The sequence below is a fragment of the Nocardia sp. NPDC024068 genome (genome assembly GCF_040638875.1).
Taxonomy (GTDB): Bacteria; Actinomycetota; Actinomycetes; order Mycobacteriales; family Mycobacteriaceae; genus Nocardia.
Genome location: NZ_JBEZYU010000015.1, coordinates 1 through 53,663 on the forward strand (window position 1 = coordinate 1; position 53,663 = coordinate 53,663).

62 protein-coding genes, 1 tRNA gene and 1 pseudogene (1 of these 64 running past the window's edge) are annotated in these 53,663 nt (G+C 64.9%); 32 read left to right on the forward strand and 32 right to left on the reverse strand.

All coding sequences use genetic code 11. The annotated features are described in order from the left end of the window. Window positions 1-109 precede the first annotated feature (109 nt). From AB0F41_RS14965 to AB0F41_RS14980, 4 genes are all read right to left on the reverse strand, one after another. Window positions 110-1,753 (reverse strand): NAD(P)/FAD-dependent oxidoreductase, encoded by a 1,644-nt coding sequence (locus AB0F41_RS14965; RefSeq protein WP_357423946.1) that lies wholly within the window; start codon window positions 1,751-1,753, stop codon window positions 110-112. Between the two features lie 294 nt (window positions 1,754-2,047). Continuing rightward, window positions 2,048-2,584: a DUF1707 domain-containing protein gene (locus tag AB0F41_RS14970; protein ID WP_357423948.1), complete on the reverse strand. Its 537-nt coding sequence runs from the start codon at window positions 2,582-2,584 to the stop codon at window positions 2,048-2,050. Window positions 2,585-2,705: 121 nt separating this feature from the next. Beyond that, window positions 2,706-3,182 carry an organic hydroperoxide resistance protein gene (locus AB0F41_RS14975; protein ID WP_357423950.1) on the reverse strand — a complete coding sequence of 159 codons (477 nt, stop codon included), beginning with the start codon at window positions 3,180-3,182 and terminating at the stop codon, window positions 2,706-2,708. Window position 3,183: 1 nt separating this feature from the next. Next, complete coding sequence (locus tag AB0F41_RS14980) at window positions 3,184-3,765, reverse strand: hypothetical protein (RefSeq protein ID WP_357423952.1); 582 nt, start codon at window positions 3,763-3,765, stop codon at window positions 3,184-3,186. Between the two features lie 157 nt (window positions 3,766-3,922). On the opposite strand from AB0F41_RS14980, the gene AB0F41_RS14985 reads away from it, so the two are divergent. From AB0F41_RS14985 to AB0F41_RS14995, 3 genes are all read left to right on the forward strand, one after another. Beyond that, window positions 3,923-4,501: a TetR/AcrR family transcriptional regulator gene (locus tag AB0F41_RS14985; protein WP_357423954.1), complete on the forward strand. Its 579-nt coding sequence runs from the start codon at window positions 3,923-3,925 to the stop codon at window positions 4,499-4,501. Between the two features lie 110 nt (window positions 4,502-4,611). Then, a complete protein-coding gene (locus AB0F41_RS14990) occupies window positions 4,612-5,001 on the forward strand; it encodes a contact-dependent growth inhibition system immunity protein (RefSeq protein WP_357423956.1) in 390 nt (129 codons plus the stop codon). A gap of 27 nt (window positions 5,002-5,028) precedes the next feature. Next, window positions 5,029-5,160, forward strand: a complete 132-nt coding sequence (locus AB0F41_RS14995) for a hypothetical protein (protein ID WP_357423958.1) — start codon at window positions 5,029-5,031, stop codon at window positions 5,158-5,160. Window positions 5,161-5,235: 75 nt separating this feature from the next. On the opposite strand, the gene AB0F41_RS15000 is transcribed toward AB0F41_RS14995, so the two are convergent. Next, the gene (locus tag AB0F41_RS15000; RefSeq protein WP_357423960.1) at window positions 5,236-5,760 is read right to left on the reverse strand and encodes a hypothetical protein; all 525 of its coding nucleotides are present in this window, start codon (window positions 5,758-5,760) and stop codon (window positions 5,236-5,238) included. A gap of 183 nt (window positions 5,761-5,943) precedes the next feature. On the opposite strand from AB0F41_RS15000, the gene AB0F41_RS15005 reads away from it, so the two are divergent. Continuing rightward, window positions 5,944-6,837, forward strand: coding sequence for an aminoglycoside phosphotransferase family protein (locus tag AB0F41_RS15005; RefSeq protein WP_357423962.1), 894 nt, complete (start codon window positions 5,944-5,946; stop codon window positions 6,835-6,837). Window positions 6,838-6,916: 79 nt separating this feature from the next. After that, on the forward strand, window positions 6,917-7,051 hold the full coding sequence (locus AB0F41_RS15010) for a hypothetical protein (RefSeq protein WP_357423964.1): 135 nt from the start codon (window positions 6,917-6,919) through the stop codon (window positions 7,049-7,051). Window positions 7,052-7,122: 71 nt separating this feature from the next. Here AB0F41_RS15010 and AB0F41_RS15015 read toward each other — a convergent pair whose 3' ends face one another. Next, window positions 7,123-7,566, reverse strand: coding sequence for a helix-turn-helix domain-containing protein (locus AB0F41_RS15015; RefSeq protein WP_357423966.1), 444 nt, complete (start codon window positions 7,564-7,566; stop codon window positions 7,123-7,125). A gap of 24 nt (window positions 7,567-7,590) precedes the next feature. Here AB0F41_RS15015 and AB0F41_RS15020 point away from each other — a divergent pair, with 24 nt between their 5' ends. After that, entirely contained in the window at window positions 7,591-9,099 is a 1,509-nt protein-coding gene (locus AB0F41_RS15020; RefSeq protein WP_357423968.1) for an MFS transporter, read from the forward strand. Window positions 9,100-9,113: 14 nt separating this feature from the next. Next, window positions 9,114-9,605 carry a pyridoxamine 5'-phosphate oxidase family protein gene (locus AB0F41_RS15025; RefSeq protein ID WP_357423970.1) on the forward strand — a complete coding sequence of 164 codons (492 nt, stop codon included), beginning with the start codon at window positions 9,114-9,116 and terminating at the stop codon, window positions 9,603-9,605. A 309-nt stretch (window positions 9,606-9,914) separates the two neighbouring features. Here AB0F41_RS15025 and AB0F41_RS15030 read toward each other — a convergent pair whose 3' ends face one another. After that, window positions 9,915-11,162, reverse strand: a complete 1,248-nt coding sequence (locus tag AB0F41_RS15030; protein ID WP_357423972.1) for an MFS transporter — start codon at window positions 11,160-11,162, stop codon at window positions 9,915-9,917. A gap of 401 nt (window positions 11,163-11,563) precedes the next feature. On the opposite strand from AB0F41_RS15030, the gene AB0F41_RS15035 reads away from it, so the two are divergent. After that, window positions 11,564-12,190 (forward strand): zinc-binding dehydrogenase, encoded by a 627-nt coding sequence (locus AB0F41_RS15035; protein WP_357423974.1) that lies wholly within the window; start codon window positions 11,564-11,566, stop codon window positions 12,188-12,190. On the opposite strand, the gene AB0F41_RS15040 is transcribed toward AB0F41_RS15035, so the two are convergent. Further along, window positions 12,171-13,367 (reverse strand): Fic family protein, encoded by a 1,197-nt coding sequence (locus AB0F41_RS15040; RefSeq protein ID WP_357423976.1) that lies wholly within the window; start codon window positions 13,365-13,367, stop codon window positions 12,171-12,173. The two genes, AB0F41_RS15035 and AB0F41_RS15040, sit on opposite strands and share 20 nt — an antisense overlap. A 208-nt stretch (window positions 13,368-13,575) precedes the next feature. On the opposite strand from AB0F41_RS15040, the gene AB0F41_RS15045 reads away from it, so the two are divergent. Further along, window positions 13,576-14,463 (forward strand): DUF2268 domain-containing putative Zn-dependent protease, encoded by an 888-nt coding sequence (locus tag AB0F41_RS15045; protein WP_357423978.1) that lies wholly within the window; start codon window positions 13,576-13,578, stop codon window positions 14,461-14,463. A gap of 104 nt (window positions 14,464-14,567) precedes the next feature. Here the strand turns inward: AB0F41_RS15045 and AB0F41_RS15050 are convergent, their stop codons facing one another. Beyond that, on the reverse strand, window positions 14,568-14,999 hold the full coding sequence (locus tag AB0F41_RS15050; protein ID WP_357423979.1) for a pyridoxamine 5'-phosphate oxidase family protein: 432 nt from the start codon (window positions 14,997-14,999) through the stop codon (window positions 14,568-14,570). 136 nt (window positions 15,000-15,135) lie between these two features. On the opposite strand from AB0F41_RS15050, the gene AB0F41_RS15055 reads away from it, so the two are divergent. The 4 genes from AB0F41_RS15055 to AB0F41_RS15070 all read left to right on the forward strand — a co-directional run bounded on the left by AB0F41_RS15055 (window position 15,136) and on the right by AB0F41_RS15070 (window position 17,026). Continuing rightward, window positions 15,136-15,702 (forward strand): dihydrofolate reductase family protein, encoded by a 567-nt coding sequence (locus AB0F41_RS15055; protein ID WP_357424152.1) that lies wholly within the window; start codon window positions 15,136-15,138, stop codon window positions 15,700-15,702. A gap of 63 nt (window positions 15,703-15,765) precedes the next feature. Further along, window positions 15,766-16,371, forward strand: coding sequence for a dihydrofolate reductase family protein (locus AB0F41_RS15060; RefSeq protein ID WP_357423980.1), 606 nt, complete (start codon window positions 15,766-15,768; stop codon window positions 16,369-16,371). 185 nt (window positions 16,372-16,556) lie between these two features. Beyond that, window positions 16,557-16,697: a hypothetical protein gene (locus AB0F41_RS15065; protein WP_357423981.1), complete on the forward strand. Its 141-nt coding sequence runs from the start codon at window positions 16,557-16,559 to the stop codon at window positions 16,695-16,697. A gap of 23 nt (window positions 16,698-16,720) precedes the next feature. Next, on the forward strand, window positions 16,721-17,026 hold the full coding sequence (locus tag AB0F41_RS15070; protein ID WP_357423982.1) for a tail fiber domain-containing protein: 306 nt from the start codon (window positions 16,721-16,723) through the stop codon (window positions 17,024-17,026). 329 nt (window positions 17,027-17,355) lie between these two features. On the opposite strand, the gene AB0F41_RS15075 is transcribed toward AB0F41_RS15070, so the two are convergent. Then, window positions 17,356-17,955: a TetR/AcrR family transcriptional regulator gene (locus AB0F41_RS15075; protein ID WP_357423983.1), complete on the reverse strand. Its 600-nt coding sequence runs from the start codon at window positions 17,953-17,955 to the stop codon at window positions 17,356-17,358. A gap of 212 nt (window positions 17,956-18,167) precedes the next feature. On the opposite strand from AB0F41_RS15075, the gene AB0F41_RS15080 reads away from it, so the two are divergent. Beyond that, a complete protein-coding gene (locus tag AB0F41_RS15080; protein WP_357424154.1) occupies window positions 18,168-18,389 on the forward strand; it encodes a hypothetical protein in 222 nt (73 codons plus the stop codon). A 13-nt stretch (window positions 18,390-18,402) separates the two neighbouring features. On the opposite strand, the gene AB0F41_RS15085 is transcribed toward AB0F41_RS15080, so the two are convergent. Next, window positions 18,403-19,209 carry an alpha/beta hydrolase gene (locus AB0F41_RS15085; RefSeq protein ID WP_357423985.1) on the reverse strand — a complete coding sequence of 269 codons (807 nt, stop codon included), beginning with the start codon at window positions 19,207-19,209 and terminating at the stop codon, window positions 18,403-18,405. Window positions 19,210-19,268: 59 nt separating this feature from the next. Between AB0F41_RS15085 and AB0F41_RS15090 the strand changes: the two genes are divergently transcribed. Both AB0F41_RS15090 and AB0F41_RS15095 read left to right on the forward strand, forming a co-directional pair. Next, window positions 19,269-19,649, forward strand: coding sequence for a MerR family transcriptional regulator (locus tag AB0F41_RS15090; protein ID WP_357423987.1), 381 nt, complete (start codon window positions 19,269-19,271; stop codon window positions 19,647-19,649). A 7-nt stretch (window positions 19,650-19,656) separates the two neighbouring features. Next, a complete protein-coding gene (locus AB0F41_RS15095) occupies window positions 19,657-20,082 on the forward strand; it encodes a nuclear transport factor 2 family protein (protein WP_357423989.1) in 426 nt (141 codons plus the stop codon). A 142-nt stretch (window positions 20,083-20,224) separates the two neighbouring features. On the opposite strand, the gene AB0F41_RS15100 is transcribed toward AB0F41_RS15095, so the two are convergent. Continuing rightward, window positions 20,225-20,869 carry a TetR/AcrR family transcriptional regulator gene (locus AB0F41_RS15100; RefSeq protein WP_357423991.1) on the reverse strand — a complete coding sequence of 215 codons (645 nt, stop codon included), beginning with the start codon at window positions 20,867-20,869 and terminating at the stop codon, window positions 20,225-20,227. 146 nt (window positions 20,870-21,015) lie between these two features. Between AB0F41_RS15100 and AB0F41_RS15105 the strand changes: the two genes are divergently transcribed. After that, window positions 21,016-21,795 (forward strand): SDR family oxidoreductase, encoded by a 780-nt coding sequence (locus AB0F41_RS15105; protein WP_357423993.1) that lies wholly within the window; start codon window positions 21,016-21,018, stop codon window positions 21,793-21,795. 99 nt (window positions 21,796-21,894) lie between these two features. Further along, window positions 21,895-22,038 (forward strand): hypothetical protein, encoded by a 144-nt coding sequence (locus tag AB0F41_RS15110; RefSeq protein WP_357423995.1) that lies wholly within the window; start codon window positions 21,895-21,897, stop codon window positions 22,036-22,038. Window positions 22,039-22,138: 100 nt separating this feature from the next. On the opposite strand, the gene AB0F41_RS15115 is transcribed toward AB0F41_RS15110, so the two are convergent. The 4 genes from AB0F41_RS15115 to AB0F41_RS15130 form a co-directional block, all read right to left on the reverse strand. Then, entirely contained in the window at window positions 22,139-22,954 is an 816-nt protein-coding gene (locus tag AB0F41_RS15115) for an NAD(P)H-binding protein (RefSeq protein WP_357423997.1), read from the reverse strand. 16 nt (window positions 22,955-22,970) lie between these two features. Next, the gene (locus tag AB0F41_RS15120) at window positions 22,971-23,735 is read right to left on the reverse strand and encodes an ABC transporter permease (protein ID WP_357423999.1); all 765 of its coding nucleotides are present in this window, start codon (window positions 23,733-23,735) and stop codon (window positions 22,971-22,973) included. Beyond that, the gene (locus tag AB0F41_RS15125; protein WP_357424001.1) at window positions 23,732-24,709 is read right to left on the reverse strand and encodes an ATP-binding cassette domain-containing protein; all 978 of its coding nucleotides are present in this window, start codon (window positions 24,707-24,709) and stop codon (window positions 23,732-23,734) included. The genes AB0F41_RS15120 and AB0F41_RS15125 overlap by 4 nt, the downstream gene beginning before the upstream one ends. A gap of 172 nt (window positions 24,710-24,881) precedes the next feature. Beyond that, complete coding sequence (locus AB0F41_RS15130) at window positions 24,882-25,466, reverse strand: VOC family protein (RefSeq protein ID WP_357424003.1); 585 nt, start codon at window positions 25,464-25,466, stop codon at window positions 24,882-24,884. An 81-nt stretch (window positions 25,467-25,547) separates the two neighbouring features. Here AB0F41_RS15130 and AB0F41_RS15135 point away from each other — a divergent pair, with 81 nt between their 5' ends. Further along, entirely contained in the window at window positions 25,548-26,552 is a 1,005-nt protein-coding gene (locus tag AB0F41_RS15135) for a YafY family protein (protein WP_357424005.1), read from the forward strand. 27 nt (window positions 26,553-26,579) lie between these two features. Here AB0F41_RS15135 and AB0F41_RS15140 read toward each other — a convergent pair whose 3' ends face one another. Further along, window positions 26,580-27,008 carry a hypothetical protein gene (locus AB0F41_RS15140; protein ID WP_357424007.1) on the reverse strand — a complete coding sequence of 143 codons (429 nt, stop codon included), beginning with the start codon at window positions 27,006-27,008 and terminating at the stop codon, window positions 26,580-26,582. Between the two features lie 425 nt (window positions 27,009-27,433). Between AB0F41_RS15140 and AB0F41_RS15145 the strand changes: the two genes are divergently transcribed. Further along, window positions 27,434-27,799, forward strand: a complete 366-nt coding sequence (locus AB0F41_RS15145) for a hypothetical protein (protein WP_357424009.1) — start codon at window positions 27,434-27,436, stop codon at window positions 27,797-27,799. Between the two features lie 490 nt (window positions 27,800-28,289). On the opposite strand, the gene AB0F41_RS15150 is transcribed toward AB0F41_RS15145, so the two are convergent. Beyond that, on the reverse strand, window positions 28,290-28,883 hold the full coding sequence (locus tag AB0F41_RS15150) for a helix-turn-helix domain-containing protein (RefSeq protein WP_357424011.1): 594 nt from the start codon (window positions 28,881-28,883) through the stop codon (window positions 28,290-28,292). 100 nt (window positions 28,884-28,983) lie between these two features. On the opposite strand from AB0F41_RS15150, the gene AB0F41_RS15155 reads away from it, so the two are divergent. After that, window positions 28,984-30,195, forward strand: coding sequence for an FAD-dependent monooxygenase (locus tag AB0F41_RS15155; protein WP_357424013.1), 1,212 nt, complete (start codon window positions 28,984-28,986; stop codon window positions 30,193-30,195). Between the two features lie 327 nt (window positions 30,196-30,522). Here AB0F41_RS15155 and AB0F41_RS15160 read toward each other — a convergent pair whose 3' ends face one another. After that, entirely contained in the window at window positions 30,523-31,809 is a 1,287-nt protein-coding gene (locus AB0F41_RS15160; protein WP_357424015.1) for a carboxylesterase family protein, read from the reverse strand. Between the two features lie 97 nt (window positions 31,810-31,906). Between AB0F41_RS15160 and AB0F41_RS15165 the strand changes: the two genes are divergently transcribed. Continuing rightward, window positions 31,907-32,491: a TetR/AcrR family transcriptional regulator C-terminal ligand-binding domain-containing protein gene (locus AB0F41_RS15165; RefSeq protein ID WP_357424017.1), complete on the forward strand. Its 585-nt coding sequence runs from the start codon at window positions 31,907-31,909 to the stop codon at window positions 32,489-32,491. A gap of 181 nt (window positions 32,492-32,672) precedes the next feature. On the opposite strand, the gene AB0F41_RS15170 is transcribed toward AB0F41_RS15165, so the two are convergent. The 5 genes from AB0F41_RS15170 to AB0F41_RS15190 form a co-directional block, all read right to left on the reverse strand. Continuing rightward, entirely contained in the window at window positions 32,673-33,845 is a 1,173-nt protein-coding gene (locus tag AB0F41_RS15170; RefSeq protein ID WP_357424019.1) for an MFS transporter, read from the reverse strand. Between the two features lie 237 nt (window positions 33,846-34,082). Next, window positions 34,083-34,385, reverse strand: coding sequence for a hypothetical protein (locus AB0F41_RS15175; RefSeq protein WP_357424021.1), 303 nt, complete (start codon window positions 34,383-34,385; stop codon window positions 34,083-34,085). A 168-nt stretch (window positions 34,386-34,553) separates the two neighbouring features. Next, window positions 34,554-35,126, reverse strand: coding sequence for a class IV adenylate cyclase (gene cyaB / locus AB0F41_RS15180; RefSeq protein WP_357424023.1), 573 nt, complete (start codon window positions 35,124-35,126; stop codon window positions 34,554-34,556). An 8-nt stretch (window positions 35,127-35,134) separates the two neighbouring features. Beyond that, the gene (locus AB0F41_RS15185; protein ID WP_357424025.1) at window positions 35,135-36,514 is read right to left on the reverse strand and encodes a hypothetical protein; all 1,380 of its coding nucleotides are present in this window, start codon (window positions 36,512-36,514) and stop codon (window positions 35,135-35,137) included. Between the two features lie 79 nt (window positions 36,515-36,593). Next, window positions 36,594-36,896 carry a hypothetical protein gene (locus tag AB0F41_RS15190; protein WP_357424027.1) on the reverse strand — a complete coding sequence of 101 codons (303 nt, stop codon included), beginning with the start codon at window positions 36,894-36,896 and terminating at the stop codon, window positions 36,594-36,596. Between the two features lie 395 nt (window positions 36,897-37,291). On the opposite strand from AB0F41_RS15190, the gene AB0F41_RS15195 reads away from it, so the two are divergent. After that, the gene (locus AB0F41_RS15195) at window positions 37,292-38,674 is read left to right on the forward strand and encodes a hypothetical protein (RefSeq protein WP_357424029.1); all 1,383 of its coding nucleotides are present in this window, start codon (window positions 37,292-37,294) and stop codon (window positions 38,672-38,674) included. Between the two features lie 2 nt (window positions 38,675-38,676). Beyond that, complete coding sequence (locus AB0F41_RS15200; RefSeq protein WP_357424030.1) at window positions 38,677-39,147, forward strand: hypothetical protein; 471 nt, start codon at window positions 38,677-38,679, stop codon at window positions 39,145-39,147. A 198-nt stretch (window positions 39,148-39,345) separates the two neighbouring features. Here AB0F41_RS15200 and AB0F41_RS15205 read toward each other — a convergent pair whose 3' ends face one another. The 3 genes from AB0F41_RS15205 to AB0F41_RS15215 form a co-directional block, all read right to left on the reverse strand. Continuing rightward, window positions 39,346-40,113, reverse strand: a complete 768-nt coding sequence (locus tag AB0F41_RS15205) for a hypothetical protein (RefSeq protein ID WP_357424032.1) — start codon at window positions 40,111-40,113, stop codon at window positions 39,346-39,348. A gap of 12 nt (window positions 40,114-40,125) precedes the next feature. After that, window positions 40,126-40,198 (reverse strand) — tRNA-Phe (locus tag AB0F41_RS15210). Between the two features lie 231 nt (window positions 40,199-40,429). After that, the gene (locus AB0F41_RS15215; RefSeq protein WP_357424034.1) at window positions 40,430-40,732 is read right to left on the reverse strand and encodes a hypothetical protein; all 303 of its coding nucleotides are present in this window, start codon (window positions 40,730-40,732) and stop codon (window positions 40,430-40,432) included. 359 nt (window positions 40,733-41,091) lie between these two features. On the opposite strand from AB0F41_RS15215, the gene AB0F41_RS15220 reads away from it, so the two are divergent. Further along, window positions 41,092-41,361, forward strand: a complete 270-nt coding sequence (locus AB0F41_RS15220; protein WP_357424036.1) for a hypothetical protein — start codon at window positions 41,092-41,094, stop codon at window positions 41,359-41,361. Window positions 41,362-41,447: 86 nt separating this feature from the next. Here AB0F41_RS15220 and AB0F41_RS15225 read toward each other — a convergent pair whose 3' ends face one another. The 4 genes from AB0F41_RS15225 to AB0F41_RS15240 form a co-directional block, all read right to left on the reverse strand. Further along, a complete protein-coding gene (locus AB0F41_RS15225) occupies window positions 41,448-41,864 on the reverse strand; it encodes a hypothetical protein (RefSeq protein WP_357424038.1) in 417 nt (138 codons plus the stop codon). After that, window positions 41,854-43,053: a hypothetical protein gene (locus AB0F41_RS15230; protein ID WP_357424040.1), complete on the reverse strand. Its 1,200-nt coding sequence runs from the start codon at window positions 43,051-43,053 to the stop codon at window positions 41,854-41,856. Before AB0F41_RS15230 ends, AB0F41_RS15225 begins: the two co-directional genes overlap by 11 nt. 110 nt (window positions 43,054-43,163) lie before the next feature. Then, window positions 43,164-45,491, reverse strand: coding sequence for an N-6 DNA methylase (locus AB0F41_RS15235; protein ID WP_357424042.1), 2,328 nt, complete (start codon window positions 45,489-45,491; stop codon window positions 43,164-43,166). An 823-nt stretch (window positions 45,492-46,314) separates the two neighbouring features. Next, the gene (locus AB0F41_RS15240; RefSeq protein WP_357424044.1) at window positions 46,315-47,127 is read right to left on the reverse strand and encodes an ImmA/IrrE family metallo-endopeptidase; all 813 of its coding nucleotides are present in this window, start codon (window positions 47,125-47,127) and stop codon (window positions 46,315-46,317) included. A 24-nt stretch (window positions 47,128-47,151) separates the two neighbouring features. On the opposite strand from AB0F41_RS15240, the gene AB0F41_RS15245 reads away from it, so the two are divergent. The 7 genes and pseudogenes from AB0F41_RS15245 to AB0F41_RS15275 all read left to right on the forward strand — a co-directional run bounded on the left by AB0F41_RS15245 (window position 47,152) and on the right by AB0F41_RS15275 (window position 53,392). Continuing rightward, window positions 47,152-47,505 (forward strand): TetR-like C-terminal domain-containing protein, encoded by a 354-nt coding sequence (locus AB0F41_RS15245; protein WP_357424046.1) that lies wholly within the window; start codon window positions 47,152-47,154, stop codon window positions 47,503-47,505. A gap of 110 nt (window positions 47,506-47,615) precedes the next feature. Then, complete coding sequence (locus AB0F41_RS15250) at window positions 47,616-47,744, forward strand: hypothetical protein (protein WP_357424048.1); 129 nt, start codon at window positions 47,616-47,618, stop codon at window positions 47,742-47,744. Between the two features lie 77 nt (window positions 47,745-47,821). Further along, entirely contained in the window at window positions 47,822-47,995 is a 174-nt protein-coding gene (locus AB0F41_RS15255; protein WP_357424049.1) for a hypothetical protein, read from the forward strand. 777 nt (window positions 47,996-48,772) lie between these two features. Beyond that, window positions 48,773-50,716: an N-6 DNA methylase gene (locus AB0F41_RS15260; protein WP_357424053.1), complete on the forward strand. Its 1,944-nt coding sequence runs from the start codon at window positions 48,773-48,775 to the stop codon at window positions 50,714-50,716. A 308-nt stretch (window positions 50,717-51,024) separates the two neighbouring features. Further along, entirely contained in the window at window positions 51,025-52,176 is a 1,152-nt protein-coding gene (locus tag AB0F41_RS15265; RefSeq protein ID WP_357424055.1) for a hypothetical protein, read from the forward strand. A gap of 246 nt (window positions 52,177-52,422) precedes the next feature. After that, a pseudogene (locus AB0F41_RS15270) lies at window positions 52,423-52,977 on the forward strand (IS630 family transposase); the annotation flags it as partial. A 61-nt stretch (window positions 52,978-53,038) separates the two neighbouring features. Then, entirely contained in the window at window positions 53,039-53,392 is a 354-nt protein-coding gene (locus AB0F41_RS15275) for a hypothetical protein (protein ID WP_357424057.1), read from the forward strand. A gap of 167 nt (window positions 53,393-53,559) precedes the next feature. On the opposite strand, the gene AB0F41_RS15280 is transcribed toward AB0F41_RS15275, so the two are convergent. Beyond that, a protein-coding gene (locus tag AB0F41_RS15280; RefSeq protein ID WP_357424059.1) for an NUDIX domain-containing protein crosses the window boundary here: on the reverse strand, window positions 53,560-53,663 show its 3' portion. The gene runs 370 nt beyond the window's last position; the window shows 104 of its 474 coding nt (coding positions 371-474); the start codon falls outside the window, past its right edge; it ends in the stop codon at window positions 53,560-53,562.

Genomic DNA, 53,663 nt, shown 5'->3' on the forward strand with positions numbered 1-53,663 from the left:
AGGTCGCCGCCATCGGCCGCGAGATCGTGTCGCTGGACAGCAAACCCGGCGGCACGGGGCTGGTGGACGGCGTCCAGACCAGCGACGGTATCCGCCACCACCGGCTCCGTTACCGCGTCAGAGTGAAACCGTCGTAGCCGTCCGCGGCGACCTGGTCGCATTTTTCGCGATATGCCCCGACTCCGCCGATGTAGGCATACATCACCCTCGGCTTGCCGGGCACATTCGATCCCACGTACCAGGAGTCCACCTTCGGATAGAGCGTCATATCCCCGGCTTCGCCGACGTGCCGCGTCCATTCCTGCTCCGCGGCGCCCTCGGCCTCGATGGTCGTGACGCCCTTGGACCGCATCACATCGATCGCGTCCGCCACCCAGTCGACGTGCTGCTCGATGGACACCATCATGTTCGACAGGACCGCCGGGCTACCCGGTCCCGTGATCGCGAAGAGGTTCGGAAAGCCCGCCACGGCGAGACCGAGGTAGGTCACCGGCCCGTCGGCCCACTTCTCCCGCAGCGACACACCACCCCGGCCGCGGATGTCGACCGCGTCCAGCGCACCGGTCATCGCGTCGTATCCGGTGGCGTAGATGATGTCGTCGAACTCGAAACGCTCCTGTGTCGTCTCGAGTCCGGAGTCGGTGACCTCGGTGAGCGGGGTCGCGGAGACGTCCACGAGGCGGACATTGGGGCGATTGAAGGTTTTGTAATAGTCCGTACCCAGGACCGGGCGCTTGACCCCGAACAAGCCGGAGGGCTGAAGTAGCCGGGCGACAGCCGGATCCGTCACGATCTCGGCGATGCGGTCGCGGATGAACTGGGCGGCGGTCTCGTTGGCGGCTTCGTCGACGAGGGTGTCGGTGAATCCGGTCAGCATGCTGACCAGTTCGCTGTCCTTGTCCTCCCATACCGCGCGGTAGAAAGCATTTCGCTCGTCTTCGCTCACCTCGAGCGCGCCCTTGGTGGCTTCGGGCCGCGCGATGCCGAACGACGATTCCCGGTTGGCCTTGCGCACATCGCGATAGCGCGACTTGATGCCGCGCTGGAATTCGGGATCGATCGCGTGGTTGCCGGCGGGAAGAACATAGTTCGCGGTCCGCTGGAATACGGTGAGCTGCTCGGCCGTCTCGGCGACGAGCGGAATGACCTGCACCCCGGACGAACCCGTGCCGATCACCGCGACCCGCCGGCCGGTGAAGTCCACCTCCTGTTCGGGCCAGTTGCCGGTGTGGAAGCTGCGGCCCCGGAACGTCTCGATGCCCGGAACCTCCACCATCTTCGGCGCCGACAGGCAGCCCGTCGCCATGATCGCGAACCGCGCCGAGACGACCTCGCCCTGATCGGTGGTGATCCGCCACCGCGCGGCGGACTCGTCGTAGACCGCGGCGGTGACCCGGGTCCGCAACTGCACGTCCTTACGCAGATCGAAACGATCCGCGACGTGGTTGATGTAGCGGAGCAATTCCGGCTGCGGCGGCAACTTCTCCGTCCACTCCCACTCCTGCTCGAGTTCCGGGTCGAAGGAGTAGTTGTAGTACATGCTCTTCACATCGACGCGTGCGCCCGGATAGCGGTTCCAGTACCACGTGCCGCCGAGTCCGCCACCCGCTTCATACACCTGCACCGAGAGTCCGAGTTCGCGCAACCTGTGCAGCATGTAGAGACCGGCGAATCCGGCTCCGACGACGACTGCGTCGATCTCGCGGGTCTCCTGCCCGGTCGAGAATGCGGAATGCTCGGAGGTCGTGGTCAATCTGGGACCTGCCTTTCGGTCAGTCGCCGTGGGAGGGACACAGCGGTTCGGTTCGACTACGTGGCGAGCCGGCAGTTACCCGCTCGCGGAAAGAGTTGGGCGTCTGTGGTGGCCGGGGATGTAAACGACGAGGCCGCAGCAGTTCTCGCCCCTCCCTCGTTTAGCGCAGCTCGGTTGATGTCACGAGCTCATCGGTGCGCGGACGAGACTCGCCGCGCTTCAGTATTCCAGATCGGACGGCGGTGGATCGGCGGAACATCGTTGCACGCGTTGATGTTCCCGCAGTTTGCCCGCTCAGTGGAACGGCCACCACCAGCGCCGGCGGCGGGGGTGACGAACAGTGATTCCAGCGTGTTCGATGCGGCCGCTGATCCGAATCCGGGGCATTCCGGCTACCGGCGGGACGGCTTCGTTCTTTATGCGGCCCCACTCGCTGACCGTATCGTCGAGGTCGATGAACCAGCCCTGGGGTACGACGAACTCGACGCCGCCGTGTTTGGAGTCCACCTCGATCAGGATTTCCCGGGACCACAGCACGGCAGTGCTGAAATCGAGTGTCACTCTGCCGTGTTCGGAGTGCACGACGATCTGTGGTGGCACCAGCCAGGTGCCGTGCCGTACCAGTTTGCTGCCTTTCGACCGCAGGACCAGGCGGTTGTCCGTACTACCGTGGGCGACGGGCGACAGGTCGGCGGTCACCGCCTCCAGCTCCGGTCTGGTTCTGCTGGAGTACACGGCGGCGAGTCGCTCATCCAATTCGCCGAGGTCCAGCCGGCCGTCGGCGTGCGCCTGCTGGAGGAGCGCGGTTCGCTGCGGCGGGTTTTCGACCATGCGGGGCCGGACATGGGTGTCCGCGGGCAGGGTGCGTCGAAGGTGCTGCCGGGCCAGGTCGACAGTCCTGGCCCGGGCGGTCGAGAGTCAGCACCGGTGGGGTGGGTTCATCAGGGACGGTTCAGGCGACGGTGGCGTCGACCGTGACGGGGATATTGCCGCGGGTGGCGTTGGAGTAGGGGCATACCGCGTGGGCGGCCGCGACCAATGAGTCGGCGCCGGCCTGATCGATGCCGCCGAGTTCCACGTGCAGTGCGGCGGAGAGGCCGAAACCGCCCTGCTCGGTGGGATGTACGCCGATCTCGGCGACAACGGCCGAATCGGTGATGGTGACTTTCTGGGCGGCGGCGACAGCCTTCAACGCCGAGTGGAAGCAGGACGCCCAGCCGGCGGCGAAGAGTTGCTCGGGGTTCGTCGCGCCACCCGGCCCGCCCATGTCGCGCGGGATGGCGAGGGTGACATCGAGCAGGCCGTCGTCGCTGGCCGCGCGTCCTCCGGCGCGGCCGTCTCCGGTCGAGGTGGCGATGGCGGTGTAGACGGAATCGGACATGGTGATTTTCTCCTTGTTGTGGTGGGGTTTGTGGTGAGTGTCGGCCATCTCAGTGCACCTCGACCGCACGGCGGTGCAGACGTATCGCCGAGATCAGGAAGAAGACGCCGCCCAGCACCGCGTATCCGCCGACGCTGGTGAGTGACGCATTCGCTCCGCCGGCCTGCAGGATGAAGCTGGTGCCGGCCACAGCGGAGATCCCGCCGCTGAGGATCATCGCCCACTGGCCGCCGAGCCGGTAGCGCGAGATCGCGACGATCAGCTGCACGATGCCCGCGGTGATCGCCCAGAGGCCCCACACGCGCAGGACACCGGGGATTCCGGAGGTGACGGCGACGGCCAAGCCGAGGGCGGTGAGCAGGCTCAACGCCATATTGATGTACAGCAGCACCCTCTGACGCGCGGTACCCGAGGTGCGGAAGTCGACCACGGCCGCGGCCACGTCGAACAGTGGGTAGATCAGCAACAGGGCAATGCTGACGGGGGTGAGTGCCGAAGCGGTCGGCAGCATCAGGCCCGCCCAGACGACGGCGAATCCGAAGCGGGCGAAGTACAGATTCCGCAGCTCTTTGGTGCCGCCTGCGGTTGCTGCGACAGTGCCGGCCACGCCGGTGTCGATTGAACTGGACATCAGTTCTCGCTTTCGATGATCGAGACGGTGGAGGCACCCGGGGGAGATAGAACGATCGGTATATCTGGAGTGTTATAGGCGACGCTCGGCTTGTCAAGACCGATCGTTCTATCTGCTAGCCTCGAATCGGAAGGTCTGAAGGATCGGAGGAAGCCGGATGTCGGAGGCGCGGGCGCGACTACTCGGCACGGCGAGTGGGCTCTTCTATTCGGAAGGGCTCCGGGCGGTGGGCATCGACCGCATCATCGCCGCCGCCGGGGTGACGCGGGCGACCCTGTACCGCCATTTCCCCGGCAAGGACGATCTCGTCGTCGCCTACCTGACACAGGCCGACGAGGCGATCCGCGCGCAGGTCGCCGTCGCACGCAGTGAGAACTCTTCTGCCGTCGACGTCGTTCGAGCGGTCGGGCAAGCCCTCGCCGACAGCATCCGCGGCCCCGGATTCCGAGGGTGCGCGTTCCTCAACGCGGTGGCCGAATACCCCGACCCCGACCATCCGGTCCACAAAACCGTGCTCGCGCACCGGAAGTGGTTCGCGGCCACGATCACCGAGATCCTCGCCGATATCGACGCAACCGACCCGGAACCCGCCGCCCGGCATTTCGTGATGTTGCGCGACGGTGCGATGGCGGCCGGTTGCCTGACCGACCCGGACCCGATCTGTGAGACGTTCCTGCTCGGTATCGAAGGACTTCTCGCTGCCTTCCCGCGTGCTCGCCAGGAGCCGGACGAATAGCCTCCGGCGCCAATCCCCGCTCCCGCACGATCGTGCAGACTTGGACGAGGGGCTCCGGTGCGGGCGACTTGTCGAGACATCCGATACGGCAGCATTTCCGAGGGAAAGTGATGAGTGGCTTCAGTAGACGGGATCGTGACGGTTACCGCCGCAGGGTGGGCGAAGCGGAAGCCGGCCGGCGGCCCCGTGCGTTGATGGCGGGGCAGCAGGCGGTGGGCGGGCCGGCGCTCGACTACCTCGCGGGTGCCTACTTCCACCAGGACTTCGACCTCGAAGCTGATTCACCGCTCGGTGTCGTCCGGAAGTTCCGGATTGCTGAATCGCCCGAACGTGTCGAGGCTGTCAGCGCCGAAATTCGGGTTCTGCTCGGCTCCGGGGCGAGCGAGGACCGGATCGCCGAGATATGGCTGCACAGTGCAAGTTACGACCCGCGCCGCGACGGAGTCGCGATCTCGCGATGGCTGCGGACGGTACTCGACGAGCTCGGGGGAAACGAGTGAAGTCCCGACCGCCGTGAGGGTTCTTCGGTGGCGTCCAAGGGGGATGAATCCGGGTTGGTGGGGGTCACGATCACGGCGTTGGATGATCATGCCGATCTGGTGCCGGTCAAGCAGAGCTTCGCGCACAACGCGGTCCCGTGGATGCCGCCGATGAACTGAGGACTTCCCCTGCGGGACAAACTATCCGCGCTGTCCCGCACGGTGCCCGGACAGGCAAGATTCTGCCGAGATCGGCTAGTCGATTTCGCTCCTGCGCTCGTGATCCCGCTGGTCGAGTTGCGGGCGCTGAGGAAGGAAGGTCGCAAGTGCCTCCTTCCAGGAGGCCAATTCGGTGGCGGGGATGATGGTGAGGCCCCTGTCGTTCTGCTGGGCTCCGGGTCTCTCGTCCAGCGCAGTCAGCAGGGTCTCGTAGTGGAATTGATGCTCGCGCGGTATCTTCTTCGGCGCCGTCAGCAAATGCATGATGCGGCGCAGGTTGTTGAGCTCGTTCGGTGAGTCGCGAGACTCCGTGCGGAGAAGCAAGTACACCGCTGAGTTGCACAGCAGTGGTGTGCTGATCCGCCGAAAACGCCGCCGCTGCCATGTGCTTTCGACGACGGCGATGCCGAGGTTGCGTTTCTGGGAACCGCCCGATAGCCAATCCAGGGCGTGGAAGAACGTTTCGTCCACTTTCGTCCTGTAGTTCAGCCACGCTGTCACCCCGGCCAGCGCCCATCCTCCGAGCGCCACTATCAGCGCAACGATCGTGGTTGTGTCCATCGTCCTGCCCCTCGCCGATGTGCTGCAAGCCGTCGCGCGGACGCCTCATGTCATCACGCCGTGGCAACGGGCGTAAGCGAATCGCCTTGCACGTAGACGAGGGCCGACGGTGGCTGTTCCGCATACTCTAGCGCCGTTCTTCGGTGATGGCGGCCGCATGCAGCCTCGGTACAGTGACTTCGCATGACCGACAAAGGGATCGAGATCACCGCAGACCTGGTCCGCGGCCTGCTGCGGGAGCAGCATCCCGACCTTGCAGGGCTGGCCATCCGCGAAGTGCCGGGTGGCTGGGGGAACCAGATGTGGCGTCTCGGGGACGAGTTGGCCGTACGCATGCAGCGTATGGACCCCACTCCGGAGTTCCAGCTGAAGGAGCGGCGGTGGCTACCCGTGCTGGCCCCGCGCCTGCCGCTCCCGGTTCCGACCCCGGTGCGATTCGGCGAGCCGTCCGAGCGCTTCCCCAAGCACTGGACCGTGATGACGTGGGTTTCCGGCGAGCCGCTGGACCACGGCGCGATCAGCCGGGGCGCCCACGCGGCCGATGCGCTGGCGGGCTTCCTTCGGGCGCTTCATGTGGCGGCACCTGCCGAGGCGCCGATCGCTACGGACCGCGGATCCCATCCCAGGGACTGCGCGGCGGGCTTCGAGCACTTCTTCCAGGCGGTCGCTCCTGACGATGCTGCCGACATCCGGGCCGTGTGGGACGACGCCGTCGCGGCCCCCGGGTGGGAGGGCCCACCGGTGTGGGTGCACGGCGACCTCCATCCCGCGAACGTCGTCGTTTCGAACGGAACGCTCTCGGGCATAGTCGACTTCGGTGACCTGTGCGTCGGCGACCCGGCGTGGGACCTCGCCGGCGCCTGGGTGCTGCTGCCCGCGGGCAGGGCCCCACGTTTCTTCGACAAGTACGCGCAGGCAGACGAGGCGGCGATACGGCGGGCCCGTGGGTTGGCCGCAATGAAGAGCCTCTTCCTGATACTCATGGGGCAGAACGGAGATCGGGGTCTGCCCGGCGGTAAGCCGCACTGGGGCCCTGCGGGCCGGGCGGCACTCGAGCGTGTTCTGAAGGGCGTGTGAAAGCGGGGAGAATCGGCACTCGTGAGCCTGGCGCGAATCCGGAAGATGATCGGGTCGGCGGTGTTCATCCAGTACGCAGATGGTCGATCAAGAGGTCGATAACTGCTTCGAGGTGGTCGGTCGACCCTGTCGAACGCAGGACCTGGACCCCGCCCTGGATACCGACGATGAACGCCGCGGCGGTGCGTTGCGGCGCGAGTTCGCGGTGACGTAGCTCGCCGGCCCCGGCGCGCGCCCCGTCTGCTCCCGCGGCCCGTCAGCCGATGAACTGGATGTCGAGGCCGGTCACGCGGTTTGCAGGGCTTCCTCCTCGGCGCTGCGGCGATCGTAGGCTTCGCGGGCGGCGGCGATTGCGTTCTGGTGGCCCTCGGTCCAGACGACCAGCGCCTTGATAGTGGCGTGCAGGCTGACGCCCATCGGGGTCAGGGCGTAGTCCACCCGGGGCGGGACGGTCGGGTAGACCGTTCGCTCGACGAGTCCGTCGCGTTCCAGGTGTCGCAGCGTGCGGGTGAGCATGCGCTGGCTGACACCGTCGATCTTGCGCTTCAGTTCGGTGAAACGCAGGCTGCGCTGGTCGAGCAGGGCGATCACCAGCAGTGACCATTTGTCGGCGATGCGGTCGAGGATTTGCCTGACCTCGCAGTCGACGCGGGTGTCCCACTGGAGAACGTCGTAGTCCTCCTCGGTATCCCCGCAGTAACCGGGTGACTTCGAAGTGCCGTCTTCCATGGTGACCGATTCTGCCGGAGACTCATGGCCGGTATCAAGGGGGAACTGACCTCACTATTAGTAACCGTTTCTGTTGGGAGTCGTTCGATGTTGTATTCGAGACCCGCCGAGGTCTTCACCGAGATGTCCGGCCGTGCCTGGGCAGTACTCGCGGTGCTGTGCGGCGCGATCTTCCTGGAGGGCATCGACGTGGCGATGCTCAATGTGGCGTTGCCGTCGATCCGGGCCGATCTCGGCCTGTCCACCGGAGTGCTGAGCGGGGTCGTCTCTGCCTACGTCCTCGGTTACGGCGGGTTCATGTTGCTCGGCGGCCGCGCGGCCGATCTGCTCGGACGGCGACGCATGTTCCTGCTCTGGTTGACCGTGTTCCTCCTGTTCTCCGGACTCGGCGGCTTCGCCACAGAGGGCTGGATGCTGTTGACGGCACGCTTCGTCACCGGAATGGCCGCTGCGTTCATGGCTCCTGCCGGCCTGTCGCTGATCACTACCAATTTCGCCGTGGGACCGGCGCGGAACAAGGCGCTACTGGTCTACGCGGGTATTGCGGCGGGCGGCTTCTCGCTCGGCATGGTCGTGGGTGGGCTGCTCACCGCGCTCGGCTGGCGCTGGGTGTTCTTCGCTCCGGTCGTGCTGTCCGCGCTGATCTTGGCGGCGGCGATCCCGCTGGTGCGCGATGGTGCGGTGCCGGAACGGATTCGGGGCGGGTTCGATCTACTCGGTGCGTTCAGCGTCACCGGCGCGATGCTCTTGCTCGTCTACGGTGTGGTCCGGTTGGAACATCTCGGTGACGGACCGGTTCTGACCGTCGCGGTGTTCGCGGCGGGGCTGCTGTTGCTCGCACTCTTCGTGGTCAACGAGCGTCGCACCCCGCACCCGCTGGTTCGGCTCGGCATCCTGCGTTCGGGAGCCCTCGTGCGCACCAATGTGGTCGCGTTGCTGTTCGTCGGCTCCTTCGCGGGCTTCCAGTTCCTGGCCACGCTGTACTTCCAGGAACTGCGTGGCTGGTCGACGGTACAAACCGGTCTGGCCATGGCGGTGATCGGCGTCGACGCAGTGCTCGCACCGGTGTTGACGCCACGCCTGGTAGACCGATTCGGCAATTCGCGCGTCGTTTTCGGCGGTGTCGCGCTCGCTGTGACCGCCTACGTCTTGTTCCTGCCGACCGATATCGACCGAGCCTACGTGGCCATGCTCCCGGCCATGGTGCTGATCGGCGTTGCTTTCGCTCTCGTCTACGGTCCGCTCACCATCGCCGGCACCGACGGCATCGCGGAGAAGGATCAGGGGCTGGCGAGCGGCCTGCTCTACACCGCGTTCCAGTTCGGATTCGCGCTCGGTATCTCGGCGGTGACGGCGGTCGAGGTCGCGGCCGTCGCGGCGGGCCGGTCCGAAATCGAAGCGTTACGAACAGCGTTGATCGTGCCGGTGGTCGCCGCAGCCTTCGCCGCGCTGGTCGCCGCATTCGGTCTGCGTCGAACCGTCGCCACTGAATCGGCAACGCATTCCGCGTCGACCCAACTCACGCGGGTCTGAAGGGAGTAATCGAAATGACCACTCGGGTTGTGTATTTTCAAGAAATTCGCGATGAGTTCGAGGCCTACATCGGCGATATCGTCTACGCCACCATGGTCACCGTCGACGGTAAGGGCCGCCCGCGCTCCAGGGTCCTGATTCCGGTGTGGGAGATCGTCGACGGGAACCCCGTCGGCTGGCTGGCCACCTTCCCGACGCCGGTCAAGGAGGCGCACTTGGCCGCCAACCCGCACGCGACCTTCGCGTACTGGACCCGGAAGCAGAATCAGGTGCACGCTGATGTGATGGCCGAGGGGGTGTCGTTCGACGACCTCGTGACCAGGCAACACGTCTGGAACCTGTACGAGCAGACCAGCCCGAAGGGCGCCGGCTATCCGCTCCGGAACTTCTGGCAGGGTATCGACGACCCCGAGTTGCGCATCCTGCGGTTGTCGCCATGGCGGATTCAGGTCATCCGCGGCCGTGATCTGCGCAGCAAGCTGTGGCGGGCCGCGGCCGAAGAGTGAAGGGTTCGCTTGGACCGGCCCAGGTGGGGAGCCGACCTGGTTCGAGACCTTCCCGCGGATCTGCCGCCGGTTCTGTCCGGAGTGTGGTTCTTCGGCGGCATCCGAGGGGGATGAAGCCGGGTTCGTGGGGGTCACGATCACGGCGTTGGATGATCATGCCGATCTGGTGCCGGTCAAGCAGAGCTTCCCTCACAACGCGGTCCCGTGGATGACGCCGTACGCAGATGGTCGGATTCGGATCGTTGACCGGGTCGGAGCCTTGGTGATGCACAGCCGTAACGGCGGCCTCGTGGCACTGGTGCTCCTCGGTCAGCTCGTATGCGCGGTGCTGCTGTGGCGCAGTGTCAGGGCGGTCACGGCCGTGACCACGATGCCGCAGCTGCCCGCCGCGATGAGCGTGATCGGTGCGGTAGTGGCGTCCAACAGGAGTCCACCGCCGACATAGGAGATCGCGGCGGCGATACCGATGGCGCCGTACAGGTTTCCGAAAACTCGTCCGAGCAGACCGCCGGGCACGATGCGTTGCAGCAGTGTGCTCGACGCGACGTCCATTGCCGCGATGCCGATGCCGCGCACGGCCTGCACGGAGAAGGCCGCGGCCACCGACCAGGCGAGGCCGGTGAGTAGATTTCCCGCGCTGCTGACGAAGAAGCCGCCGACCAGCAGTGTGGTCAGCGACCACCTGCGCCCGATGCGCCCGAGCAGCGCGTAGCCGAGCAGCAGGCCGATACCGACGGCGCCGAGCAGCAGCCCGGCCGCTGAATCACCCGCGTGCAGAGTCTCTTTCGCCAGCAGGACCACGGCGACATCATCGACACCGTTGCAGGCTACGACCGCGCAGAAGCCGAGGCAGATGACACGGACGGCAGGGGTGCGCACGATGTATACGAGCCCGGTCTTCGCCTGTGTGAGCAGAGGTTCCGGAGTGCCGGTGGCTCGTGCCGGCGGCAGTGCCGGAGTCGCGAGCAGGACAGCGGCGGAAACCAGGAACGATGCGGCGTCGACGAGTAGCACGCCGCGGATACCGATGAGCGGCAGCATCGCGGCCGCGAGCAGCGGACCGAAGGCTTCGGCGGCGTTGGCGCCGAACCCGATCACCGAGTTCGCTGTCGGCAGCTCCTTGTCGGTGACCAGGGCGGGGACCGATGAGCGGGAGGCGGGCATGAAGATGTTCGCCGCGACGGATCGGGCGGCGACCAGCAGGAGCAGCAACGGCAGCGGCGGCAGCGACAGGGCGATGAGCAGGACCAGCACGCCTTGGACGAGTTCGCAGGTGATCATCACGCGGCGCCGGTCGAAGCGGTCGCTGATGGCGCCCGCGATCGGGCTCAGTAGCGACGGCACGAAGTCGCCGACCAGCAGCAGCAGGGCGACGGCGAGTCCTTGGCCGGTGGTGTCCGCGACATGCAGCATGAGCGCGACCAGGCTCAGCGAGTCGCCGGCGTAGGACACGATCCGTGCGGTGAACAGCGCGCTGAGGGGCCGGTTCGACCGGAGGAGCCGTAGCGTACCGGGAGTGTTTTCGTCGATGCTCTCGCTCGCTGCGGAGGCCGGCATGGTCGGTGTCCTCATGGGGCCGAATCGGTGGCGCCGGACCTGAGCGTTCGAGCGCGCGGTCCAGTGTGTCGAGCCACGAGCGTGCGCGCAACGGAATATGCCACCCGAGCGTTCCGCGCCGAACTTCCCGGCGAAACCCCCGCTCACCTCCGCCGAGCAACACCTGCTCCGAGTGGCTCGATGGCCGGCTTCATCACCTGCGTGGCGTGGCCGAAGTAGCGGCTCCGGCGGCCTCCTGGAAGTCGAGGATGGCCTCGCCGTTGTCTCTCGCCGGCTGAGCCCGAAGAGTACGAGCACAGTCCATTTGTCGGAGATGATCTCGACCGCCGGCCGCGTGGGACAGTCGGTGAGGAAGGCGGGTTCGGCAACGTTCTGCATGAGGGGCCCCAGAGGTCGCCGGGGTGGCGCCAGGCGATCCGGTCATCCTCACGGCCGTACCGGACGCGAGTGTCAGGGGTAGCTACGCCGAGTACACCACGGTTCCCGCGAGCCGAGTCCTCGCCCGGCCTGCCGGGCTCGGAGTCGTGGAGTCGGCAGCGATCTGGGTCGCGTGCTCCACGGCCTACGGCGCGCTCGTGGAGAAGGCGACTACGCGTCCCGGCGATCACGTTCTCATCACCGCCGCGTCCGGCAGTGTCGGCCGGGCCGCTGTGCAGATCGCGAATCAGATCGGCGCCGTGCCCATCGCTGTCACACGGCACGCCGCGAAGGAGGACGATTTGCTCACCGCCGGCGCCGCCGCGGTCGTCGCCACCGACCATGCCGATATTGCCGAAGCCGTCCGCCACCACACCGGCGGGAACGGCGCCGATATCTTGCTCGACCTCGTCTGGGGCCCCGGCCTGCAAGATCTCGTGGATGCGGCCCGCCCCGGTGCCACGGTAATCGCCGGGAAGAAGATCGTCGTCACCGTCTGGGCCGTGCTTCATGGGTCCGGAGTGTCGGGGCGGAACCTGTCAGCTGACACCGTGGCGGTCAGCGGCTCGCCAGGGCAGACAGGCAGACGGCTCAGGTCGCCGCCTTCTTGATGCGGGCCCCGAGTGCGTCCAGTTCGTCGAGGACCAGGCCGGCGCCCCACACCTGGTCTCTCTTCCGGGTCGTCAGAGGCCGGATCACTCCGCTGTCGTGTAGGCGTTCGATGGCTGCATAAGCCCTGCTCGTGCTCAGCCGAAGCCGGTCGGAGACGTCTTCTGCGGTGATGACGGGCGTGGTGAGCAGCGACGCCATGATCTTGGCGGCGGCGCTGTGGCTGCGCACCGGACCTGTCAGCTCTCGCCACTGCCCGGGGATTGCGGCGAGATGACCTGCAGTCCGGCGGGATTCGGCAGCTGCGATTCGCGATCCCGCGGTGAACGAGTTCATGAGCGGTTCCGGGTTGCCGTTTCGGTAGGCGGACAGATCGTCGAAGTAGCGGTCCCGGTGGGCCACCAGGGCCGATGCCAGTGGAACGACCACGTCGGTCGTCATGGACCGCCGCCGGAGGACAGCGTTGATGAGTGCTCGACCGATGCGGCCGTTGCCGTCGGTGAACGGGTGGATGGATTCGAACTGGGCGTGTGTGATCGCGGCCTGGGCCAGCGCCGGGATGTCCTCGCGGTTGGCGTATCCGATGAGGTCTTGCAGATACTCGTCGACGGTTTCCGGTGGCGGGGGAACGTACAGGGCGTCGCGGGGTGAGTACTTGCTGCCGCCGATCCAGTTCTGCATATCGCGTACGCGGCCGGCGTAATCGCCGTCGGTCGGGTCGCCTCGCATCAGTTCGCGGTGGGCGGCCGTCAAGTCGTCCACAACGATTCTCTTGGTGCGGGTGACCTTGGCCAGAAGTACATCGGTGGCGGTCGTCGCTGCGACCATCGAGGTAGCCGAGGGATTGGCCTTCACTCCGTGCAGAGCGCGGGCATAGTCGTCGACCGCAGCGTCGATCTCCTCGATTCGGGAGGATGCGACACACTCGGTGCGCAACAACAGCGTCCCCAGGGCACCGAGCTCGGCCGGGTGCTCCGCGTCGAGCGTGGTGACCTCGCGTAATGCTGCCTCCATGTCGGCGAGTAGATGCGAGGGCATTCGAATATCCGAATCGGCAATGAACGGCGGGAGGCTGACCTCGACCTCCTGCATCGTCCGGTCCTCGCGGGTACCACCCCTGAACTGCTGGCGCCATGGAACCACGCGCCGCTTGTGCGGGGGCCAGTCGATATCGGCCATAGCTCCTCCGAACCAGGACTACGCAGCCTTTATTCCTTTTTTCATCCTAAACCAGGAATAGCTGGCAGTAAATTCCCACTTTCGGGCTGGTCCCGCGGCTCGGCGGTTCTGGACGGTCGGACTCGGGCGGCCGCAGTATGTCCTCTGACCTGGCCGGATGTGGAGTTGGATTGCCCCTCACGCTACGTCAGGGTTTACCTTCGGGCCCGTGACGATCACTGTTCTCGACTCCTACTCGACCATGAAGCAGATCCTGCAGGCACCGGTGGCCGATCGGGAAGGCATGCTGCGGGCGATGCTCGAACCGACGACCGGGATGTACCGGTACTTCCCGGGAGAGGTCGACCTGGTGGCGTTCCACCGGCAGTCGGCCGGGTTCCCGCTCGACCGCGACGGACAGCGTTGTCTCGACGCCCTCGAAACGCTCGCGGCGGCTGATGCCTGGAAGCGCATGCAGCGGGCGGTCGACGACGCGGCAGCCGTATTACTCGCCGCGACAACGGGTTTCCGAGCGCCGGACATCACCGTACTTCTCGTGCTGGGCGACCCGGGCGATACCAACTTCATGGGCCCGAGCCTTGGCGTCACCGGCTTCGGTGGTATCTCCGGCTACATCACGATCACCTTGTGGCCCTACCCCGAGAACCTGGAGCGTCTGGAGTGCACCGTGGTGCACGAACTCCACCACAACCTGCGCTACAGCCCCGGCGGTGTGGTGTGGGATCCGATGACGGTCACCGTCGGTGAGCATGTGGTGGGCGAGGGTCTGGCCGACGCTTTCGCTCGCGAACTCTACGGTGACGACCTCGGCTACGCCCGCCTCGGCGTGCCGACCCTGCACGACGACGAGTCGTTCGCGAAGGTGGTGTCCGGACTGGATACCACCGGGATGCAGAACTTCACGGCCTGGGTGCACGGCGACACCATCGCCGAGCACCTGGGCGTGACCCCGGTCGGTTTGCCGACGGGAGCGGGGTATTCCGCCGGCAACAGGCTGGTCGACGCCTACCTCGCGGCGACGGGTAAGTCCGCGGCCCAGGCTCTGCACGCCGACAGCGCGGAGGTAATCGCCACCGCGCTCGCGGCGAACCGGTAGGTGAGGCATGGGGTAGAGACGGTGTCGGTGCAACCGGGCGTACTGCGATCGATACCGCCTCGCCTGGATTTTCGATATCCTGCGGCGTGAGCTGACAGTCCTGGTCAGAAGTCGCTCGAGTAGTCCTGGCTGATCCAGCGGTCGGGGCGGATGGTGAACAGGACGGATTGGGCGCCGTCCATCTGATCGGCGAACTCGCGCCCACCTTCGGGACCGAGGTAGCGGACGGCGATGGTTTCCCGCGCCGCACGAGGGGACGGGGACTCGGCCTCGACGACGGTGCCCTCGACGATGACGTACTGATATGGCAGCTCTTCGCGCTGGACGACCAAGGTCACCACGCCGGCCTCCGAGATGAGCCTGGCCTTGCGCCGGTTCGCACCGGTATTGATCCTGATATCACCGCCCGGGACGTAGTCATACCAGATCGGGACCGAGGCAGGCGGCCGTCCATCGGCCGCCGCGACCGACAGCACCGCAATGTGCTTGCCCGCGAGGAATTCATGGCGTTCGGCTTCGGTGAAGGGTTTCGGCATACAGCCTGTAACCGGCCGGTCGGCGGCTCTCTTCCCGGTGGGTCATCGACCAGTGGCGCGCTCCTTGCCACAAGGATTCGACGATATCTCGTGTGGCGTCGCGATGAGTCCTGCCCTCCTGTGCCGTCTGATCTCCATGGGCAAACTCATATATGGCTTCAACGTGTCGGTGGACGGGTACATCGCCGACGCGCAAGGCAACATCGACTGGTCCGATCCGAGCGAAGAACTGCACCAGTACTGGAACGACTTCGAGCGGGAGACCGCCCTGGCGTTCTACGGGCGGCGGCTCTACGAACTGATGTCCGCGTACTGGCCGACCGCCGACAAGGCCCCGGACGCCACCCCCATGATCGTCGACTACGCCCGTGTCTGGCGCGATATGCCCAAGGTCGTGTTCTCACGCACTCTGGAGTCGGTCGACTGGAACTCCCGCCTGGAACGCGGCGACCCGGTCGAGGTGGTGCGGAAACTGAAAGCCGAAACCGACGGCAGGCTGGAGGTGGCCGGCGCGACGCTGGCCGCACCGATCGTGCAGGCCGGGCTGGTGGACGAGTACCGGCTGGTGGTCGCGCCCACCGCCGTGGGCGGCGGCACCCCGTTCTTCCCGGCACTGCCGTCCTGGATCTCGCTGCGACTGTTGGAGAACCGCACCTTCCCCTGCGGCACGGTCCTGCTGCGCTACGAGGCGAAACGCGACTGAGACCGATTAGTTTGTGGCTCCCGGCCGGTCATAGCTCGTGACACCGTAGGAAAGGACACCGCCATGTCGGAGCTTCTCGTCGACTTCATCACCTCTCTCGACGGCTACGCGTCGGGCGAGGGATGGCCCGGGTTCTGGGGCCTCGAGGGCCCGGAGTACCTCGCGTGGCTCGGCGAGCAGCCCGAGGTCACGTACCTGATGGGAGCGAACACCTACCGCCTGATGTCGGGCTTCGCCGCCGGCGAGGTCCCGGACGGTCAAGACGAGTTCAGGCCCGAAGAAGAGGCGTCCGTCGATGAGCTCACGCAAGCGTCCAAGGTGGTGTTCTCCTCTTCACTCGAGGAGCCACTGAAGTGGGCCAACTCCACGCTCGTCCGCGACGACGCCGTAGAGGCGGTCCGCGCCATGAAGTCGAGTGGCTCGGGGCTGCTCAGCACGATCGGCAGCCTCGGCCTGAGCCGGTCCCTGCTCCGAGCCGGACTCGTCGACCGCTTCCGGGTCGTGATGTTCCCGGTGATCACCGGGGCCACGGGCGCGGAACGCATCTACGACGGTTATCCCGACGTCGCCCTCGAGATGATCGAGCACCGCACCTTCGACGGCCGCATCCAGTTGGTCGAGTACAAGCCCCGCGTGCTCGAGCACCCACCGCTCGGCGCCCCTGCGTGAGGTCGCCCCGGACTCTGACACGAGGCTGTCTCGATTCACGTGATTCTTTTCAGCAGGAACGAATCGGCCGTCGGCGGTATCCTCGGATCTCATCCGGCGGCTTGCCGGGTGAGATCGAAAGATTCTCCGGAACAGTGCCGGTGTCACTCGATACCGGAATCTTTCCGGTATCGAAAGGTACGACCATGCGAAAAGTATCCCTCGCCGTGACATTCATTTCCCTGCTGGCCGCCAACGCCGTGGCGGGTGCCGGCGCCGCCGCTGCCAGCATCGTCAGCGATCGTGATATCAAGCGGGACATCACCCCCGTTCGGTGGGAACGCTGAGCTTGTTCGGTCGGCTTCGGCAGTTGGCGAGGAAGCCGACTGCCGTCCGGTCGCCGACCGCCGAGCCGGTGAACGGCTATGACATTCTCGCCACGGTCGCCGAGCTCCCCATCAGTACGTGGCGGTACGAGTGGGAACCCGAGCATGTACGCCACCTGGGCCCGATGGCTCAGGACTGGAAGACCGCCTTCGGGCTGGGCGATAAAGACACGGTGATCCCGGCGGTGGATGCCAGTGGGGTCGCACTGGTGTGTATTCAGGCACTGCATCGGGAGATCGCGGAATTACGGGCCGAGGTGCAACAGCTCCGCTCTCGGCACTCGGGGTAAGAGATCAGTTCAGAATGAGTGTTGAACTGGATTTCAACAGGTCGTAATCCGGCCCGTTCCGATGAACCGATGCGAGCCGTCCGGGTGCGGGCGGCGGTTTGCCATCGAGCAGTTGGCAGATATTGTCGAATACGCTGCGGCGCAACACAAGTCGCTCCCAGGCCGCATTCTGACCGATCTCTTACAGGTCGGCCCGGTGTTGCGCACCCGATCGACCACCCGCAGTATCGATCGTTCGCGGGGTCGAGGCGGTTCGTCCCGGAGACGGCAGCGATAGGAAGCCGCTACTTTTCCGCTGGAATTTCGCGCCTGAAATCCGTTGCTCGGCCTCAGGTGTGCGGTCCGCGGACTCCGTATGCGGCCATGAACATGTCGAGGAGCCCATCGATGGCGTTCTCGTCGACGGGGCGGGTCGTGAGCAGCGAGCGGTAGTAGAGAGTTCCACACAGCACCTCGGCGGCATATTCCAGGTTCGCGTCGGCGACCAGCTGGCCGTCGCGCTGAGCTCGGGTGATCCGATCGAGGGTTCGCTGTTCGACCGTGGCCAGGAACCGTTCGTGCAGAGTCGCCCTGAGTGCGGGATCGGCCTGCGCTTCGGCGATGACCGCCCGGTAGACGGGACCGATAGGCGGGGTCGAGAGTGCCTGACTGGAGCGCACGAACTGCTCTCGCAGATCCGCCCGGACGGGCCCGGACGTGCGGTAGTCGAGATCGTTGATCCACACGACGCTGAGCGCGTCGAGGAGCAATTCCGCGATGGACGACCAGCGCCGGTAGATGGTGTGTTTCCCCACCCCGGCCCGCGCCGCGATGGCTTCGACACTCAGCCCCCGATAGCCGACCTCCGCCGCCAGATCGAGGGTGACGGTGAGCAGCTGTCTGGTGCGTTCGGCGCCGCGGCGTCGTGGTGCGGTGGACGGGTCGGCCATACGCCGAGCCTACCGGCACGGTGCGTGCCGTTGACAGCTGAGCCGAAGCGGCGCAAGATGCCTATATCGACACGAACCGTGCCGATAATCGGGAGCCACTACGACCTCGGTCCCAGGTCCGACAGGGAACGGATCGTCACCAGCCGGGAGAGGTCCGGGGCTTGCCGAGCGCGACAGATGAGAACGAACACGAGGAGAACACTGTGAAGACCATGACCTGCCGGCAATTGGGTGGTCCGTGCGATCTCGAGCTGAGCGCGGACACCGCGGACGAGATCATCAAGGCGCAGGATCGGCACCTACGCGAAGCCGCACGCAGTGGCGATCAAGACCATGTACCGGCCCATGAGGAAATGAAGGGACGCTGGAAGCATCCCGTGAAGGCGATGGGGTGGTATCGCAATACCAAGAAGGCCTTCGCGGCGCTTCCGTGAGGCCACTCATGTGTCATGTGCGTGAATGACCAGCGGGGGCCCGAGCTGCCAGGAAGTCGTTGATGACTGCTGCCCATTCGGCGGGGCGCTCACTGGCGAGCGCGTGTCCGGAATCGAGTTCGACGAGCCGGGCGTTCGGGATTCCGGTCGCGAGTTCGGCAGCGTGCGAAGCCGATACGACCAGATCGTGCGCGCCGGCGATCACTACAGTGGGAACCCTGATACCCGCCAACTCCGACCGAACGTCGACTCGGGTCAGCAGGTCGAGTTGATCGTCGGCTCCGGCCGGTAGCGTCGGCCCGATCGCGTCGACCATGGCACCGATCTCGCCGACCGATCGGTTATCGAGCCACCCGGGACTCCAGCCGAGCAACGTCAGATACGCCGCCAAGGTCGGGGTATCTCCGGAAGCCGCCAATCGCCGCCACGTGGCGGCGACCAACCGCAGGCGCGCATTGGGATGAGCGAATCCCGCCGACAACGCCAGCCCGGTCACCCGGTGCCGGTGTCGCGTCGCGATCCGCACTGCCACCGCGGCCCCGGTAGAGAATCCGGCCACGGCGAACTGTTCCTGCCCGGCCCGTAGCGCTGCGTCCACCAAGCCGTCGGCCAGGCCGTCGAGAGTCAGCGGCGCTGTCGCGCGCGGCGTACGCCCCGACCCCGGGTAATCCGCCGCCACGACCGTATTCGCCGCGGCCAACCACGGCACGATCGGGCCGAAACTGTCCTCGATATCGCTGCTCGCCCCGTGTGCGAGCAGGACGCCTGGGCCGTTTCCGCGGACGGACCCCAGGAATTCACTCGTGTTCTGCTGTGTCATGGACCCACGCTAAAATCTCACATCGATGTGAGAGTCAACTCGTAGCGGGCGGAGTCGGGATGCGAATCGGTGAACTGGCGCAGCGCACGGGTGTGAGCCATCGGCTACTTCGCTACTACGAGGAGCAGGGGCTGCTCACGGCACAACGAACCGGCGGCGGCTTTCGTGAGTACGGTCCGACCGCCCCCGATACCGTCCGCCAGATCCGCGCTCTCCTGGCCGCCGGCCTACCCACCCGGGCCATTCGCGACATCCTGCCCTGCGCGCACGGCCCCGCCCCCACTCTCGAACCCCACCCCGACATGCTCGCCCTGCTCCGCACCGAACTGGACTCCCTCGACTCCCGCATCACCTGTCTGCGAGAAACCCGCGAAATACTGGCCCGCTACCTGTCCGCCACGGAATCCGGCTCGACCACCATGCAGGGTTGTGCGCCATAGATCTGGCATGACCGATCGCGACGCCATCGGATATGGGCCGGAAGGGCACTCATCTGGCACGCTGAGTGCCATGGAGAATGACTTGCGGGAGGCTGAGCGGCGACTCCAGGCCGCGCAGCTGGCCGGGGATGTCCAGGCGCTGGACGAGTTGCTCGATGACCGGCTGATATTCACTTTCGGCTCGGACACGTTCACGAAGGCCGACGATCTCGAACTGCACCGCACAAAGGCTCAGACCATGAGCAAGCTCGAGGAAGAACAGCTGACGGTACTGGTGGAAGGGACGACCGGGGTCACCTGGTTCCTCGGCCTCGTCGAGGGCAGCGTTCATGGATCACCATTCGCAGCCAGGATGCGCTATACCCGCGCCTGGGCGCACGACGACTCGCGTGGCTGGCGGGTCGTTGCCGCGCATGCCTCGGCGGTCGAGTAATCCGAAGAGTCCGCCCAGGGTGACCGAGGTCGTCCGAACCGAGCCGGGAAGTGGCGTGACGACAACGGCCCTCCGGCCAACAGGCTCAGGTCCTGCGATCCCGGACACCAAGGGCTGACAGCGTCGAGTTCCCCTGCGGCACTCAGTCGTTGGTGACCGCCCCTGGACCGGTCGCGGCGTATCTGGCGGCGATGGTGCGGACGGCTTCGTCGACTACCTGGGTGACGCGTTCGGCGCTCACCTCCCAGCCCGGCACCAGGAGTGTCGGCCAGAAGACGTAGTTGGAGATCATGCCCAGGAACTGGGTGGCTGCGAGGTCCACGTCCTCGATCCGCACCGTTCCCGCCTCGTGCTCGGCCAGGAGGTAGCGGCGTACGGACTCGAAGTAGGGCATCTTCCCCTGCGAGAACTGCGCGTGGGCCAGCTCCGGGAACCGCGGCAGCTCGGCGATGACGATCCGGAACAGGTCGGTCATCTGGGGACGGCCCAGCAGCTCGGCGTAACGGTGACCGATGATGCCGAGCCCGCCGACGATGTTGCCCGTCGGCGGCGGATCCTCCTCGTCGGCGGTCGACCAGGACTCGGTCACGATCGCGTCGAACAGGGCAGCTTTGCTCGGAAACTGTTTGAACAACGTGGCCCGCGAAACGCCCGAGTGCTCTGCGATCCGCGCCAGCGATGTCCGGTCGTAGCCCAACTCGAGGAACAGTGCGGTCGCGGCCGTCACGATCAGCGCGCGCTTCTCCTGGGCGACGCGCTGGTGATACGTCGTAACGACCCTGCTCATGGGGCCAAGCATACGAGGTGAGTGGCTTGACTCACCACTACCGCCGACCTAGTGTCAGAGGGAATGGTGAGTCGACCGACTCACCACTGGCCGCCGTTCATCGCTGGTGATCCCGGTCATCCACCCACGTACCGAAGGAACACCTGATGCCCCGCTTCGACAACCAGACCGTGCTCGTGACCGGTGGGACCGGCGGCCAGGGCTCGAGCCATGTGCGCGCCTTTCACGCGGAGGGGGCGAACGTGGTAATCGGAGGCACCGACGCCGAACGCGGCGACGCTCTCGCCGACGAGCTCGGGACCCGCGCTCGCTTCACCCGCCTGGACGTCAGGGACGAAAGCTCGTGGTCCGCCGCTGTGCAAACCGCCGAAAGCGCCTTCGGCGCCCTGAACGTGCTCGTCAACAACGCGGGCGTGCAAAACCCGCCTGCAACAATCGAAAACACCGACCAGGCCACGTGGTCGCGCATCCTCGACGTCAACCTCACCGGGACCTTCCTCGGCATCAAGGCCGCCGCCCCCGCGCTGCGCCGCGCAGCCGGGGGGACCATCGTCAACATCGCCTCGACCATGGGCCTGGGCGGCACGGCACACTACGCGCCGTACGTCGCCGGTAAGTGGGCCGTGCGCGGACTCACCCGAACGGCGGCACTCGAGCTCGGCCGCGACAACATCCGGGTGAACACCATCCACCCCGGCGTGATCGCGACCCCCTTCATCCACGAACCGGCAGCCGGCGCCACCGCGGCGATCGCGGACTTCTACTCACCCGCGCCGTTCGCCATCCCCCGGCTCGGGGAGCCGACCGACGTCACCCGGCTTCTCCTGTTCCTCACCTCCTCGGACGCGTCGTTCATCACGGGGTCGGAGTACGTCATCGACGGTGGACTCCTCCTCGGCCCCGCCCTCCAGGCCGAGGCCGCATGAGCACTGCAGATATAGCCGGGATCGCCCCGTGGTTGTACGCCGAGTCGGAGTTCGCTGCGGAACCGTGCGGCGGCGTCGCTGGAAGCGACGGCCTGCGGTGTGGTCACCGTCTACGCGGCAAGCGGGTCGGAAACTCAGGAATGGTTCACTTCCCCGGCGGGCACGGTGATGATGCGCGATATCACTGTCGATGAGCGGGATGCGAATACGCGCATCGTGCGTATCGATTTCCGCGGCGTCTGATCCTGCCGAAGCCGGGAGGTCGCCAGTTCTTCCGAGCTCGCGCATCGGGATGCGGGACCGGCGGCGCCAGGAGGCTGCCGCCGGTCCCGGAATGCCCTGGCTAGGTGAACAAGCGCGCGTGCTCGGTGGCCCATTGTGCGAATGTGCGGGCCGATCGGCCGGTCACTGTCGCGACAGTGCCGAGGACTTTGTCCGCGGCGGCGGGTGGGTGGGTTGCCAAGCGGAGACCGAATTCGACGTATTCGTCGCCGAACCCGTGACCGGCCAAGCGGTCCCGTTCCTGGGCTTCGCTGAGTTGCCGGTGGGTGAGCGGAACTCCTATCGCCTCGGCGAGTATCCGGGTGCGTTGCGCCGGGGTCAGGGCCTCGGGGCCGGTGAGGCGGTAGGTTCTGCCGCCGTGGCCGGATCGGGTCAGGGCAGTCAGTGCGACCGCCGCGATATCCGCTTCGTGGACCATGGCACTGGGCCATTGCGCGAAAGCGGAGACGGTGCGGTGTTCCCGGATTTCGTCGAGCCAGTCGAGGGCGTTGAACATGATCTCGACGGGTTCGAGGCGGGTCCAGGCGATACCGCTGCCCGACAGCGCGTTTTCGACGCTTGTCCGGGACCAGCCGCCCAGGACGGTGGCGCGGCCGATTCCGCATCGCCGGGCGAGATCGACGATCTCGGGGCCGGTGGTGAGATCCGCGCCGTCGTCACCGCCGAAGGTGATGAGGTGGACGGCGTCGACACCGGCGAACGCCGCTCGCAGGGTCGAGGCGTCGGTCAGATCGCCCTGAACACGCCGCGCGGCCGGTGGCAGGTCCGCGGAATGCGGGGTGCGGGTCAGCGCCCGGACCTGGTGGCCGTCGGCGAGTAGCTGGTCGACGAGGTGGCGGCCGATATGCCCGGTGGCGCCGCATACGAGGATTTCCATGGTCGTCCTTTCCTGGTCAGCTGGTGCTCTTGCGCAGTGCGCGCAGGCCCACAGCGATACCGATGGCTGTGGTGAGGATCGCGGCCAGCCAGCCCCAGCCGACGTCGGCCGAGGTGAGGCGGCCGGCGAACAGATCGCGTTCGGCGTTCACGACGTGGGTCAGCGGGTTCACCACCGAGAGCGCGCGCATCCAGCCCGGAGCCTGTTCGAGGGGAAGCAGCATGCCGGACAGGATCATCGAGGGAAACAACAACGTCTGGTGCACGGTCCAGAAAACCCAGTCCTGCTCCCGGACGACGATGGCCAGCGCGTAACTGAACGCGCCGATGCCCAGACCGAGGACACCCAGCAGTAGCAGGCCCTGCACCGCGCCGAGTGGATCCGGACGCAGACCCAAAGGGATGGTCACCAGGATGATCAGGGTCGCCTGGGCGACCAGGGGGAGGAATTCCTTGACCGCGCGGCCCAGGAATAGAGCCGACCGGGACAGTGGCGTGACCAGCAGGCGCTCGTGAGTGCCGCTGTGGAGGTCGAACTGGAGGTTGGAGCCGGTGCCGGCGGTACCGAACAACGCCGTCATGACCAGGAGTCCGGGAACGAACCAGGCCCAGGGCGACTCACCGTCCCGGGCCAGCAGCGGCCCGAACAGCAACAGGAAGAACAGGGGTTGGACCAGGCCGAAGACGACCGAGAACGGATCGCCGAGCACGGGCCGCAGTTCGCGGACGGTGACGAGCAGGGTGTCGGCGACGATATTTCGGCGCGGTTCGGTGGTGGTCATCGGGTCTCCTCCGGTGAGTGGTTGCCGTTCTCGGCCGTGCCGGGGTCGCGCAGGCTGCGTCCGGTGAGCTCGAGGAAGACGTCGTCGAGGGTGGGCACCCGGGTCGCCGCGGAAACGACCTCGATGCCGCGCGCATGGGCCGCGGTGACCAGTGCGGGTACGGCTTTCGGGCCGTTCGCCGCGTGGGCGACGACGGTGGTGCCGGTGTGGGTCACCCGGTTCACGCATTCGGTCCGCCGCGCCAGCGCGGCCAGCTCTGCGGCCCGGGCCGGGTCGCCCGCTTCCAGCGTGACCCGGTCTCCCGCGTGCTCGTTCTTCAGCGCTTCGGGCGAACCGTCGGCGATGATGCGCCCGTGATCCACGATCACGACCCGGTCGGCGATCTGGTCGGCCTCGTCGAGGTAATGGGTGGTGACCACGATCGTCATCCCGGATTCCGCACGGAGGCGGGCGATGTGGTCCCACAGATTGGCCCGGTTGTGCGGGTCCAGGCCGGTCGTCGGCTCGTCGAGGAACAACAGCGCGGGCCGGTGGACCAAACCCATCGCCAGATCCAGCCGGCGCCGCTGGCCGCCGGACATGGCCTGGGACTTCCGCTTTCCGAGTCCGTCGAGACCCAGGGCGGTGAACAGCTCACTCGCCCGGAGCCGCGCCGATGTCCGGTCCAGTCCGTGGATCCGGGCCTGGGTCACCACCTCGTCCATCGCGCGCTGCGTATGTCCCGCGCTGTTGCCCTGACCGACGTATCCGATCACCTGCCGCACCTGGGCCGGTTCACGCCGGACGTCGTGGCCACCGATCTCCGCGGATCCGCCGGTCGGCGGCAGCAGCGTCGTGAGCATGCGCATCAAGGTCGTCTTACCGGCCCCGTTGGGGCCGAGGATCGCCAAGACTTCTTCCCGCGCGACGGTCAGATCGATGCCGTCGACCGCGCGGACTTCTGATCGGCCGGGACCGTAGAAGGTCCTGGTCAAATTCCGGGTGTTGATCACGTCCTGCCTCTCGATGGGGTACAGGACGATCAAAACCTCCGTTGCGGACGATATACGGCCACAAGCCGAACGGGTGGCCCGGAAGTCGTTGCACCGGAAATTCGCATGCCGATGCCCTGCGGCGCATATGCGGCCGCAGGGCACAGCAGGCGGGTCAGCGGGTGCGCGGATCCTGCAGCGACGCCATCGCTTCCATGAGCGAGGAATGAACGGCGGTCAATTCCGGTGTGGCGAACGACTCCCAGGACTGCTCGCCCGCGCCGTCCGCGGCGGAATCGGCCTGCCCCCAGTCGCCTTCGCCGGTTCCGTCCGCCGATCCTTCATCCCAGGACGCGTTACCCGGATTGTGCTTGTACACCCACCACAGATGGCCGAACGGGTCGGCGAAGCGGGAGAGTACGTCGCCCCAGAAATCCGTCGGCTCGGTCACGATCCGCGCACCACGCGCGGCGGCGCGTTTCAGCGTGGCGGCCGGATCGTCGACGTAGACGCGGACGAAGGACGGCATATACGGCCAGTCCGGTTTGCGGTCGGCGATCGTCAGTGTCGAATCGCCGATCCGCAGTTCGGAATGCAGAATCAGGCCGTCGGTATCGGCGGTCCGCGCCTCGGGGACCTCGATCGCCCCGAACACATCGACGAGGAAGTCGAGCAGACCTGCCGCGTCGTCGGTCCAGATGAAGGGGTCGACCGTCGCGGATCCGGCGGGCGCCGGGGGGACGGCGGGAGTGGTGGACATACTGTTTCCTTTCGGTTGGTGCCCCCAGATTCGCCGCACTTGCGGACAGGATATGGCCACAAGTGCGCTTAACCTCGGGATGTGTCCACCAGCACTCGCACCCTCGCGCTTCTCGGTCTGCTGCAAAGCCGTCGCCACTGGTCCGGTGCCGATCTCGCCCGCCGGCTCGATGTCAGCGAGCGGACCGTCCGGCGCGACGTACTCGGTCTCCAGGAGATCGGCTATCCGATCGTCACGACGCGCGGAACCGGCGGCGGCTACCAGCTCAGCGCGGGTGCCTGCCTGCCGCCGCTGGTGCTGGGCGAGGAGGAGGCCGCCGCGACGGTGCTGGGGCTGAAGGAGATCGCCACCGGCGTCCATCCCGCCTCCGCGGAAGCCGCCATGAGCGCTATGGCCAAGATCGTCCAGGTCCTTCCGGTCCGGATCCGCCGCCGGATCGACAGTCTCCGGACTGTCGCGACCCCCGCCGGTGAGGGACACCACCGAGCCGTGATCGGCGATGTCACCGCGTTGACCACTCTCGCGCTCGCCTGCCGAGACGCCGATACCGTCTCGTTCTCCTACCACGGCAGCGAAGGGGACACTTCGCAGCGCACCACCCAACCGCATCAGATCGTCAATGTCGAAAGCCGCCTCTACCTGGTGGCCTGGGACCTCGATCGCGCCGACTGGCGAACCTTCCGCATCGACCGGGTCGCGCGACCACGCCGCACCGGCGCACGATTCGCACCGCGCCGCCTGCCCGGCGGCGATCCGGTGGAATACGTCCGCGACCGGATCGGGTCGATGCCCTCCAGGTACCGGGTGCACGCCACCATCCAGGCTTCCGCCGAACGGGTCAGAGCCGAGATCGTCCACTACGGCACCGTCACCAGCATCGACCCCGGCTCGTGCGAGGTCCATATCGCCGCCGAATCCCTGGACTGGGCGGCCTTCTGCCTCGTCTCGATCGGAGCACCGTTCATCGTGCACGGGCCTCCTGAAGCGACCGACCTCATGAACGGCTGGGGATCCAGGCTCCTCGCCGCCACGCGAGCGACCGGAAACGGACCTGCCTGCGACGGGTCGGTCGGCGGCCGGGCTTAGGGCTTCAGGTGCTTTTCGGTACCGGCGCTACCCGCGGTGCTCTTCGTCCGGGAGACCGGGCGGGGGTGCGCATGCGGCGGTGATCGCCGCGGTGTCCCAGTAGAAGGGCCGCACCGCGGTGATACGGCCGTCGATCACGGTGATCGTTTGCAGGATGGGGAATTCGAGTTCGCGGCCGGTGGCCCGGGAACGCGCGTGTATGTGGTTCAGCGCGACCAGTGGATCGGTATCGGAGAGGATCGTCTGCTCGACGATCTCGAATCGATCCCAGGTCGCACTCATGGCCAGGAAGCGTCCGGCGTAGTCGCTGTCCGTCGGGTCGTCCCGCATGAGTTCGCGGTGAGCGGCCGTCAGGTCGGTTGGTTCGATTCTCCGGGTACTGGTGACCTTGGTCAGGAGGACGTCGGTGGCGGTCGTCGCGGCGACCATCGACGTGGCCGCAGGGTTGGCTTTCATGCCGTGCAGCGCTCGGGCATATGCCGCGCTTCGGGCCGCTTGAAGCAGCTGCGACCAAGACCGGCGATGATCCGAGTGCTGTTCGCGTTCGACCTGTGGCGGTCGCCGGTCATGATGACCGGCGGCGATAAGACCTGGCAACGCCCTGGTACGAGCAGGCCCGACCCCACGAGGTGCCGGCGGCCGATTCGAGAGTCGGACGGCAACTCCTTCGAGCCGACGACACTGGGGGAGGACGGAAACCGGGGTCTACCTGCGCAGGAGGGGCAGCGGGCCAGGTTTGATCCCCGGCGAGCACGGTTTCTGGCCTGCTCCGACCGGGATACCGAAAGCGAGCATGACACCGGCCGATACGACACTATGGTCGTAGATCTGACTACTCAGGTCGCACACTTGTTTTCGACTGATCAGGGAACTGCGCGCATATGTTGAAGATATCGACCCGCACCGTGCTCGGCAGCGTCATTGCCGTGCCGCTCATTGTCGGATCAGGGGGCGTCGCGGCAGCCGCGCCCGCCCCGGCGCCCGCGCCGGTCGCGCCGGTGCAAGCACCGGATGTTCCGGGGTCCGGGGCGGCGGCGCCCATCGCGGCGTGCATGGCGCCCGGCGACTCCATCGAACTCCGGGCCGGCCTGGGCGCCCTGCTCGGGACCGGGAGCGGCGCGATCGCCGGTCTGCCCATCTTCTTTGTCGGGGCCATCCCGTTCGGGATTATCGGCGGCGTGGTCGGCGCCATGGTCGGCTCGACCACCTACGCGCAGGACGCCTGGCGGGCTCCGAAGGGCTGCTGATCGGACGGGACCGCGGGGTCGGCCCTTGACCGGGTAGGTGGCGTCGAGCCGTTCGGTGAACGAAGGTCCGCCGATTCGGGCGTGCGGCCGGCCACCGACCCGCGGTCCTCCAGCAGCGCCCGATACACCGACTACGGTCGCGGCGCCGACGATCTCGCCGCGGTCGATCATCCGCATCGCTTCGTCGAGTGGTACCCACCGGATCATTTCGGCCTCGTTGGGGACTATCTCGGTAACGGCTCCTCTCTGGTCGAGCCCCGGCCGGCAGAGAGGTGCCGGCATCTCGGAGCAGCTGAAAATGTTGATGAGGGCTGCGGAAAAGTGTTTGCGCAACGACAGACTCGAGGGGAGCCAGGGGGCTCGAACCCAATTCCCCGCATAGCGCGTGATGATCTCACCAGTTGATCTGGGCCGGAGCACCTTTCGCGACTCACGGTATCGCCGGAAACCAGCGGACCGTGGGGGTCGGTCGATACTGCGGTTCCCGAAGTCACTCGGCCTCGGGTTCCGGCCGGTTCGGTGCGAGGGCAGCGACGGCTCGGGCCAGATCGTCGCCGTCGATCAGGTCGGCGGCGGGGGCCATGAACCACAGCAGCGTCATGCCTTGCAGCAGAGTGAAATACAGCTTGGCGACAGCATGCGCGTCCGTCCCTGTCAGCGCGGGGTCCACTGCTTGGAGGATCTGAGCGAGTTCGTTCACCCCGCTGTCCATGGCTTCGGCAATGAACTGTTGCGAGTCCTCGGAGCGCGCGACCCGGACCGCGTTCTCGAGGCTCAACAGCAGATCTTCCTTGTTGGCCCGGATGACATCGAGCATGCCGTTCCAGGTGGGCGCCACCGACTCCGGCAGCGACCGGCCGTCGGCGGCCTCTCGTAGCCTGTCGTCGAAGACATCGCCCAGGCCTTGGCCCGTGGCCTCCGCGAGCGCCTCGGTGATGAGACGGTCTTTCGAGCCGAAGTGGTAGCCGATGGCGGCCAGGCTGACTCCGGCGGCCGTGGCTATATCGCGGGCGGTGACCTTGGCCAGGCCGCGTTCCAGCAGTGCTTTGCGGGCACCGGCAAGTAACGCTTCTCGGTTTCCCATGATTTCACCGTACCAGCGTCTCAGACGTTTGTCCTAGATATGTGCGAACAAATGTGTTAGACATTTGTGTAAGACACACGTTCTGCATGTAGGAGTTCCGATGAACAAGACCCCCGCGCCCCTCCGCATCCTCGTCGCCGGTGGCGGCATCGCGGGCAATGCCGTTGCCCTGCAACTGCTGCGCGCCGGTATTCGCACAACCGTCGTGGAGCGCTCGACCGCCCCACGCCCCGGCGGCCAGGCAGTGGACCTGCGCGGACCCAGCAAGGAAGTGATCGAGCGGATGGGTCTCATGGCGGGCGTCGGCAAATATCAGCTCCACGAAGAGGGCATGAGCTTGGTGGATCGCGCCGGGCGCGACGTCTACCAGATGCCCGCGGAGATGTTCGACGGCAATGGCCCGGTCGCCGAGATCGAGATCACCCGCGGAGACCTCAATCGAGTGCTCCTCGACGAACTCGACACGGTCACAGGCGAACTCGACTACCGCTACGGCGAGTGGATCGAGGCGCTCATACAAGACGACACCGGCGTCGAGGTGCGGTTCGCCTCCGGCGGCACCGAACGGTTCGACCTGGTCATCGGTGCGGACGGCGTGCACTCCGCCACCAGGCGGCTGGCCTTCGGCCCCGAGGAGAAGTACTCCACCTATCTCGGTGGGTACATGTCCTTCTTCACCATCCCTACTCCGGAGGGCACCCGGCCGAACTGGATGACCATGCACGCGGTCCCCCACGCCGCGGTGGGTATCCGCCCCGACGGCGACCCGGCGACATCCAAGGCCATCATCACCCTGCGTACCGACCACGACCCGAGCCTGCGCGGCGATGTCGACGCGCAGCAGCGTCTTATCCGCACCATGCTCGCCGATGCGGGCTGGCTGGCCCCCACGGTCCTTGCCGCCATGGCTGACACCACGGACTTCTATTTCGACGAACTGGCCCGCATCGACATGCCCACTCTTACCGCCGGGCGCGTCACTCTGCTCGGAGATTCCGCCTTCTGCGGTTCCCCCTTGACCGGAATGGGCACCGCCATGGCCCTCGTCGGCGCCTACCTTCTCGCCGGTGAAATCGCCTCCACCCCGGACGATCTCCCTACCGCCTTGAAACGGTACGAAGAAAAGGCCACCCCGTTCCTGGCCAAGGCCAAGGAAATCCCCGGCGGCGGCATCAAGCAAATGGTGCCCACCAGTGAACTCGGCCTGAAGATGATGCTTACCATCGGCAAGCTCATGACCACCCGGCTGATGCGCCCGATCATGAACCGCATGCTCGCGAAGACCGACGATTACACCCTGCCCAACTACTGACTGTGACCCTGTCATGGATTCCGAGCGCAACCGTGACAGCGCGAACCAGGTCCTTGTGCGGGTCCTTCGCCGAGATGAGTTGACGACCGCGGGCACTACGCTTTCCACATGTCCGGTCTCGGCGGAACACGCCGGCCGCTGCGAGATCCCGACGCACGCGACGGCGAGTGACAGATTGCCGGCACGACCCGAAGGCTTTTGGTGGGCTCAGGATGATCCTGACCCGGCAACGCTAGGGCGACAGGGCGCAGACGCTCGGGTCGACGACCGAGTGGAACCAGGGGGCTCCGTCATCCGCTTGTGGGCAGCGTCATCAAAGGAGCATCCTCAGGGGATCGGGTGGGTGGTCGATGAACCGGGCAGATGACGCGGCCATCCCGGATCTCCGGTGTGGGCGAAAGTTCCCCACCGGCTCCGGGTCTCGCTGCCGAGCACACGAATGTCGGCCCGGCTCAGCGGTCGCACCATCGCCGCGTCCCGCCAGGCGTTGTCGTCGCCGAACAGCAGGGGCAGTTCGAGGCAGTGACAGGGGCCGAACGGGTTGCTCGGATGCAGTTCATGAACTCGGTAGCGGTAGACGTCGGCGTCGTGGGTGGCCAGCAGATCCGCGAATTCGGCGGTGCCGTCCTCGAATGCCTTGCGTCCGACCAGCTGCTGGAGCCCGGAAACGATCCGTGGACCGAACGGCAGTCGGCGGATCCGGGAGAACACCGGATGCGGGCCGCCGTAGAACGCGCCCATCTCGTCGGCCGTTGTCCCGATGATCACCTGCAGGCCGCCGGCTCGCCGCACGACCTCGCGACGCCACAGGAATTCGTCCGGCAGTGGATCGACATCGGCAACCGGCGCGAACGGCGGCGCGGAGTTCAGCCCGCCCGGACCGGACAACGCGCGCACGGCCGCGGCCTGTGCGACCAGTATCTCGGCGGTTGACGCGTCTCGGGGATCGCTGCCGAGCGCGGCGAGGAAACGCTGTGCCGCGCGCTTCGCCTGCGCCGCACTCTGAAATCCGATTCCGAACGGCGCGCTCTGCACGATGGCGCGCCGGAACAGCCCTCGGGTGGATTCGATGCCGAGCATCGCGACGATGGAATGCGCCCCGGCGGACTGGCCGGCGACGGTGACCCGGGTGGGATCGCCGCCGAACTCGCGAATGTGCTCGCGAACCCACGTCAGCGCGGCGATCTGGTCGAGCAGGCCGAGATTGCCCGGTGCGACGCCCGGCATCCGGAGGTAGCCGAGCACACCGAGTCGATAGTTGATCGACACGACGACGATGCCGGTCTCCCGGACCAGCTCGGTCGGGTCGTACAGATTCCAGGCACCGCCCCCGGCCAGATACGCCCCACCGTGAATCCACACCAGCACGGGACGCCCGGCGGCATCCGGCGTCGTCGCGGGCGCCGTGACCGACAGCTCGAGACAGTCCTCCGACTGCGGCAACGGCACCGGCACACCCATCACCCGTTCCAGTCGACCCGGCAGCTGCGGCACAGTGACCGGTTGCCGCCCGCGCTCTGGTCCGCCGAGATAGGGCACCGGTTCGGGCATGCCCCACCGGTCTGCCCGGGCGAATGGGATGCCGCGGACCACCATGACGTCGCTGTCGGTCATCTCGCTCCTCCTGCAATCTATCGCAAGTCGACTTGCGATGCCCGCCACGCTAAGCCCGAGGGCTCCACAACGCAAGAGGACTTGCAATAATGGCCGAATGGCCCCGCCTGTCGAGCACACCCCGCAAATCCGCGGCGCGCGGCTGCGGCGCGCCGTCCTGGATGCGACCCTCGCCCACATCGAGACCAACGGCATCGAGGCGGTGCGCGTCGCCGATATCGCCGCCACCGCGGGCGTGCACGAGACCTCGATCTACCGACGCTGGAAAACGCTGCCCCGGCTATTGGTCGACGCACTGCTCTCCCGGATGGAGTCACAGATCCCCATCCCCGACACCGGATCGGTCCGCTCCGACCTCCTCGAATTCATGACGACGCTCGTCGGCTTCGCCCGCACCCCCTCCGGCGCGGCACTGATCCGCTCCACCGTCATCGCCGAAGCCGATGCCGACGCCGAGGCGGCCCGCCGCGAATTCTGGGCCGTGCGACTCGCGGCATCCGAGGAAATCGTCCGTCGCGGTATCGAGCGCGGCGAAGTCACCGCCGGCGCGGACCCTCGACTGACCATGCTGACACTGGGCGGGCTCGTGCACATGTATGCGACGCAGTTCACCAGCGACATACCCGACGGCTTGGCCGAACGGTCGGTCGACCTACTACTGGCCGGGCTCGATCCGCGCTGAATCCCGCATTTCACGTCCGAGGTCCTATCGCTCCCTCCGTCGGCACCGAGCCGATCGAGCAGCGGTGCGGCATGTTCCAGAAGATCTCGTCGTAATCGGAGGCGATCCAGGCGGGTGGCGCCGACTTCCCCGGCACGGCTGAACCGCCGGTGCGGTGGGCCCGCACCGGCGGCCGGGCCGTCTACTTGCGAGCCGGCGTTTCAGGGTCGGATTCGCGCGCGTTGGACAGCAGTACCAGCGCGAGAACGGTGCAGGCGACGGCGAGCGGTGGTAGTGCGCCCGAACCCCACCTGGTCAGGGCGAGACCGCCGAGCAGACCGCCGAGGGAGACACCCAGATACGTGCCGGAGGTGTTGAGCGCCAGCGCCTGTGGGGCGAGAGGGCCGGACAGGACGGCGAGCCGGGCCTGGATCGCGGGTGAGTTCCAGAAGGCGGCCGCACCCCAGACCGCGAGGGCAGGCAGCACGGCCGTCATCGGGACCGGGCGCATGCCCCACAGCAGCCACAGGCCGGCCATGGACCCGGCGATGGCGCTCATACCGATCAGCAGGGCACGGTCCGGGCCGTGCCGGTCGGTCATCGCGCCGCCGGCCCACATGCCGAGGGTTCCCGCGATACCGGCCAGTCCGAAGGAGAGGGCGCGGGCGTCGACGGCCGCTCCGGCGACATCGGTGAGGAACGGCGCGAGGTAGGTGAGCATCATCATCGAGCCGGTCATCAGTGACATGTTGGCCAGCAGACCGAAGGTCACCGGCCGCCGTCGCAGGCTGCGTACCTGGGCCCGCCAGTCGGGCGCGGGACCGCCGAACATTCCGCGCGGCAACGTGATCAGCAGACCGGCGAGGGCGATCAGGCCGCACACCGCCATGGTGGCGAATACCGCGCGCCAGCCCAACACGCCACCGATCCAGGTGCCGATCGGCACACCGACCGCGATCGACCCGGTGACGCCCAGCGCCACCACCGCGACATATCGGCCGACCTTCGCGGCGGGCGCCCGCTGGACCGCGGTGGCGAACAGCGCCGGGGTCGCGACCGCGGCGGCTGCCGCTGCCGCGACGCGCAGGATCAACAGCACGGTGAACGACGGCGTACCCGCCGCGGCCGCATTGGCAGCGACGAACGCGCACAGGCTCGCCACCAGCAGCACGCGTCGAGGGGCGCGGGCCAGGACGACGGCGGCGACCGGCGCCACCAGGGCGACGGTCACGGCGAACACGGTGATGAGCTGACCGGCGGCGGCCTGGCTCACGCCCAGATCGCGGGCGATCTCGGGCAGGACACCGGCGATCACATAGTCGTCGGTATAGAACACGAACGAGGCGGCGAACAGCGCCGCCAACCACTTGGGCATAGGGGTACTCCCACTGAGTGCTAAGCGGACGGCACATCCGGGGAAAGGGGATGGCCGCGCGGACGACAGCGGGTCCGACCGGTGGAGTTCAGAGCAGCACGAATAGCCGCGCCGTCAGGGCGCGGTATCGCTGACTCGGGGCAGCCACCGGGGACCGGTGGCTAGAGTCTGTCCGCCTCTGTCGCAGTGGTCACGAATCACACCCTACCGCCGAGACATTCGGCGTGAGCCGGACGTTCAGCCGGGGCGGGTCGCACCGCCGCGGCCTGATGTGCGGGTTGCCGTCGCGTTTGACAGCAGCCGGGGTAGTCCGGTGGCGAGCTCGGTGTAGTGCCCGCGGCCGAACAACGACTGTGCCGCGGCGATCTGGTGGCCGAGCTGCCGTAGATCGACGGGGACGCCCGGAGCGGGCGGGGCCAGCAGCGCACGTTCCAGCGCGCATAGCGGGTCGGATGTCTGTGCCGCTGTCGATGGTGGCGGGGTGACGCCGAGAGCGGTGACGGTGCCGGCCAGGCCGGCCAGCAGCGTGCGACGACGCATGGGTTCGGTCTCCTCGTCCGGCGCTGGGGTGACGCCGACGATAGCGGCGGGACCGGCGAAACCGCACTGTGCGCGGCGGTGGGTCGGCCGATCCGAGCAGATCCGGCGGAGTGCGCAAGGCGAGAGCGAGGGTGCGCGAAGCACACACCATCGCCGCGTGCGCATCCGTCATACTGCTGTTTGTGCGCGCATTACCAGGTCCCGGTACGGGAGGCGCACGATCGGGTTAGCGGAAATGCCGATCGCCTGTTCGATGTCCTCGAGATGTGCGGCTGCGCCGTCGCTGTCGGATGCGAGAATCTCCGTTTCGACGAAGGCGCCGACACCGGCGACGACATCAATGCTTACGGTCGTGCTGTCACGGTCTGGATGGCGGTAGGTGGTGCGTGCCTTCTCGACTCGTACGAGTTCGACCATTCCGACCGCCGCGAGCAGTGCGTTCGCCGCGCCCGCTTGGCCGGTGCCGGCGAGCTGAATGTTGGTCTCCTGCTTGGCGATGACGCCGTGATCCGAATGGGTTGCTGTGCTGGATGGTGGCTTGTAGGTGATCTCGGCCCAGTCGCTGCGCTGCCGTACCCGCAGGCATTCGACGGTTTCCATGTAGTCGACGTCGGGTCGGCTGTAGTAGGTGTCGACTTCGGTCAGCGAGCTGATTTCGCGGTAGCCGAGTTCGGCGAGGCGGCGGCGCAGGGGTTCGCTGTCGGCGAGTTCGCGCTTGCGTTCGACCTCGATCAGGTCCATGCGGGGGATCATCCTTTCCAGTGAATTGCCGTGTGTAGTCGAGCGAGTGTCGGTTTCGAGCAGATCGTTTGCAGGGTGCCGAGGGCGCGTTGCAGGGTTTCGGTGTCGCTCAGCGGGATGTTTTGGAACAGCACCATCTGCTTCGCGTCGACGAGCGGGTTCGATAGGCGGTGGGTGAGGAATCGGTTGTAGTAGCGCCGGTTGCGGGTAAATACATCCTCGGCCGAGACCGGCATCAGGACCAGGTCTTGGTCGGGTTGGGCGTTGATCGAGTGCACCGCGAACGCGGAAAGCAGCTCGTCGACGGTGAGGTAGGCGTAGGTCTCGCGGCCTTCTCGGGTCAACCACGAATCCCAGGTTCGGACACAGTCGTCGGCGCCCTGTTCGGCCTCGGACATGAATGCCATCAGGGCTACGTCGCTGACGGCGTCGAAGATATCTCCGTCGATCACGTGATGGTCGTCGAACGGTTCACTCACCGCGAGGATGTTCGCCCGTTGCATTGTCGGCATCCGATCCGATTCCGTCAGGATGTAGTGCACTCGTTTGTGGCCGGTCCGGAAGTCGATCCAGTCTCCGGACAGTGGTCCGTCGAGAACCGGCCGAAAGCCGAGGATCCCGGAACGCCAGACATGGTCGCGGCAGGTGATGTAGTGCCGTTGCACCTCGCGGAACAGCCCGACCGGCGCTTCGATCACCGCACACACCCGGGTATCCAGTTCCGCTACGGGCACGATGCGCGAGTTCTGGCGGGCGACGACCTCGTCGTCGTGATGGTGATAGGGATGGGTGCCTTCACGCAGGTAGTGCGGGACGAACATGCGCCAGAACTGCAACCAGGATTGTGAGCTGTAGGACTGTACGACCCGCTCGTGCAGGCTCGGCGCGGCGACGGCGTAGACGTCGCGGTAGACGAAGTAACCGTAGGGATGGAGCACGGTCGGCAGAGTCCGCATCAAGGTGTGCAGTCCGGAATAGGCGCCACCGTAGGAGTAGACCTCGTGCATCAGGGCCGACGCGCTGATCACGTCGACCGGTTCTCGCAACAGTCGCCCGATGTCCTGAGCCCATCCGTGCACCAGCACGCACGACCCGACCATGTTGAACCGCCCGATCGCGTCCGTGAGCGAGGTCGAGGAGACGCCGGGTGCCTCCAACAGGGTGAGTCGTACAGGGCGTGGCTCCTCGGCTGCCCGCGTCGCGAGGTAGTCAACGGCAGCGCCGCCACCCGGGCCGATCTCGACGAGATGCGGTTCAGGCGATTCGACGCGTTGCAACGCCCGGTATACGAGTAGTCCCTTCTCGTCGCCGTGGTCGTTGGCGGCGACGTCGAGATAGGTCGCGGCCGACTTGTGCAGATGCGCGAAGCGGTTCGGTGCTCCGATCATCACGGCCACCAGATCGTCGCCGCGATCACCAGCAGCGGTAGCCCGATCGCGATGGCGAACCCGATCGCCACCGTGGCGCTCATGGACTCACCTTTGCGAATGCCCAGCGGGCGAAGCTGAGTCGCGGTACCACGGTTTCCACATCGGCCACGTCCATGACCGCGTTGAGCTCGAGCGGGCTCAGGTGGTCGGGTGCGGGCAGGATCACCAGGTCGGCCCGGGCGTTGCGCGCCTGGTCGGCCAACCGGAGTACCGATCGTTCGTCGGGCCAGACGAGGCGGTATCCGAGGTGGCGGGCGAGGCGGTGTATCTGGGCGCGGTCCCACTCCGGAGCAATGCTGAGGTCGAAGTCGATCCAGCCGAAGGCAGTCGAGTGGTTCATGGTGCCGCCTGGTCGGGCCGCGAGTGGCCACGGATCGGGAGGTCTGCTCGGGAGGTTGTTGGGTGGGTGTCGCATAACTCGCGTAGTCCAGCCGCGATCCGTTCCAGAAGAGCGCGGTCATTGAGCCGACTGGCGTGCCGACACTCCAGGGCCACTGCGCGGTCGATGGGCCGGCGGACGGGAAGCGGCAGGGTCTTGCCCATGGGTCACCTCACGGTTTGCTGGGATGGGTGCTGGACCACCGGGCTCGGAAACAATCACAGAAGTCGAGCATCGGGCGGCTCCCTCACCATCGGCGCGCACCGATGCCGGCGTGAAGACGATCGGGGTATACCGCAGTCTCCCTTGGGATAATGTCCGTACCACCGGACTCCCGTTAGGGGCAGCATATGGGCATGCAGGTTACGTGGACCGGCGCGGAAGCTACCGAGCTCCGGCGTGCACTCGGGGTGACGCAGTCGAAGTTCTCGAAGATCACCGGAGTTGGTGTTCCGACTATCAAGAAGTGGGCACAACGGGGCGTCTGGGTGACTCTGTCCGAAGACTTTGCCCGGATCATGGACACGACTCTGGCCCGCGCAACTGTCGAACAGAGGGCGCAGTTTGCGGCTGCTATTGGCTTGGGCGCGCAAAGTCCGGCAACCAGTGCAGCCGGAGTGGTCTGGAACAACTCGTACTCTGCGGACTGTGTCACTGCGACAGCGGAACTCACACGCAAGGACCTGACGATGGATCGGCGCCATGCCACGCAGGCCCTTCTGGGAGTTACGGTTGGCGCCGGCCTGCTCGAGACTATGGAGCGATGGCTGCTCTTCGATGACGCTCCACGGCAGGTGGACAAGCCGATGGGACTGGGCATGCAGGAGGTTGAGCAGCTCGAAAACGTCGCTCGATCATTCCGGGACTGGGATGACCAGTTCGGCGGCGGGCTGCGGCGCAAGGCGGTCGTCGGCCAGTTGGCGGAAGTGAACGAAATGCTGCGGGAGCGGCAGCCTGTGCGTGTGGAGAAACGACTGTGGGGTGTGCTGGCGCAGCTCGCCGAGACCGCGGCAACGATGAGCTGGGACTCCGGCCAGCAGGCCACAGCCCAGCAGTACTACGCGCTCGCTGCCCGCGCAGCAAGCCACGCGGACGACCCCGCGTTCTGCGCCTTCGCGCTTGCCGGGATGGCGCGGCAACTTCTGGGTCTCGATGGCGACGCGGGAGCGGCTGACGCTCTGGAACTGGTCCGGATAGCCCGTGACCGCGGGGCAGGAGCACTCACGCCAACGGTGGAGGCAATGCTGTACACGCGGGAGGCCTGGGCAATGAGCAAGCTCGAGCGTCCATCAGGGTTCCGGCGCGCATGCGAGAAGGCGAAAGAGCGGTTCGCGGACTCGCAGGCTGCAACCGATCCGTTCTGGGTGCACTACTTCGATGCGGCGGAACTGGCGGGAACGATCGGAGGTCGCCTGTTGGACATGTCGCGCCGGAAACCTGTATTCGCAGGTGAAGCGGCCGAACATATCGAACTGGCCGTGCAATCGCGGCGTCCGGACCGGATTCGTAGCGTCGCGCTGGATCGTCTCGGGCTCGCGGAGGCGCACGTTATCCAGGGCGAGGTGGAGGAGGCCTGCCGGGTAGGCCATGATGCGTTGGACGTCGTTGAACGGACTCGGTCGGATCGGGTTCGGGTCAAGGTCGGCAAGCTCTACAAACGAACAGAGCGGGCGAAAGGCAACCTCGCGATCGCTGAGCTGCGCGATCGGATGCGCCCGCTGGTCAATGCACAGGAGTGAAAATGCGGGTCGCTGTGACCGGGCACATGAACATCACTGAGGAAACCGCGGTGCTGGTGCGTGAAGAGATCGCCCGGCGTCTGGCCGCGGTTCCCGATCTGGTGGGCGTGAGCTGTATAGCTCGGGGTGCCGATTCGGTATTCGCGCAAGCGGTGCTCAAGGCCGGTGGCCGGCTCGAGGTGGTGCTGCCCTCTCGGAACTACCGGGAAGCCAAGGTGAAGCCTGATCACGCACCGGTGTTCGACGCGCTGGTTGCGCGTGCGGCAGAGGTTCGTGTGATGGAGTTCGAGGAGGCCGGCCGAGAGGCGTATGAGGCGGCGAACGAGGTGCTCCTCGGGTCGGCTGACCGGTTGGTCGCGGTATGGGATGGAGAGGGCGGCGAGGCCGGGGGAACCGGCAGCGTGGTGAAGTTGGCGCGGGAGCGTGGGTTGGCTGTGGATGTGGTGTGGCCCGAAGGTGCCGCGCGCGCTTGACGATTGCTAGGTCAGTGTGAGTGTCTGATACACACCGACAATGGTTACCGCGCCGATGGTCTCTCCGTGAATGATCGTCTCTACGCCTCCCGTCGAGCGGCACCGCCTGCGGGCGTGTCGGCCTCGATGATGTCCGCCCAGGTCTCGGAAGCTCGGGACTGCGGGCAAGGCAGGTGTCCTGGGGATGGGGCCAAGGAATTATATTCCCGACTGCACCTGTGGTCGACGCCTATATCTAGCGCGCAGCCCTTCCTCCCATTTATTGCGATCACCCTTCTTTAGGCGGTTTACTGCAGAATGTAGGTCGTCAATACGCTTGTCAAAATCTCGCTCATATGTGTGCCCGGTGACGACAAGATCGTGCACAATCCACGTGAAATGATCCAAGAGGTTCTTTTCTAGCGTAACCCTCCATATGGTGTATCGGCTGATAATAGCCGTCCGCTCTCCGTTTATGGCACTGCCGTCCGGGTTGAATGCATATTTCCATTGGCCGTGGGCGATTGAATTTCGAGCTGTAATTAGAGGTGATATGTAATCGGATACCACTCTGACGAGCTCTTCTCTCCGGGCCTTGTCTGTGAAGTTCAAATTATTGGGTACCTGACGTACTGTCAGGTTGCGTAGTCTCGCAAATCCGAGGTCGATCACCTTGTACCATCGTTCTTCGATAGTAAGGTCCGCCAGCGTCTGGCGCTGGGAGTCATCGAATCCCGAATAATACCAGATAGTCTCGTTGAGTCGGCTTTCGACATACGCTGCCAGCAGCAGTGTAGCTAAGCTTTCCAGTGTCCCGACCGCAACTTTGTCGTTCTGTCGGATGGCTTCTTTTCCGATTCGAGTTACATAGCTGAATGCCTGGTCGACCAGATCTCTATTCTCCTGATATCGCAGCCAGCGATTGGATGCAATTCTGCTCATGGTTGGCAATCTCAGCATCCCTTCCAGGGCCGGCGCAAGAAGCATCTCGTACTTCTTCCGCCGGCCCGGGAATCGAACCCAGGAACTTCCCCCTTCCGGGGAACGTGTTCATCCATTACACCAACCGGCCCGCCCAAATTTTCCGCTGATCGGACGGGCTTGATCAAGGCCAGCCCCGAAGAATTCAGGCCAGTGAATCGTAGTCACGACCAGTTCAGTAGCGCAACCCTACTTTCGTGGTCGGCGAGAAGCCGCAGGACGCATATACGATGAGCCGACCGTCAGGGCCACCAGATCGTCGCCGCGATCACCAGCAGCGGTAGTCCGATCGCGATGGCGAAACCGGCCACTACCAGGGCGCTCATGGTGTGTCCTGCGTGGAGGTCCAGCGTGGGAAGCTGAGACGCGGTAGCACGGTTTCCGCATCGCAGACGCCCAGTACGGCGTAGAGTTCGTGCGGGCCGAGGTGGTCGGGTGCGGGCAGGATCACCAGGTCGGCGCCGGCGTTGCGTGCCTGGTCGGCCACGCGCAGCACCGAGTGTTCGCCGGGCCATACGAGGTGGTAGCCGAGTCGGTCGGCGAGGCGGTGTACGCGGTCGCGGTCGGTCTCGGGTGCTCGGCTGATGTCGTGGTTGATCCAGCCGAACGCGATCGAGTGGCTCATGGCGCGATGTCGGCGTCGGTGGCGGGTTCCGGGACATCGCAACTGGCGCGGAGCCCGGCCGCCACTCGTTCCAATGTTGCTGTATCGATGCAGTATTGGTCGCGCAACAGCCGGACGGTCGCTTCCATTGCCCGGTTTCGCTCCGGTCGCTTGGGCAGAGGTGGTCGTTCTCGCACAGTGCCTCCTGGGGGATGTCATGGCATGCACCCGGCGCCGGGGATTTCCACGATCAGCGGCCTCGTAATGCGCTGAGTGTCAATGTGGTTCGACCCGGCGTCGGGGCTGGATCAAGCGTCATCGACCGGCCTTCGGGGTCCCAGGGACAGCAGTAATAGGAAACCGCTACGCTTCCGCTCGGTATGCCGGTGCACAACAGTACGGGGCTGTTCTTGCACAACCTGCGGGATGTGGGGACCTGGCAGGAGCCAAACCCTGGTGCGACGATCCGATCGCGCCGACTACCAATTGAACGACTCGCTGCTCCTGGCCGAGAAACAGGAACCAAGCCCGCCGAGTCGGCAGAGTCGCTGGTCCGCCGACTCGAAGCCGCGCACGTCGACATCGTCGAGTCCTTGATGCCGTTGGCGCCGGGATTCCTCAACATGACCGTGACCGATGCCGCGATTTGATCGCACGTCTGTGCCCGTGTGGAATTTCGGGGACGACCGGCCAGCCCGGCACCCCACTTGCCGGCCGATTGTGCCGCAGTCCGCTCCTACTCGGACATCTGGAGCAGTGCGGGGTATCCGTCTGCGGTGATCCTGACACTGCTGGAGTATTCACCGGGCTGGAGCAGGTCGGGGGTGATGTAAGTTGCCCGCGAGATCTGACCGTCTTTCAGGAAGACGAGGATGTTCCCTCGTTGCATGAACGTCTCGTCCATGTCGATCTTCCCCCCAACTTCGCTCTCGAGGTAGTCGCGGGAGACCGGCTGGTGCGACACATAGACCGAGTCCCAGCCGCCGCCGGTCAGCTCATGCAGGCTGACCGATCCGCCGTTCTGGCGCAGTTCGGCCAGTTCGGCCGAAAGTGCCTGGTCTTCCTCCAAAGCAACCCCTCCATCTTCTGAACATGCGGTCAGCGCAACAGCGGCGCACACCAGCAACGCGAGCAGGACCTTCTTAGCTGTCATAGGTGCCGTAACTTTCGCCGTCGCTTCCCGGGTTGTATCCGCCCGAGGTGAACTCCGTATCGGTCGGTGGAGGTTTGGTGCCGCCCGTTGCCGGTGGCCCGTCAGCGCGTCCGGTCTCGCCGATGGCGACCTGGTCGCTCGGTGTCAGCATGCCATCCGGCCCGACGACGACCATATCGCCCCGGAGAACCGCTTCCTTGACGTAGGTCGCCAGTTCTTCCGGGCTCGCATCGGGGTGCTCGGCGGCAATTCTTCTCCCCACCGCGTTGTTGTGCAGGTCCATCGCTTCGGCGGCTGCCGAGTTCGTGTCCACACCTTCGTGAGCGTTCGTGTACTCCTGCGTGAACTCCGGCCCGAACCGGTTCGCCAACATGGCGTTCCAGTAGGCGTGCCGGAAGGCGTCCGAATGGCCGTCGGTGATCCCGGCCCTGTCGAATACGTTCTCGGATTCATGGATCGCGGTCTTGTAAATGCCGTAGGCGTCGCGGGCTCCCAGGAGCCCTAGATCGTCCAGGAGACGCGCCTCTTCGGCGGTCATCTTCTGGCTGCCGAAACCCCAACTGAGCGGCGGCTTGGGCCAGGTGGTCATGCCATCGGGGTCCACTGGGACGTTGAACCGGGCGAGCAGGTCGTCGTGGAAGAGTTTCGCGAGTGCTTGTCGTCGATTGTTGGTCGACTGCTCGTCGATGAAGTTTCCTGATCCGAGCAGGTCACCCGCCGCGCGTATCAGGCCCGCCTGGTTCAGGAGGTCGATCTGAAGCCGGGAGACCTCCTGGGTCAGCGCATCGTATGCGATCCGAATCGCATCTTGATGGGTCTTGACCTGTGCCTCGTCGGTTCCGTGGACGGTCCAGTCGTCGTCGACGCGGAGACCGGCTTCTACTGCGTCGTCGGCTTTGCCGCGGAGTACGCCGCGAAGAGAAGTCAGGTCGGTTGCCGCGTTCTTGATGATCCCTGGCACGTCGGAGATTTCGTAGTAGGCGCGATGGGATTGGTCGTGGTCTTCGGAGATGCGCTCGTACGCTGCGTTGTAGGCGGCTCCTTGCCAATGGTTTCCGGCGTCGGTGAAGTAGTTCCGGGTGCTGTCGATGGCCTGCATCGCCTGCTCGTTGATGTTGTTCAGAGCGTCGGCCCAGTCGTTCATGGCTGTGAGGTCCCAGCGCTCCAGCTGGGATTTCGAAATCTTCATCAGCTCTGCGCGGGCTTGAAGTCGAGTTCGTTCATTTTGGCCGCGAACCCTTCATCGGTCATGCTCAGGTCGTTCGCGCTTGCTCTCGTCGCTCCGGCGACAGCCCGCATCTATTCGAACAGGTATAACTGTTCGAATGTACTCCGGCGGTCGACTTTGGCTGCGCCGGAGAGAAGCCCAGCGGCCACCGCGGTTCGGTAGGCCGCGCATTGTGTCGCTGCATCTTGGTACGCCTGTGCTCGATGGTCGCATTCTTGCAACACTGTGGCGATGGCTCGCTGCTGTTCGGTTGGCGGATATTCGATCTCGAAGCGGCCGAGGTCGCCGGTGCTGATCGACGGAACGGCGTTGACCGCGGCCCGGGACCGGATGCGCAGCCGAATATCGTCGGATAGGAGCCATTCCAAGAGGTACTCCGGGGCCAGTGCATCGTGATTCTTGATCCGCAGTCGGATTACGTTAGTGGCGAAGTAAGACCGGTGGTGCATGTCTGTCACGAGCGCCGCAGCGCCGACCTGACCCACGCGGACGAAGAGGATGTCGTTCTCGTGTACCTCGAAATCGGCGAGCCGATTCGCCATCTCCGGGGATATCCGACTGTCGTCGTTCTCGGGGACTTCTAGTCGGCGGGAATGGATATGCTTGGCTTTCAACACCTGAAATGCTGAATCCGGTTCGTATTTGATGCCATAGGTATTGGAGGGGCCGGCCTTGATTTCGCAGAGGTCGGAAAGCCGCGCTCGGAACCATTTGTCCGCGACCGGTGACACATCCAGCGCTCGTGGACTGGACAGAGTACGAGAAATAGGCGGGTGAAAGGGTGCGCTGGTCGAGGAGTCGATCGCCTCGATCGCCCGCGCCATCGCGTTGGTGTACCGGCCGATCGTCTGCCAGTGGGCGTCAGCATCTGTGGGTGCCGACTGCAGGTAGTCATCGGGAACCAGTGAGTGCTTGGCTTCACGGATCGTCTCGATGGGAACCGAGATCGCACGTCCGCCGTGTTCGACGACAGCCGCAATGCCTTCCTTCAACCTTTCTGGGGTATTGACGAGTTCGGCGATCTGTGCCGTGTCGGCCAGCCGCGGCAGAGAGCCGGGAGTGGCCTGCAGCATCGAACGAACGTCGGCGAAGACAACTGGGCGTGGCGTTTTCGACGGGGGACGCAGCACCCAGATAGCGGCATCTATCGAGGAGGCCGGGAAGATCTGCGCCGGAAGCCGGATGACGGCGTGAACGGCGCCTTGTTCGAGCATCTCCTTCCTGTTCTCGCGCTCGTACCGATTGTTGGTGCCGCCTGCCGCCGCAGGCAGCAGGACTGCCGCTCTTCCTTTCGCGGCGAGGACCTTGACCGCCGTGTGAACCCAAGCGAGATTTCCGCTGTGTGGAGGAGTTGCGAACGGCCAAGTGGTGCCTGAGCTGTCCAGAAAGGTCTCGTTGAACGGCGGGTTGACCACGACGGCGTCGTAAGGTCCGCGGAGGCGATACTGCCAGGGCAGTTTGTCCTCGACTTGTATATCGGAAACACAGCCGTGCACGGCGAGGTTCAGGCCGGCACGGCGTGCGGCATCGGTTCGGCGGCCGATCGCCCGCAACTGTACCGGCGTTGCCCCTTTTCGCCCCAGAACTGCCAACGGTAGTTCGCCCAGGCGTGTGTAGGGGTCGAGGACGGTGTTCACCGAGTTCCCGGGCGGCGTAACGCACCTTGCCATGAGTCTCGCGACTTCCGCAGGCGTGCGGTAGTCGTGGCTGGTGGCGGGTTGAGCCTTCGGGAGTTGATCGAGCAGCCTGTCGAATCCGGGCTTCCCGGCTCGGCTTGCGTTGTCGATCAGGGCGATAACGTCGGATGTCCGGGCTTTCCGCAATCTGCCGAAGACTTCCGCGGCCCCGACCGGCAGTCCGTGCAAACGCAGTGCGGCATCAACGGCTTCCGCTACGACGCCCAGCAGCACGGTCGGACGATCCGCGCTCGCGTGTGGCTGGATTTCGTCGGTGAGGCGCTGCCAATGCTGTTCGGAGCAGATCCAGGTGAACACGAGCAGTAGACCGGCATCGAGGTAGTCGATATCGCTTATACCGGCATCCCGGAAACGCCTGGGCAGCCCGGTGCAAAGAAACTGGCGCGCGGCTTGATTCGCTTGCCCGTCCCCGGCATCGCGGCAGGTTCGCGTGGGAACGCCTTCGCCGAGCGCACGTTGCAACCGGTCACCGTAGGTTGCGCCGTCGAGTTCCGCGGGAGCGCGGTAGGCCGCGGGTATCGGCCGTTTGCCGAGCCAGTCAATGACGGCGTCGGACGCGTAACTGCCTGATTCATCAGGGGTGGGAAAGTCCGGATGGCGCCTGCGCCAGTTACTGCAGGTCGCGGTACTTACGCCGATCTTCTCGGCAATCTCGGAAAGTCGCAGGTGGATTGTGGTGAAGTTCCAGGTCGGCGTTGTCATGAGTCCTCGTGCTCGGCGGTTGTTCGGGGAAGCCGGTGGGCGTCGACTCCGGTGCGGTTACCGGAAGGGCCAGGACAGGAAATTGTGCGCGATCACCGCCATCCAGAGCAGACCGCCGATGAGGGCCAACAGCTGTAGGGTTTTCTTCCATCCCCAGTGCTCGCTGCTGAACCTCGTGAAGAAGCGGTCTACGACGTCGATCCAGGTATCAGGTTTGTCGGTGATCCGGACATGCGCGAGACATGTGGTGGTCCGGCACCGGGAGCAGGGCTCGGTATCGCTGTGCGACGCCTCAGACCCTCCGGTCGGCGCCGACGTTGCCGGGATGTTGGTCGCCGGATCTGGTTCTACGGACATAACGCCTCACTGGGTGGGGTCTCGGATTCGATGCCGCCGACTCTATAGCAACGCATCAACTCAGTCGTAATGTCAGTTGTCAGTATTTGCACTAGACCTGTTTGTGAAATCTGGAACAAATCACCCCAATAGCTGACTATACCTGCAGGTAATGCACCTATTTGGTAGCTTGTGTGGAAGCTCTTCGTTCCCGCGTCGGTGGAATGCGCAGTGATACTGCTCGACTAGCCCGATTGACGGTCGACGCTACCCGAGACTGCAGGAAATCGGCCGGTCGGTCGTCGCGCGGGAGTACGGTAAGCCATTGGTACGCTGACCCGAAGCGGACTCCGAAGCTCAGGGTTCCCCGGCCTGTGCCCGGCGCTCGAGTGCGGGCTGGACTTGGCTGTGGTCAGGGATTCCCAGTCCGGACGGGCACTTCGACACCTTCGGTTTCCCACTATCCGAAGGCATCCGGGCCGACCCGCTATTCGCTACCGACGAGGCGCAGGACTGGCCGCTGATCGGCCTCGCCGAGTAGGTCGCGGACTTGGCCCGGGCTGATCCTGAGAGCTTCGGCGAGGGCGGGGATACCAGCGCCGTGGTTTCCTGCGAGCTCCGCGGCCTTCTTCAGAAGCGTCGGTACCTCTCCCGGGTACGCGCTCGATGGGTCGGCATGCGGGTCGTTGACCATTGTGAGGCGCTGGTAGGCCCGCCGGGCCGACGACTCGGTGGTGCGCCCGCGCTCGACCATCCTGCGAACCAGTGAATGCGGCGAGACACCCCACGTCCTGCCCAGCCGATCGAGGGCAGCCAAGTCGAGGCGCTGTGGGAGGACAGCATCCATCGAGGCCGCCGGGGTGAGGAACGCAGCGGCGAACTCGTCGGCCTCCTTCTCGATGGTCGCGCCGTGCTCACCGGGGCCGGGGTGCAGCAGGAGATGGCCGATTTCATGCGCGATCGAGAACCGATGCTTGAACACGTTCTCGGTCCGCCGTGGCGTTGTCACGATGATGGGCCGGTCCACGAGCAGGGCCGAGAAGGCGTCCACCGCGTCGATCTCACCGAATGGGCGCACCGCCACGACGATGCCGCGGGACTCGGCCGTAGCAACCAAGTGCTTGACCGGGCCATCTGGCAGACTCCAGTGTCGGCGAAGGAGCTCAGCGGCCCCCGCCGGTGCAGTGCCGGGCCGGACCACGGGAAGGTCCGCTGCGGGGAGCTTGACGTGCCGCTCCAACACGAACGTCAGTTCCCACACGAGCGTCGCCGTGGCCAGTGCTTTCTGGCGGTCGCTCACGCGCGCCGACCGCAAGCTTCGGAAGTGCACATTCACGGCGTCGATCTGGAAGCCGCCGGCAAACTGCTCGCGGCCTACGACCTGGCGACTCCGCCGGTCGAATCCATCCCCGAAGCGCTGTCTACCGACCTGCTCGCTTTCCAGTGTGAACTCATGGCGCTGCTGGCGGGCTCGGACCAGAAGTTCCCGGCCGAGAAGTTCGACCTCGGCGTGGCGTACCTGATCATGACGGTGGGCTGGGTCCGGCTCTACGGTCACGTGACACTTGAGGTTTTCGGCAACTACCCGATGCCGGTGAGCGACCCGGACGTCCCCTTCGACGCGGTCCTCACCGACCCTCGCCGCCGGCATGGGCCTCACTACCGGAGCCGCGGATAGTCCCGAGGGCCTGCTGCTTGCAGTTACCGGACAAAAGAGGCGGCTCGGTCGCCGCGCTGATGTCCGGGTTGGATTTCCCCGACGGATCAGAGGGGCCTGCGGCAGGCGCGATGCTGTTCGCGACTTTGCTGTTCGCGGCGGTGTTGATGAGCAAATCGCCGTCGCCCACGTATCGTGGCGCAGCCCGCGGTCTCTCGGTTGCGGGCCTGCTGGTGATCGTCGCCGGGGTGCTCGCGTGAAAGCCGGTCCCGCGGAGGGTCCTGTCGGCCGGGAGGGCAAGTCGGTCACGCGTGATTGGTTCGGCCCAGTAGGGTTTGTGACCGCATTGGTCGTCTTCGCGATGCTGATCGTTCTGGAGTCGACAGCCGAGATTTCCTTGAGTTCCGGCTGGTGGTGGATCGTGGCGGCCGGGCCGTTGTGCGGCGTCCTAATCTCCCTGTCGCGCAGTGTGTTCCGACAGATCGGGGTGGCGCTGACCGTGGCCTCGTAGGGGGCGGCGCCCGTACACGCTCTACCCGATTCTGGCGGTGCTGCTGGTCGCCGTGGCCGTGGCTGCGATTTGCGCACTGGCTGCGGGTGTTCCGTACCTGATCCGATGGCGCCAGCGTCGATGAGCTACCTTGCTCAGAATTTCATGGACTGGTCGAACGAGCCGATTCCGAACTGAATCCCCCCCGGCGAGTCCGGCGACCTACTGGCGTGACAGCCCGTCCGGTTGCTCGGTTGCGGTCCGATTATCGCTGTGGTCCAGGGGCAGGTAGAGGCGTGCGTTGGGGAGTCGGGGGGAGGCGGTTGGGTGGGCCGGGGAGGACGGTGGCGGCGTCGGACTGGTAGTGGGCGCGCCATTTACAAAGATCCAGCAACTCGGTGCATATATGGTTCGATCACGGCCTTTCGCTACATGCGGTGGATCCGGGCGAGACCGCATATATTCTGTCGTTTTGTATCGGCGGCAGATAGCTCGCAGCGCACCCGGAGGAAGCTGGGCTGCCGAGCGGTACGAGATTGAGACGAGCTACCATCGGCTGGTTCCGGCCGGCACTGGCGATCCGCTTCCAAGGGTGCAGAGGACTTCAGGCTAAGCAGAAGGGATAGTGTCCGTGATCAACCCTCCGGGTGACCCGCCAAGATGCAGACTCGCCTATGGCCCTGCGACAGGCAAGATCCGCCTCGCTACGCGACCTGTCCATTCTGCTGACTAGAGTGACGCCGGCGCCGCACTCTGCGGTGCTGTGCGCACGCCTACTGACCCGCACTGGAGCACACTGTGGCACCTACAACAACCATCGTCAACGACGACAAGTTCGCCATCGTCCCTCCCGGAAAGGTGCTGGACTTCGTTGATGGCAAGATTCGCAACGACACCCCAGAAGAGTACGTCCGCCAGGAGACTCTCAAATCCTTGGTGCGCGAGTACAAGTACCCGAAGGAGGACGTGGCCGTCGAGTGGCCTATGCGAATCGGGTCAAAGAACGTCAGAGCGGATATTGCGATTTTCCCTAGCGGAATCCCCCCAGAAAAGCGCAGCCAGCAGAACGTCTATCTGCTCATTGAATGCAAGAAGCCCGGAACCAATATTTCTGACCGCACCGAGGGTGTGAAGCAGCTGCAGTCCTATATGGCAGCATGCCCAAACGTCTCTTTGGGCATGTGGACGAACGGTCCTGCGGGCGGTATGAAGGCATATCGATCTGTCATAGAGGGTAAGAAGAGGCTCTTTCCGGAGATCCCCGACATTCCTCGCTACGGGGATGAAGAAGAGGTCGGAAGACCGTCATTCGACCAGCTACGCCCCGCTGCTTCGGCGTCGCTTTTGTTTGCTTTCCGCCGCTCCCATGACTACATTGCAGGAAACCAGGGAATTCACAAAGAGGGTGCCTTCTGGGAACTGTTGAAGTTGATTTTCTGCAAGATAAAAGACGAGCGTAATTCCGAGCGACCGGAGTTCTATGCTACGCCCGATGAGCGTGGTTCGGCGCTTGGGCTCAACCGGGTAAAAAAACGTATCGCTGTTCTTTTTGATCTGGTCAAGTCTGATTATCCACAAATTTTCAAGGCTTCTGAGTTGATCGAACTACAGCCAAATATACTGGCATATATAGTTTCGCAGCTTCAGATGTACTCGCTGCTTTCCTCTGACGTGGATGTTAAAGGTAAAGCGTATGAGGAAATCGTCGGTTCCAATTTACGCGGTGACCGGGGTGAGTTTTTCACGCCACGGAACGTGGTAAATATGATGGTCCGGATGACGGATCCGAAGGAAGACATGCTGGTTCTCGATCCAGCGTGTGGTACGGGTGGCTTTCTGATTTCGGCAATGAACTATGTTGTCGACCGCATAAAAGAGCAGGTTATTGCCTCGGGTCGGCGGCCGGAGGCTCGTGATACCGCGATAAGAGATCGAGTTGACCAGTTTCTGCGCAATAACTTAATAGGTCTGGACTTTAATCCTGAGTTGGTTAAGGCCACGAAGATGAATATGGTAATGAACAACGACGGCTCAGGCGGTCTTTTTCAAGCAAATTCTTTGGCGGCGCCTGCCACGTGGTCATCCGATCTTCGTGCACGCAATCTCATGAGCTCGGTCGATATAATCCTGACAAACCCTCCCTTCGGATCAAAAATACCTATCGATGACCCATCAGTTCTGGAGCAGTACGAACTAGGTCATGCCTGGGTGTATGACTTGAGTGCGGACACCTGGACCCGGCAGCACGAAACGTCCTCACGGCCGCCGGAAATCCTATTTATTGAACGATGCATCCAGTTCCTAAAGCCCGGATCGGGTATCGCAGCGATGGTACTGCCCGATGGAATTCTGGGCTCGCCCGGTTTGGGATTCGTACGGCAGTGGCTGCTCGATAACACAGTAATCCTGGGCTCTTTTGACTTGCATCCCGATACATTTCAACCTGGAACAAGCGTTCAAACTTCAGTCCTTGTACTCCGCCGTAAGTCGGACGAGGAGCGCCGATACATGCCTGATTATCCAGTCTTCATGGCTATCTGCGACAGGATCGGACACGATAAGCGAGGGAACACGATCTACGTCCGCGACGCAGAGGGTTACGAAGTTGTGGCGGAGGTTGAGGATGCTGTGACCGTAAACGAAAACCATATTGGCGAGGAATCCTACAAAACCCAATCGCGAATCGTAGATGACAACACGAAGGAGATCGCGACTGCCTTCCGTGAGTGGTTGGGCGTATGAAGAAGATATCTGTCTCTTTGACCGGGGGGCTCGAAAGTTCTCTGATATTGGGCGAGGTTCCGTCCACGCTCTTCCAAAGCGGGGATCGGAGATTGGAGGCGCATACATACCTGGCTGACGGGTTTGGATTACGAAAACGCATCGAGTCGATTGCGGGGGCCTCGATCCCTGTGTCGGGGCTAGCTAGGGTATGGCAACCGTCCCGGCTAAAAGGCTACGTCGTTCCCGATGGGATGGGGTTGCCATATCTATCTGCTGGCCAGGTCTTTGAGGTACGACCAAGGGTTCGTAAGTGGATCGCGACAGCGATGGTCAAAGATGCCTCTAGCCGTGAGGTGAAGAGGGACTGGCTTCTCCTCTCTCGTTCCGGCGAGGTCGGCAAGTTGACTGCCGTGTATGACGAGCATCTAGGCAAGGTTATAACTGATGACTTGCTTCGTATTGAGCCGCGCTTGTCCTCTGACTATGGATGGCTTTACGCCTACATGAGGACGCCGACGTTTTACTCGATCGCTCGCTCGGCGCAGTATGGCCACATGATCAAGCATCTGGAACCGGCACACGTGCTCTCGATGCCAGTTGTCATGCCAGATCCCACCGTGCGAGTATCGATCAGCAACAAGGTGGACCGCGCACTTCAACTCCGCAGAGAATCTCGCCGGTTGCAGGCCGAAGCAGATAATAAGTACGCCAGATTGCTTAACCCATCAGGTTCACCGGTTCGCCAGACTGCGTGGCAGGAGGTCAACGCTTCCGAGTTTATGAGTGGGCGGCGTCGATTGGAGGGACAGTACTTCCGTTCCGAATTCCGTGCAGTCGAGGACCTAATCCGATCTGCTGCCACACGAGGAATAGACATCGTTGGTGAGGTTTCGAAATCAGTCAGCGTCGGTCAACGATTCAAAAGATATTTTGGTCCGAACGGCACGCCATATCGATCTGCTGGTGAGCTGTTCGATGTAAATGCTCCAGTGACCAAGAGGATCTACTCAGCCCAACTGGTAAGACCGGAACGGTACATGCTGGTTCCTGGACAAATAATTATGGCTTGTTCCGGGCAGACATACGGTCTTCTCGGACGTACGATGATTCTCACTAAGCAACATCGCGGTATCTTCGGGTCGCACGATCTGATTCGCATAGACCCCGATAATTATAAGGTCAGAACCGGGTACCTTCAGACAACACTCGGGCATGAGAAATACGGTCGTCCACTCGTTATCCGGCATGCATCCGGCACATCAATTCCGCATCTCGACCCCGTGGACATTCGAGAAGTTCCGATCCCCAGGTTCGATCCCAATGTTGAAGACGAAATCGCAGAGCTATGTGAACGAGCGAGCGAACTGTCGGACCAGGCCGACACCCTTGAAACCGAAGCTATTGACGATGCCGAGAAGGAAATCGCTGAAATGACTGGAATTCACGCGGTCGAAGCCGAAGGCGGAGCTTGGGCATAAATGCTGAGGTACTGGCTACGAATGATCTGAGCCTTTCGGAAGCTCCGGCCACTCACTGTGCCCGCGAGGTAACGGCGCCGCAATTGCTTTGGGAACGAGGTGACGGAGCGGGTAGCGCGGCAAGTGTCGAGCAGTCCGACTGCGAGGTGGTCCTAGTGTCCTGCGCCGGGAATTAGTTTTTTAATTCTTGATTTGTGTCGGTGTGTCGGCGTGCTGGTTTGCCACGGGGTGGTCATGGTGGTGGTTGTGGTCGAGCGTGGACGTCCGAAGCAGCCGGTGGTGCTCACCGACGAGGAATACGAGGTGTTGAGCGGGTGGGCGCGTCGACGCAAAACGGCGCAGGCACTGGCGATGCGGGCGCGGATCGTGCTGGCGTGCGCGCAGGGGTTGTCGAATACCGATGTCGCTGCCGCCGAGGGCGTTTCGTTGCCGACTGTCGGCAAGTGGCGTAGACGTTTCCTGGCGCAGCGCCTGGACGGACTGAACGACGAGCCTCGGCCGGGTGGACCGCGCACGATCACCGATGAGCAGGTCGAACAGGTGATCGTGGCGACACTGGAGCGCTCGCCGCGTAATGCCACGCATTGGTCGCGGTCCTCGATGGCGGTCGAGACCGGGTTGTCGAAATCGAGTATCGGGCGGATCTGGAAGGCGTTCCGGTTGCAGCCGCATCGAACCGATGATTTCAAGATTTCCAACGATCCACTGTTCGTGGACAAGGTGCGCGATGTGGTGGGTTTGTATCTCGACCCGCCCGAGTCGGCGATCGTGTTGTGTGTCGATGAGAAGTCACAGATCCAAGACTCATCCGCTGCAGCGGGCGGTGTTCCGGTTGCGCCGGTACCGGCCCGAAACCGTTGTCATGGACCTGCCGCGGCTGTCGAGTGCTGACACCGAGCAGCTTGTCCGGCAGGCGGCGGACGGCAGTCCTGTTTCGGCGCGTGTGGTGTCGCGGATCGTCCGGTTGAGCGCCGGGAACCCGCTGTTCGCGGAGTCGCTCGTGCGGCTCGGTGGTCAGGGCGACGGTGTGGCGCCACGGCAGATCGCCGCCGTGCTGGAAGAGCGGTTGTCGTTCCTGCGGCCGGAGGATCAGCGGCTGCTCGAGACCGCCGCGCTGATCGGCTACAGCTTCGAAGTCGACTACCTCGCCGTCCTGGCCCGAATGGATGTCGACGATGTGTACGAGCGGCTGCATGTGCTGTTCGCTGCTCTTTAGCGATGACAGTGTCCCTCGCACCCGAAGGGCTCGAAAGGGCGATCATCCTTATGTGTGGTGAAGAAACGACTGGGTGTGGCTCGCCGCGCTCCCGGATCGGATCGCGAGCTACGCCGGCCGATGGGATCTACGGTTGGAGAGCATCGCCACCACTCTGCTCGACGACGTCAGCCGAGATACGGCTCAGACCTCTGGTCGGCGTGATGCCGTAGCCGGAGCCGCACCGTCTCGTGTACCGGGAGCGTTTGCAGCTGCGCTGGAGTCAGGAACG

Bases quoted from the DNA above. Each gene is read 5' to 3' on its own strand.
- AB0F41_RS15075 (WP_357423983.1), bottom strand. From the start codon at position 17,955: ATGGCCGACCCGTCCACCGCACCACGACGCCGCGGCGCCGAACGCACC.
- AB0F41_RS15115 (WP_357423997.1), bottom strand. From the start codon at position 22,954: ATGGAAATCCTCGTATGCGGCGCCACCGGGCATATCGGCCGCCACCTC.
- AB0F41_RS15185 (WP_357424025.1), bottom strand. From the start codon at position 36,514: ATGATCGGAGCACCGAACCGCTTCGCGCATCTGCACAAGTCGGCCGCG.
- AB0F41_RS15160 (WP_357424015.1), bottom strand. From the start codon at position 31,809: ATGACCGACAGCGACGTCATGGTGGTCCGCGGCATCCCATTCGCCCGG.
- AB0F41_RS15130 (WP_357424003.1), bottom strand. From the start codon at position 25,466: ATGTCCACCACTCCCGCCGTCCCCCCGGCGCCCGCCGGATCCGCGACG.
- AB0F41_RS15250 (WP_357424048.1), top strand. From the start codon at position 47,616: ATGCTGTTCGCGACTTTGCTGTTCGCGGCGGTGTTGATGAGCAAATCG.
- AB0F41_RS15090 (WP_357423987.1), top strand. From the start codon at position 19,269: ATGCGAATCGGTGAACTGGCGCAGCGCACGGGTGTGAGCCATCGGCTA.
- AB0F41_RS15170 (WP_357424019.1), bottom strand. From the start codon at position 33,845: ATGCCCAAGTGGTTGGCGGCGCTGTTCGCCGCCTCGTTCGTGTTCTAT.
- AB0F41_RS15235 (WP_357424042.1), bottom strand. From the start codon at position 45,491: ATGACAACGCCGACCTGGAACTTCACCACAATCCACCTGCGACTTTCC.
- AB0F41_RS14985 (WP_357423954.1), top strand. From the start codon at position 3,923: ATGTCGGAGGCGCGGGCGCGACTACTCGGCACGGCGAGTGGGCTCTTC.
- AB0F41_RS15040 (WP_357423976.1), bottom strand. From the start codon at position 13,367: ATGGCCGATATCGACTGGCCCCCGCACAAGCGGCGCGTGGTTCCATGG.
- AB0F41_RS15020 (WP_357423968.1), top strand. From the start codon at position 7,591: ATGGCCGGTATCAAGGGGGAACTGACCTCACTATTAGTAACCGTTTCT.
- AB0F41_RS15220 (WP_357424036.1), top strand. From the start codon at position 41,092: ATGCCGGTGCACAACAGTACGGGGCTGTTCTTGCACAACCTGCGGGAT.
- AB0F41_RS15105 (WP_357423993.1), top strand. From the start codon at position 21,016: ATGCCCCGCTTCGACAACCAGACCGTGCTCGTGACCGGTGGGACCGGC.
- AB0F41_RS15055 (WP_357424152.1), top strand. From the start codon at position 15,136: ATGGGCAAACTCATATATGGCTTCAACGTGTCGGTGGACGGGTACATC.
- cyaB (WP_357424023.1), bottom strand. From the start codon at position 35,126: ATGGACCTGATCGAGGTCGAACGCAAGCGCGAACTCGCCGACAGCGAA.
- AB0F41_RS14990 (WP_357423956.1), top strand. From the start codon at position 4,612: ATGAGTGGCTTCAGTAGACGGGATCGTGACGGTTACCGCCGCAGGGTG.
- AB0F41_RS15085 (WP_357423985.1), bottom strand. From the start codon at position 19,209: ATGACACAGCAGAACACGAGTGAATTCCTGGGGTCCGTCCGCGGAAAC.
- AB0F41_RS15060 (WP_357423980.1), top strand. From the start codon at position 15,766: ATGTCGGAGCTTCTCGTCGACTTCATCACCTCTCTCGACGGCTACGCG.
- AB0F41_RS15030 (WP_357423972.1), bottom strand. From the start codon at position 11,162: ATGCCGGCCTCCGCAGCGAGCGAGAGCATCGACGAAAACACTCCCGGT.
- AB0F41_RS15150 (WP_357424011.1), bottom strand. From the start codon at position 28,883: ATGGGAAACCGAGAAGCGTTACTTGCCGGTGCCCGCAAAGCACTGCTG.
- AB0F41_RS14980 (WP_357423952.1), bottom strand. From the start codon at position 3,765: ATGTCCAGTTCAATCGACACCGGCGTGGCCGGCACTGTCGCAGCAACC.
- AB0F41_RS15100 (WP_357423991.1), bottom strand. From the start codon at position 20,869: ATGAGCAGGGTCGTTACGACGTATCACCAGCGCGTCGCCCAGGAGAAG.
- AB0F41_RS15155 (WP_357424013.1), top strand. From the start codon at position 28,984: ATGAACAAGACCCCCGCGCCCCTCCGCATCCTCGTCGCCGGTGGCGGC.
- AB0F41_RS15145 (WP_357424009.1), top strand. From the start codon at position 27,434: ATGTTGAAGATATCGACCCGCACCGTGCTCGGCAGCGTCATTGCCGTG.
- AB0F41_RS15025 (WP_357423970.1), top strand. From the start codon at position 9,114: ATGACCACTCGGGTTGTGTATTTTCAAGAAATTCGCGATGAGTTCGAG.
- AB0F41_RS15175 (WP_357424021.1), bottom strand. From the start codon at position 34,385: ATGCGTCGTCGCACGCTGCTGGCCGGCCTGGCCGGCACCGTCACCGCT.
- AB0F41_RS15230 (WP_357424040.1), bottom strand. From the start codon at position 43,053: ATGAAGATTTCGAAATCCCAGCTGGAGCGCTGGGACCTCACAGCCATG.
- AB0F41_RS15050 (WP_357423979.1), bottom strand. From the start codon at position 14,999: ATGCCGAAACCCTTCACCGAAGCCGAACGCCATGAATTCCTCGCGGGC.
- AB0F41_RS14970 (WP_357423948.1), bottom strand. From the start codon at position 2,584: ATGGTCGAAAACCCGCCGCAGCGAACCGCGCTCCTCCAGCAGGCGCAC.
- AB0F41_RS15205 (WP_357424032.1), bottom strand. From the start codon at position 40,113: ATGCTTCTTGCGCCGGCCCTGGAAGGGATGCTGAGATTGCCAACCATG.
- AB0F41_RS15140 (WP_357424007.1), bottom strand. From the start codon at position 27,008: ATGAAAGCCAACCCTGCGGCCACGTCGATGGTCGCCGCGACGACCGCC.
- AB0F41_RS14975 (WP_357423950.1), bottom strand. From the start codon at position 3,182: ATGGCCGACACTCACCACAAACCCCACCACAACAAGGAGAAAATCACC.
- AB0F41_RS15265 (WP_357424055.1), top strand. From the start codon at position 51,025: ATGGTCAAAGATGCCTCTAGCCGTGAGGTGAAGAGGGACTGGCTTCTC.
- AB0F41_RS15095 (WP_357423989.1), top strand. From the start codon at position 19,657: ATGACCGATCGCGACGCCATCGGATATGGGCCGGAAGGGCACTCATCT.
- AB0F41_RS15200 (WP_357424030.1), top strand. From the start codon at position 38,677: ATGCGGGTCGCTGTGACCGGGCACATGAACATCACTGAGGAAACCGCG.
- AB0F41_RS15190 (WP_357424027.1), bottom strand. From the start codon at position 36,896: ATGAACCACTCGACTGCCTTCGGCTGGATCGACTTCGACCTCAGCATT.
- AB0F41_RS15215 (WP_357424034.1), bottom strand. From the start codon at position 40,732: ATGAGCCACTCGATCGCGTTCGGCTGGATCAACCACGACATCAGCCGA.
- AB0F41_RS15005 (WP_357423962.1), top strand. From the start codon at position 5,944: ATGACCGACAAAGGGATCGAGATCACCGCAGACCTGGTCCGCGGCCTG.
- AB0F41_RS15120 (WP_357423999.1), bottom strand. From the start codon at position 23,735: ATGACCACCACCGAACCGCGCCGAAATATCGTCGCCGACACCCTGCTC.
- AB0F41_RS15195 (WP_357424029.1), top strand. From the start codon at position 37,292: ATGCAGGTTACGTGGACCGGCGCGGAAGCTACCGAGCTCCGGCGTGCA.
- AB0F41_RS15000 (WP_357423960.1), bottom strand. From the start codon at position 5,760: ATGGACACAACCACGATCGTTGCGCTGATAGTGGCGCTCGGAGGATGG.
- AB0F41_RS15015 (WP_357423966.1), bottom strand. From the start codon at position 7,566: ATGGAAGACGGCACTTCGAAGTCACCCGGTTACTGCGGGGATACCGAG.
- AB0F41_RS15080 (WP_357424154.1), top strand. From the start codon at position 18,168: ATGACCTGCCGGCAATTGGGTGGTCCGTGCGATCTCGAGCTGAGCGCG.
- AB0F41_RS15225 (WP_357424038.1), bottom strand. From the start codon at position 41,864: ATGACAGCTAAGAAGGTCCTGCTCGCGTTGCTGGTGTGCGCCGCTGTT.
- AB0F41_RS15275 (WP_357424057.1), top strand. From the start codon at position 53,039: ATGGACCTGCCGCGGCTGTCGAGTGCTGACACCGAGCAGCTTGTCCGG.
- AB0F41_RS15165 (WP_357424017.1), top strand. From the start codon at position 31,907: ATGGCCCCGCCTGTCGAGCACACCCCGCAAATCCGCGGCGCGCGGCTG.
- AB0F41_RS15010 (WP_357423964.1), top strand. From the start codon at position 6,917: ATGGTCGATCAAGAGGTCGATAACTGCTTCGAGGTGGTCGGTCGACCC.
- AB0F41_RS15065 (WP_357423981.1), top strand. From the start codon at position 16,557: ATGCGAAAAGTATCCCTCGCCGTGACATTCATTTCCCTGCTGGCCGCC.